Genomic DNA, 54,965 nt, shown 5'->3' on the forward strand with positions numbered 1-54,965 from the left:
GAAAGTAGAATAGCGGCCTAGCCAGACAAAATGGAGGAACCCATGACTGTACCATTCGCCATATTATTTGATATGGATGGCACGTTACTTCAAACAGAAAAGCTGTCCACTCCAGCATTTATTCGAACGTTTGACCAGCTTCGTCAAAAAGGGCTATGGCAAGGGGAAACCCCAGACGAACGTGAATTGATCAATGTACTAGGAATGACGATCGAGCAGATCTGGGACAAATTACTGCCGGGTGCGAGTGAGGAAGCTATTCGCTCAGCCGACGCCTTCTTGCTAGACAATGAAATCCAGTTACTCAAAGAAAGAGTGACCGAGCTATATCCGAATGTAAAATCAACCTTGGAAACGCTGCGAGAAAAAGGATTTGCTTTGTTTATAGCAAGTAATGGGCAGGAAGAGTACATCGATGCCATTTGCCAGGAATACGAATTAAAGCCGCTAATGACCGATCTGTACTCAGCTGGCCGTTTCCGCACACATTCCAAAAATGATCTGGTTGCAAAATTGTTGTCTGATTACAAAATCGGGCAGGCCATCATGGTAGGGGATCGTCACTCCGACGTGGAAGCAGGCAAGACAAACGGTTTATTTACCATTGGATGTGACTTTGGTTTTGCCAAACCAGGTGAGCTTGACGGGGCAGATGTCATCATCACCAGCTTCACACAGCTACTGAATCATTTGCCAGCAATCGACACCAATACACAAGAACAAACATAAACCATTCCTCAGGGAGTGGTTTTTTTGTTGATCATGTCCAAGTTTCAAGCGACCCTCTTTTGCCCACACTAGAATGTGTAAGGGACACTTGCGGGCACGCACTAAACCCATTATAATTAACGTCAAAGATAGTCAAAGTCAATAGGTAACCTCAGAAGAACATACACAGAGGAATAGGAGGCGATGACTTGCGTAACATCTCGGACATCATTGAACATCACTTGAAAAGCATCATTACAAACAGTCCCAATGGATCGATCGAGATTCAGCGTAGTGAGCTTGCCGACCATTTTCAATGTGTGCCGTCTCAGATCAATTACGTCATCAATACGCGCTTTACCGTTCAAAAAGGGTACATTGTAGAGAGTAAGCGCGGGGGCGGCGGGTATATTCGCATACGCAAGGTGCAGATTGTCAGCAAAGCACGCTTGCAAGAATTGCTAACAGAGGAGCTAATTGGTGAGAGCATCAGTCAGAGCGTGGGAAATGCGATCGTAGAAAGACTATTTGAGGAAGGATTAGTCAACATCAGAGAAGCAACCTTGATGAAAATCGCTACCTCGCGAAACGTATTAACGCTAGAAGCTGAATTGCGGGATCGTTTGCGGGCAAATATTTTAAAGCAGATGATCGCAGCAATCTTGTTGAAGTAAAAGGAGGTATGATGTTATGAACTGTGAGGAATGCGGAAAACGACCGGCGACACTTCATTTGACGAAAATCGTCAATGGCGAAAAAACCGAATACCATATTTGCGAGCAGTGTGCTCATGAAAAAGGGGACGTCTTTACCGGGTTTCACAACTTCAGCATCAACAATCTCCTGTCAGGACTTTTAAAATTTGATCCCATGCAAAAGAATGGACGCGAAACGGCAACGAATAAGCCGCTTCAATGCGAAACATGTGGACTCACATATTCTCAATTTAGTAAAAGTGGCCGATTTGGCTGTAGTGATTGCTACACTTTTTTGGGTGATCGACTGGACCCCCTTTTCCGCCGGATTCATGGAAACACACAGCATAGTGGAAAAGTACCAGAGCGGATGGGTGGCAAACTGAAGATCCGTAAAGAGCTGGAGCAACTAAAGCAAGCGCTGCAAAGTCATGTCGCCAGTGAAGAGTTCGAGAAGGCAGCAGAAATGCGCGATCGAATTCGAGCATTGGAACAAAAAATGGCCCAATCGTAGCAAGGGAGGTTAGCTGGTTATGTCCCAAAAGCAGTTTATGCAAAACCCGTGGAGCAATTGGATGAAAGGAGAAGGTCCTGATTCCGACATTGTCATTAGTACACGGCTGCGTATCGCCCGTAACCTGCGCCAGCACCCCTTTCCGTTATTGGCAACGGACTCACAGGGCGAGGAAGTCGTCAGAAAGGTAACGGAAGTAAGCGATTCGGAGGCAATGCGCAAAAGGCATCAGCTTCAGGTCATCCACATGGACCAAATTAATCCGTTAGAAAAAAGGGTGCTTGTAGAAAAGCATCTGATTAGCCCTCACCTGGCAGAGGAATCTCGGAAAGGTGCCGTATTACTTCGTGAAGATGAGTCTGTCAGCATTATGGTTAATGAAGAAGACCACATTCGAATACAGGTACTATTACCCGGGTTTCGTTTGAACGAGGCATGGGAAATAGGTACGAAAATAGACGACATTTTTGAGAAAAACTTGAACTACGCTTTCGACGAAACACGAGGATATCTTACAAGCTGCCCAACCAATGTGGGTACGGGAATTCGTGCATCTGTGATGCTGCACTTGCCGGCGCTGGTGATGACGCAGCAGATCAGCAGAATTTTACAGGCAATTAATCAAGTTGGTCTAGTCGTTAGAGGAATTTACGGAGAGGGCAGCGAAGCTCTAGGGAATCTTTTTCAGTTATCCAATCAGGTCACACTAGGGATGTCTGAGTCGGATATCCTTTCCAATCTCTACGGTGTAGCTAGACAGATTATTGAGCAAGAGCGTGTGGCACGAACTTATTTGCTGGAGCATACTCGGGTTTCGCTGGAGGATCGGATTTTTCGATCGTATGGTATCCTGATGTACGCCCGCACAGTAGAGTCCAAGGAGGCGGCTCAGCGTCTGTCCGATGTACGTCTGGGGATTGATCTAGGCATCATTCCGGATGTATCTCCGCTGGTCCTAAACGAACTGTTAGTCACGACACAGCCAGGGTTTTTACAACACCACGCTGGACAAAAGCTCACTCCGGACCAACGCGATGAAAGAAGGGCAAGGCTGATCCGCGAACGTCTGCGCGTAGTAGAATCACAAGAGTAATCGTAATGGTATCAAGCAATTGTTAACCATATAGAGAAAAAACACGGTTATACGGAGGTGTACGATATGATGTTTGGACGTTTTACAGAACGAGCACAAAAAGTACTGGCGCTTGCCCTGGAAGAGGCGGTTCGTCTCGGACACAAAGATATTGGGACAGAGCATGTGCTGCTGGGACTCATTCGAGAAGGCGAAGGGATTGCGGCGAAGGCATTGCAATCCCTTGGGCTTGGCCTCGATAAAATCCAGAGCGAAGTGGAGTCGTTAATCGGGCGAGGAACCGAGCAGTCCGGTAGTAATTACACACCAAACTATACACCTCGCGCCAAAAAGGTTATTGAACTGTCAATGGACGAAGCCCGCAAGCTGGGTCATACCTATGTGGGGACTGAACATATTCTGCTTGGCTTGATCCGTGAAGGAGAAGGCATTGCTGCGAGAATCATGAACAATTTGGGCGTTAGCCTGAACAAGGCACGTCAACAGGTGCTCCAGCTTCTTGGCAGCTCGGAAATGATGGCATCTCATCAACCGTCTGGAGGGAACCCAGCGGCAAATACGCCGACACTGGACGGCTTGGCAAGGGATCTGACTGCAATCGCTCGTGATGGCGGGCTGGACCCTGTCATCGGTCGCCAAAAAGAAATCGAGCGTGTGATCCAAGTACTTAGCAGACGCACCAAAAACAACCCTGTTTTGATTGGGGAGCCTGGCGTCGGGAAAACAGCGATTGCAGAAGGTCTTGCCCAAAAAATCGTGAACAACGAAATTCCGGAGACCCTCCGTGATAAACGCGTCATGACCCTCGATATGGGAACCGTTGTTGCGGGAACCAAATATCGCGGTGAGTTCGAAGATCGTCTGAAAAAAATCATGGACGAAATTCGCCAAGCAGGAAACATCATCCTGTTTATTGATGAGCTACACACCCTGATTGGTGCAGGTGGAGCAGAAGGCGCTATTGATGCCTCCAACATTTTGAAGCCTGCTCTGGCACGTGGCGAGCTACAGTGCGTAGGTGCTACTACGCTGGATGAATATCGCAAGTACATCGAAAAAGACGCGGCACTGGAGCGTCGTTTCCAACCGATTCAGGTTGATGAACCGACAGCGGAGGATGCTATTCGTATCCTGCATGGCCTTCGTGATCGTTACGAAGCCCACCATCGTGTCAAAATTACCGATGAAGCAATCGAGCAGGCAGTAAAACTGTCTGACCGCTATATTACGGAACGCTTCCTGCCTGACAAGGCCATCGACTTGGTCGACGAGGCGGCATCCAAGGTTCGCTTGCAATCCTTTACGGTTCCACCAAACCTCAAAGAGCTGGAGGGACGTCTGGAAGAGGTACGCAAGGAAAAAGACGCTGCCGTACAATCACAAGAGTTCGAGGAAGCAGCAGCTCTTCGCGATCAGGAGCAAAAACTGCGTGAAGAACTGGATAAAACGAAAAAAGACTGGAAAGAGCGCCAAGGTCAGCTAAACATGGAGGTTACGCCAGAAGACATCGCACAAGTAGTGGCGAGCTGGACGGGTATTCCCGTGTTGAAGCTGAAGGAAGAAGAAACTGAGCGCTTGCTGAAGATGGAAGAGATTTTGCATGATCGCGTCATTGGCCAAGATGAAGCAGTCAAATCCATCTCGCGTGCGATCCGCCGTGCCCGTGCTGGTCTGAAAGACCCAAAACGCCCGATCGGCTCGTTTATCTTCCTTGGACCAACCGGTGTGGGTAAAACCGAATTGGCTCGTGCCGTGGCAGAGACGCTTTTCGGTGACGAGGATGCCATGATTCGTGTAGATATGTCCGAGTACATGGAGAAGCATTCCACCGCTCGGCTGGTAGGTGCCCCTCCTGGCTACGTAGGCTTTGACGAAGGCGGTCAACTGACCGAAAAAGTGCGTCGCAAGCCGTATTCCGTTATTTTGCTGGACGAAATCGAGAAGGCTCACCCAGACGTATTCAACATCCTCTTGCAAGTTTTGGATGATGGTCGTCTGACAGACTCGAAGGGACGTACCGTCGATTTCCGCAATACGGTTGTCATTATGACTTCCAACGTCGGAGCCAGCATGATCAAGAAAAATACGACGCTCGGCTTCACGACCAACGATTCGGAAAGAAAGTACCAGGATATGAAGGACAAAGTCATGGATGAGCTGAAGAAGAGCTTCCGTCCTGAGTTCTTGAACCGTATCGACGAAGTCATCGTGTTCCACTCCTTGGAGCAAGAGCACATCGAGCAAATCGTATCTCTCATGACAGAAGAGCTGCGTAAACGTTTGAAAGAGCAAGACATTGATTTCCAACTGACCGAAGAAGCCAAGAAAGTATTGGCAAAAGAAGGCTTTGATCCGGCCTATGGTGCGCGTCCTCTGCGTCGAGCTATCCAGCGTCACATCGAGGATAATTTGTCCGAGGAACTGCTCAAGGGTACGATCAGTAAAGGTGATACCGTCAATATCGAAGCCGAAGAAGGCAAGCTGGTAGTCAAGCGCCTTGAAAAAACGAAATCGTAAGCTGTGTTGAAACGTAATAGAATGCCTCCTGATTCGGGAGGTATTCTTTTTTTGGGTGCGTAATTATGATAAAAGTAGAGAAAGAAATCCAAGTGAGGGTGCGATTATGTCAAAGTATAAAACGAAATACGCGTGTCAAGAATGTGGCTATGAATCGCCAAAATGGATGGGAAAATGCCCGGGATGCAGCAGTTGGAACACTTTGGTGGAGGAAGTGACGGTTAAAACGGCACATCGCCACGAAGGGCTCAGCGGCGGCCAGCGCCAATCTGCGATTCCATTGACCCAGGTAGCCAGTGAAGAAGAGCCACGCATGGATACGACGATCGGAGAATTGAATCGTGTTCTTGGTGGAGGACTTGTTCCGGGTTCACTCATTTTGGTGGGGGGAGATCCGGGAATCGGGAAATCGACATTGCTTTTGCAGACATCATTTGCCTTGGCTCATCAAGGGGCGAAGGTTCTCTATGTATCTGGAGAGGAGTCGGCAAAGCAAATTAAAATTCGCGCAGATCGACTCCATTTGCAAACGCCGCCGATGTTTGTATTGGCAGAAAATGATTTGGATTTGATCGAACAGCATATTAATCAAGTAGACCCGGATGTGCTGATTATTGACTCGATCCAGACCGTGTTTCACCCGACCATCCAATCGGCTGCGGGGAGTGTCGCACAAGTGCGGGAGGCTACTGCCCAATTGATGCGGATTGCAAAAGGGAAAGGAATTGGTACCTTCATCGTCGGTCACGTTACCAAGGAAGGCTCCATCGCCGGTCCGCGTATGCTTGAGCACATGGTGGATGCTGTTCTTTATTTTGAAGGGGAGCGCCACAATACATTTCGAATTTTGCGCGCCGTCAAAAACCGCTTTGGTTCGACAAACGAAATCGGGATTTTCGAGATGAAGGATCGCGGTTTGGAGGAAGTGGCGAATCCATCTGAGATATTTTTGGCAGAGCGTCCATTTGGTGTTGCGGGCTCCACGGTCGTAGCCAGTATGGAGGGCACGCGTCCCGTTTTGGTTGAGCTGCAAGCTCTCGTTGCCCCGACCAGCTTTGTAACGCCACGGAGAACGGCAACAGGGGTCGATCATCAGCGTGTGGCGATGATCATGGCAGTGTTGGAAAAGCGCATGGGCATGATGCTGCAAAATCAGGATGCTTATGTAAACGTAGCAGGCGGGGTCAGATTGGATGAGCCAGCCGTTGATTTGGCGATTGCCGTAAGCATTGCAAGCAGTTTCCGTGACCACGCTACCAATCCGCATGATGTCGTTATCGGCGAAATTGGCCTGACTGGTGAGGTGCGCGGTGTCTCCCGTATTGAGCAGCGAGTACGAGAAGCACATAAATTAGGCTTTAAGCGTGTCATCATCCCTGAGAAAAACATCCGCGGTCTGGATGCGCCAGCAGATATTCAAGTGATTGGTGTGAGCAATATTGCCGATGCGTTGAACGAGGTGATAAGGAGGTAGGAGTGGGCATGCAGGGGAACATCAAAAGAGCTCCGCAATTCGGTGATGTGCTTCGTCTCGTGGCACCCGGCACACAGCTTCGTGAAGGGTTGGAAAATGTTTTACGGGCCAAAACCGGGGGCTTGATCGTCATTGGGTGCGGTCCGGAGATGAAGTCAATTGTCGATGGCGGTTTTTCCATCAATTGTGATTTTTCTCCTGCCCATTTATATGAATTAGCAAAGATGGATGGGGCGATTATAGTAAGTGAAGACGCAAAACGCATTCTGTACGCGAATACGCAAATCTTCCCACCTTCTTCAATCCCTACGAGCGAGACGGGGACACGTCATCGTACAGCGCAACGGACAGCCATTCAAACGAACCATCTGGTCATTGCTATCTCTCAACGGCGCAATGTGATCACGCTGTACCAGGGAAATTTCCGGTATGTCTTAAGCGAAATCAGCGTCATTTTGGCCAAGGCGAACCAAGCTGTATCTACCCTTGAGAAATACAAGGCTGTGCTTGATCAAACGCTGACGAATCTCGGTGCGTTAGAATTCGAGGAGCTCGTCACGTTACATGAAGTTGCCTCGGTTTTGCAACGGATTGAGATGGTATTACGTATTAAGACAGAGGTCTCCAAATACATATGTGAGCTAGGGGTAGAAGGAAGGCTCGTCAGTATGCAGTTGGAGGAACTGGTTTCAAACATTGAGGAAGAAGCCCATATGCTTATACGGGATTATTCCCGAGATCCATCCTATTCACCTGATCTTGTGCTTCGGGACATGAAAAAATTAAACTCGGAGGAAATGCTCGAGCTCACTTCTTTTTTGCGAACGCTGGGGTATTCCTCCAATGCCAGTATGCTGGATGAATCCGTTTCCCCTAGAGGTTATCGGATCCTTTACAAGATCCGGCGTTTGCCCGTTACGATCATCTCGAATCTGGTAGAACATTTTCATCATCTGCCGCGAATCATGATGGCAACGATTCAGGAATTAGACGAAGTGGAAGGCATTGGCGAGGTTCGAGCAAGAGCGATTAAAGAGGGACTGAAACGGATTCAAGAACAAGTGTTCATTGACAGACACATTTAAAGTAGAATAGGATAAAGGCATTATTTGTATTCAGCATTTGCCTAAGGGACTTGGATAAAAACAAGGTCAACAGGATAACCTGCTCCTTACGCAAAAGAAATCAGGAGGTAGTCTATGTTCGTGAAATCGTTACCGAACATACTAACCGTAAGCAATTTGTTTCTGGGAGTTTTAGCAATTATTCTTGCGTTTCGAGGCGATCAATACGTCGAATATGCAGCGATTACAGTGATCATTGGTATGCTGGCAGACGGGCTGGATGGACGTGTAGCTCGTATGCTGAATGCCCAAAGCGAGTTCGGAAAGGAATTGGATTCACTTTCTGACGTCATTACATTTGGGATTGCGCCAGCGTTCATCATGTATGTTGTCGTCTTGCAACACTTTGATTTGCTTGGGATTCTCATTACAGCCATTTTTCCGATCTGTGGTGCGCTGCGTTTGGCGCGTTTTAACGTACAGGCCGGGGTTCCGGGGTATTTCATCGGTTTGCCGATTACGGCAGCGGGAGGCGTACTGGCTACGCTCGCACTTTATCACCAAGTCTTCACTCCGGTATTGCTTGCCGTAAGTATGTTGCTCCTTGCCTTTTTGATGGTATCAAAGGTCAAGTATCCTAACTTTAAAAAAGTGGGGATTCCAAAGTCTGCTTACTGGATCACACCCATTATCATCGCGATCGTGGTTGTTGTAGCGATTAAGTATCCGCAGCAATTTCCAAAAATCGTCTTCCTGCCACTTGCTTTTTATGCATTGTACGGAATAAAAAAAAACGTTGACTTTCTCGTCAAAAAATTACGCAAGCGTAAAAACAAAGAGGAAGAATCTGTACCGTTTGAATAGTTACGGCATAAAAAAACCCACACTTCAATGTGCGGGTTTTTCTTTTTTGTATGCAACTTTTTTTAGGGTTCATTCGTAATACGAGTAACGGACTTTTAAGACAGATTGAAGACACCCAAAGTATTCAATCGGTTGGATTCTTTCTGAAGCACGTCTTCTAGCTTAATGTCAGTAATATTGCACAAGGCAGTGAGGTAAAAGAGGTTTTTGCCAAGCTCAGCAGTAACTACATCGCGACAATGCTCGCACAGCGGTCCGTTAAAGTGAGTGTCCAAATGGGACTTGTTGTCCTCCAGATTCTTGTTCGAATCGTACGTCTGTTTTTTGGCAACCACTTCGACACAGCCGCATTCGGTGATGGCTTTTGTCAGTGAACGGTTAATGCGGGATGCCGTTTCCTGAACTTTGGACATGACGTCCAGTACGCTACGATGTCTGATCAAAAGCTCGGATACTTGCGTTTGAAAGTCGTCTATGTTTCGATTGTCCATCTGGTTCACCTCTGCTTTAGGCTGTTGGTATCGTCATAATTTTCTCTCATTACGATACTGACATTATAAGAAGGGAGTCAGCTTTCTGTCAATTTATCATCGAAGGAAACGAGTGTTCCCGGGTTGACGAGAAAATGACAACTATGTTAAAATTTTTGGCTATTTGACATGGCAAAATCTTTTTTGCTATAGTGAGGGAAAGTAAAATGAAGCATTATAATCATTTGGAAAAAAATAGGGTTTTACTCTTAGGCTTCTGTCTATATTAGTAAAAGGAGGTGAAGGCATGTTACGCCGAGTAGGAAAATTCATTTTTGTTTTGATAGGTGGCGGATTGGGGTATCGATTTGGTGACGAATTGTTCTCGTTGCTCGACCCACTGTTAAACTTTGGTGTAGTAGCCGGATCGCAATATATTGGGGCTGTACTAGGTGCCATCTTGTTTTTCTTTTTAGCGAATTGGGTTGTGGATTATGTTCTGCGCATCGTTCGATGGGGTGAAGAGACACTCGTCAAAATGCCGGTTGTCGATGTGATGTTCGGAGCGATGGGATTGATTAGTGGTCTTATTGTTGCATTCTTATTATTCCTGCCCATCAGTAAAATTCCGATTCCATTTGTAGGAGATCTTTTGCCGTTAATTGTTTCCGGGTTGCTCGGTTATTTGGGCTTCCAGGTAGGATTTCGCAAGCGGGACGAGATTATGTCGGTATTTTCGATTGGACGTAAGGATAGGAAAAAGGATAGCGCAACAACTACCGTTAACCTGGAAAATAAAATCCTCGATACCAGTGTCATCATTGACGGACGCATCGCAGATATTTGCCGTACCGGCTTTCTGGAAGGGGTACTGGTCATTCCGGGATTTGTGTTAGAGGAGCTACAGCATATCGCCGATTCCTCCGATGTACTGAAGAGAAACCGCGGTCGTCGTGGTCTGGATATCTTGAACAAGATTCAAAAAGAAATGAAGGTAAAGGTTCAGATCTGGGAAGGCGATTTTGAAGAAGTATCCGAGGTGGACAGCAAGCTGATCAAGCTCGCTAAGCTCATTAACGGAAAGGTCGTAACAAACGACTTCAACCTGAACAAGGTATGTGAGCTGCAAGGTGTTGCGGTTTTGAACATCAATGATTTGGCGAATGCAGTCAAACCTGTAGTTTTACCTGGAGAAGAGATGAACGTTCAAGTCATCAAGGATGGGAAAGAGCACGGTCAGGGTGTCGCTTATCTGGACGATGGCACGATGATTGTTGTAGAGGGCGGACGAGAATACATTGGAAACGACGTCGATGTTCTCGTAACGAGTGTGCTGCAAACATCCGCAGGACGTATGATCTTCGCCAAACCAAAGTTGCTGGAACGAGCGTTATAGAAAAGACAGGAGAGGGATGAATCAGTGAGTACGGGTGTCGTGATCGTTGCAGCCGGTTCGGGTAAACGAATGGGTGGACAACGAAACAAGTTGTGGTTACCGCTTGCGGGCGAGCCGATCTTGGCTCATACGGTACGTCTTTTTGCTACTCATCCCGACATTGATGAAGTTGTGCTAGTGGTGAGTGAAGCAGACCACGCAGAAGTAATGACCTGGCTCTCGGCTGAAAAGCTGGCGGTTGTGGTTACACTGGGTGGAGCAGAGCGACAAGACAGTGTGAGAAATGGCTTGGCTTCACTATCCGCAAATTGCGATTACGTGCTGGTTCACGATGCTGCTCGTCCTTTCGTCACTCGCAAACAGATCAGTGACATGATCAAACAGGTGCAACAAGATCAGGCAACGATCATGGCGGTACCTGTCAAAGATACGATTAAAGTGGTGGGGGCAAATGGACTTGTAGAGTCAACCCCGGCACGGGAAAGCTTGTGGGCGGTTCAAACCCCACAAGCTTTTCGTATGTCTTTATTGCGAGAGGCACATCAGGCAGTAGAGGCAGCGGGGAAGCTGGGTACGGATGATGCAATGCTGGTTGAGTGGCTGGGTCATCCGGTATCGATTATGCACGGAAGCTATGAGAACATTAAGATTACGACGCCAGACGATCTGTGGTTTGGTGAAGAGATATTGCGGAAACGAAAGGGAGAGTAGCTCATGCGTATTGGACAAGGTTTTGACGTGCATCAATTAGTAGAGGGGCGTCCATGCATTATCGGAGGCGTCACCATCCCGTATGAAAAAGGCTTGCTAGGACATTCTGACGCAGATGTTCTCCTTCATGCGATTAGTGACGCGATTCTTGGAGCGATTGGTGAAGGGGATATTGGCCGTCATTTCCCTGATACAGACCCGGCTTTTAAGGATGCGGATAGCGTAAAGCTGCTGGAGCATGTTTGGAAGTTGGTTCGGGAGCGCGGCTATCGTTTAGGAAACGTGGATGCAACGATCATTGCCCAAGCGCCGAAGATGGCGCCGTACATCCCGCAAATGTGTGAAGTCATTGCACGCGTGCTGGAGGCAGACGATCTCTCGCAAGTGAATGTGAAGGCGACGACATCCGAGAAACTTGGTTTTACAGGCAGAGGGGAAGGAATCGCTGCACAGGCAGTATGCTTGCTTGTCAAGTAGAGGGGCAAGGTGTAACATAAAGCCTTAGATACGTTTTTACTTAGGTCAAGGCTATAGCCTTTTACATTCATAAGGATGGTGCTACCAATGGCGAAAGAAATTCGCACTCGTTATGCGCCGAGTCCTACGGGGCATTTACACATCGGCGGTGCGCGAACAGCGCTCTTCAATTATCTTTTTGCGAAACATCACGGTGGTTCGTTCATCGTTCGGATTGAAGATACGGACCAAACCCGCAATAAGGAAAATGCGGACGAAGAGCAAATGAAAAACCTGAAATGGCTCGGCGTAACATGGGAAGAAGGTACAGACGTTGGTGGACCATATGGACCGTACCGTCAAACAGAACGCTTGGACATTTATCGGAAATATATCGATCAACTGCTGGCAGAAGGCAAAGCGTACTACTGCTACGCGACAAAAGAAGAGCTGGATGCAGAGCGTGAAGAACAGCTCGCTCGTGGAGAAACACCACGTATTTTGGAAAAGCACCGCCATGTAACGGACGAGCAACGTGCTCAGTACGAAGCAGAAGGTCGAGTGCCATCCATTCACTTTCTCGTTCAGGATGATCGCGAGTATGTCGTGAACGACCTGATTCGTGGCCAGGTAACATTTAACTCCAATGAGATGGGCGATTTCGTTATTTGCCGTCCGGATGGCATTCCTACATACAACTTCGCCGTTGTAGTGGACGACTATTTGATGAAAATTAGCCACGTCATTCGTGGAGAAGAGCATCTGTCCAACACGCCTCGTCAATTGATGATTTATGAAGCGTTTGGCTGGGAAGCGCCTGACTTTGCTCACTTGGCACTGATCCTCAACCAAGATGGCAAAAAGATGTCCAAGCGTGACGAGAGCATTCTTCAGTTCATTGAGCAGTACCGTGATCTCGGCTTCTTGCCAGAAGCAATCGTGAACTTCCTTGTTCTTTTGGGATGGTCTCCGGGTGGCGAAGAAGAGATTTTCTTGATGGAGGATCTGATCAAGCTGTTCTCAATGGACCGCGTGAACAAATCGCCAGCTGTGTTTGATGCAACGAAGATGAACTGGATGAACAACTTCTATTTGAAGCGTCAACCGCTCGATATGATTACAGACATGTGTATCCCGCATCTGCAAAAAGCTGGCTTCATCGAAGAGAGTTTGTCTGCTGAGAAGCGCGAATGGGTTCGCAGTATCGTAGGCCTGTATCAAGAGCAAATGTCCTACTGTGCGCAAATCGTTCCGTTGGCAGCTCTTTTCTTCCTCGACGAAGTGGTGTACGATGAAGAAGCAACTCTGGTGCTGAAAGAACCGCAATTGCCGGAAGTACTGGCTTCCTTTGTGAAACACCTTTCTGCCCAGGATGCATATAATGTGGATGTTATTAAAGCGGTACTCAAAGACGTGCAAAAGGAAACGGGTCACAAAGGCAAGGCATTGTTCATGCCGGTCCGCGTAGGAGCAACTGGTCAGGCGCATGGTCGTGATCTGGCAGAGACGTTGTATCTGCTTGGACGTGACAAGGTGATTGCACGTGCACAGCAAGTAATTGCAAACGGTCAGTAAGTATTGGCTGGCTTTCTTTTATAAATCATGAATGCGACGATCAGGAGAAGTACAACAGTCTGCACATCTACAGAGAGGATGGATAGGTGAGAGCCATCTGGTGTGCCCTGTATGGAAATGCCCCTGTGAGCAATGAGCTGAACCTATCTTTTTGAAAAGATATCAGTAGGCGCCATCGGCTTCCCGCCGTTATCGGGGTATGAGCGAGATCGTTCAAGGTTGTTTGTTAAGTCTTTGCAGCCAAGACGATCTAAGCAGAGTGGAACCACGGTAAACCCGTCTCTGTCCCTTCGTAATGGAGGGGATAGGGACGTTTTTTATTTTAGAGGAAGTTGAACACTCGGCAGGTAAATCAGGCAGGAGGTGCCACCCCAAAATGTTAGCACAGATGAGAGATGACATTCATGCTGTTTTTGAACGAGACCCGGCTGCGCGAAGTACGCTGGAAGTCGTTATGACCTATTCCGGTTTGCACGCGATATGGGGGCACCGGATTGCCCACAGGCTCTGGAAGGCTGAGCTGTGTACACTCGCCCGAATTGTCTCTCAACTGTCCCGTTTTTTCACGGGAATTGAGATTCACCCGGGCGCAACAATTGGCCGCGGCCTGTTCATTGACCATGGCATGGGTGTTGTGATCGGAGAGACGTGCGAAATCGGAGACAATGTAACGATTTATCAAGGGGTTACACTCGGGGGAACGGGGAAAGAAAAAGGAAAGCGTCACCCTACGATCGGCAACGACGTCATTATTGCGACGGGAGCAAAGGTGTTGGGCTCCTTCAAAATTGGCGATAATTCAAAGATAGGGGCTGGTGCCGTTGTCTTGCAGGAGGTACCGCCTAACTCGACCGTAGTAGGAATCAAGGGACGCATCGTCATCCAGGATGGCAAGCGGGTCAAAAATGATCTGGACCATGTAAATATGCCAGACCCGGTAGCGGATACGATTCGTTTGATGCAAAAGGAAATTGATCAATTACGCAAAGAATTGGAGCTTTTGAGGGAGGATAAACAGAACGATGGGCATTCAGCTGACTAACACGATGACGCGGCGAAAGGAACCGTTTCACACATTGGAGCCAGGAAAGGTAAAAATGTACGTGTGCGGCCCGACCGTGTACAACTACATCCACATTGGAAATGCGCGCCCTGCCATTGTATTTGATACACTGCGCCGTTACTTGAAATATCGTGGCTACGAAGTGACATTCGTGCAAAATATTACGGATGTAGATGACAAACTGATTCGTGTAGCGAATCAGGAAGGGGTCACTGTCAAAGAAGTGGCGGATCGATACACAGATGCGTACAATGCTGATCTGAAATCACTGAACGTATCTCCACCTGATATTCAACCACGTGTGATGCAAACAATTCCGGAAATCATTGAATTCGTGCAAGGGCTGATTGAAAAAGGCTTTGCCTACGAGAGTGAAGGTGACGTCTATTTCCGCACAGGACGTTTTCAGGAATACGGAAAGCTATCGCATCAGCCGTTGGATGATTTGCAGGCAGGTGCTCGTGTAGAAATCAACGAGAAAAAGGAACATCCCCTGGACTTCGTACTTTGGAAAGCGGCAAAGACCGGAGAAGTTACCTGGGACAGTCCGTGGGGTGAAGGAAGACCGGGATGGCATATTGAGTGCTCGGCAATGGCCCTGAAGTTTTTGGGTGAGGAAATCGATATCCATGCGGGCGGAACAGACCTTGTGTTCCCGCACCACGAGAACGAAATTGCCCAATCGGAGTGCTTTACGGGTAAAGTTTTTGCTCGTTATTGGCTACACAACGGCATGCTCAATATCGATAACGAAAAAATGTCCAAATCCCTTGGGAACTTCTTGCTTGCACGCGATCTTTCAGAGAAATTCGGCGGTCAATTAATTCGCTTCTTTATGCTTCAGGGGCACTATCGCAACCCGATCAATTTTAGCGAAGAGTTGATCGAACAGGCGGCCAATGGTTTGGATAGAATCAAGACTGCGTATACGAATCTGTCCCATCGTCTGGATACCGTGCGCGCAGAAGAGCCGAATGATCAGGCACAGGAGCAGGCGCGAATCATTGGGGAGCTTCGCGAGCGTTTCGTTGCTGAGATGGATGATGATATCAATACAGCGAATGCCATAACCGTTATTTTTGACGTCGTGAAGGAAGCCAACCTGTACTTGCGTTATCAAAATGTAGGCGAAGCCGAAGTTCGTGCATACATGGATTTGTTGGTGGAGTTGACGGAGGTTCTTGGTCTTGAAATTGCTGAAGAGCAGGAGCTGTTGGATAGTGAGATTGATGCGTTGATCGAAGAGCGCACAGAAGCTCGCAAAGCAAGAAACTTTGCCCGTTCTGACGAAATCCGCGATCTGCTCGCAGCAAAAGGAATCGTGCTGGAGGACACGCCACAAGGTGTTCGCTGGCGTCGAAAATAAGGGGCCGAAGAAAATAGATGCAAAAAGAAGAACTAACCCGAGATCCTAATCTGACAAATCCACTCGTGCTTGCCTTCCTCGGAGATGCTACCTATTCGCATTGTGTGAGGTATCATTTGATCGCCAAGGGGCTGGTTAAACCAAACCAGCTCCACAAGGCGGCCAACCGCTATGTTTCAGCGAAAGCACAGGCCAATGTGTTGTTAACGTTAATGCCCACATTGCCGGAGGAAGAATTGAATGTAGTGAAGCGGGGGCGGAATGCCAAATCCGGCTCCAGTGCCAAAAACGCCGATATTATCGACTACCGTCATGCAACGGCTTTTGAAGCATTGATCGGGTACTTGTATTTGAGTGGAAAAGAAGAGCGGATCGCTGAAATTGTGCAGCAGGCTTTTGCCATAGTGGAAGGAGAATCATGAAATGAGTGAAGAGTGGATTCTGGGGAAAAACCCCGTCATCGAGGCTTTGCGATCAGGCCGTACGATCAATAAGATTTGGATTGCAGAGGGAACGAATAAAAATCTGATGGGACCTGTCTTTGCCTTGGCGAAAGAACAGGGTGTCATTGTCACGACAGCCAACCGCAAAAAGCTGGATCAGCTCGTGTCGTCGGACAACCATCAGGGTGTTGTGGCTTCTGTTGCTGCTTATGATTACGTAGAAGTAGACGGTATTTTGAAGCGGGCAGAGGAAAAAAACGAGGCGCCGTTCATTTTGCTGTTGGACGAGCTGGAAGATCCGCATAACCTCGGTTCCATCATGCGGACAGCCGATGCAGTCGGTGCTCATGGTGTCATCATCCCAAAACGACGTTCTGTCAGTCTTACGGCAACAGTGGCAAAAGCTTCGGCAGGGGCGATCAACTACGTGCCAGTAGCGCGAGTGACGAATTTGGTTCGTACCATGGAAGAGCTCAAAGAACGCGGTGTTTGGATTGCAGGAACAGATGCGAGTGCCAAGCAAGATTTCCGCCAGGGTGATTATACGATGCCGCTCGCAATTGTCATTGGCAGCGAAGGAAAAGGCATGAGTCGCCTCGTGCGGGAAAACTGTGATTTTCTGTATAGCCTTCCGATGGCGGGCAATGTTACCTCACTCAACGCTTCTGTAGCAGCTGCCTTGTTGATGTATGAAGTATATCGCTCCAGGAGTCCAATTCCGACGCGGGTGAAATGACATGGCGAAACGAAAAGCCAAGCAGCTGTTGATCGTTGATGGATACAATATCATCGGCGCCTGGCCCGATCTGCGCCTGCTGAAGGATCAAGAGCGGATGGACGAGGCGCGTGATCAATTAATCGCAAAAATGGCAGAATACCAGAGCTACACTGGTGTGAAGGTCATCATTGTCTTTGATGCGTACAACGTTCCTGGCATTGGCCGTCAAATGGAGGACTTCCAGGTCGACGTTTATTTCACGAAGAAGAAGGAGACAGCAGACGAGAAAATTGAGCAGCTAGTCTCCCAATTTCACAATAAAAATCGACAAATTTATGTGGCAACTTCTGACTATACCTCTCAACGTGTCATATTTGGGCAGGGAGCTTTGCGCAAATCAGCGCGGGAGTTGTTGCTCGATATGGAAAATGCGGGCAAGGAAATCAAGAAACAAGTCGAAAAAACGCAAGAAGACCGTTTCTCCACGCGGATTACGCTGAATGATGAAATAGCGAAAATATTCGAAAAATGGAGAAGGGAATAACTTGGATTCGGTTGACGCTTTTTTACGGCATCATGTATAATAGCGCTATCTATTGGAGAAACCGGTTGGCGGAGGGATCATTTGTGAGTGTTGACCTCAAGGAGTTAAAACATGCCCAATATGAACTAATGACCGACGAAGAAGTAGTCGACCTGGTTCGCGATAATGACGCCGAAGCTTTGGAGTATTTGATCAACAAATACAAGAACTTCGTTCGTGCCAAAGCGAGATCCTATTTTCTTATTGGGGCTGACCGCGAAGACATCGTGCAGGAAGGGATGATCGGACTGTACAAGTCTATTCGCGACTTCCGAGGAGACAAGCTCACGTCGTTCAAGGCATTTGCCGAGCTGTGTATTACCCGTCAGATCATTACCGCGATCAAGACAGCGACACGCCAAAAGCACATCCCGCTCAATTCTTACGTCTCATTGGACAAGCCTATATACGATGAAGATTCTGACCGTACACTACTCGATGTGATCTCGGGAACCAAGGTGACCGATCCGGAGGAATTGTTTATCAATCGGGAAGAATTCGATGACATTGAGGGCAAGATGAGCGAAATCTTGAGTGACTTGGAACGCCAGGTTCTCATGCTTTACTTGGACGGACGATCCTATCAGCAGATTGCTGTTGAATTGAAGCGTCATGTCAAGTCTATTGATAATGCATTGCAGCGAGTAAAGCGCAAGCTAGAGCGCTATTTGGAAGGAAGAGAGATTCATCTGTAGAGAATCTCTCTTTTTATTTTGGAAGCAAAAGGACTACCTCTTGTCAAGTCATTTTGTTTGACATGGGAATTTCGGTATGATAAATTTATTTAGGTAGCCATAGACTCTTATCTCTCTGTTCTATGGTTACTTAGGTGAATGAAATGGTCTGGAAAAAGTAGCGGTTTTCCCGTACTATTTATCATCGGGGTACTTTTAACTAATAGCAGGTTTGAAATGAGATGGAGGTGGCAATAAATGCGAGTAAACATCACGTTGGCGTGCACCGAGTGTGGCGAGCGTAACTATATCTCCACGAAGAACAAGCGCACCACTACTGAACGTGTTGAACTGAAAAAGTATTGCTCCCGTGACAAGAAGCAAACCCTTCATCGCGAGACGAAGTAATGGTTGATGCGACGAAGTCAGGGGGTGGCAAAGTGGGTTTTTTATCACGAATCGGAGCCAGTTTTCGCCGTACCGGTGGTTTTTTTAGTGACGTAATGTCCGAGCTAAAGAAAGTCCGTTGGCCCAACCGTAAAGAATTGACGACCTATACGCTCGTTGTTCTTGTTACGGTTGTGCTCCTGGCAATATTCTTCTTCGTCGTTGATTTGGGTATCTCGCGCTTGATCGATTTGATTCTAGGAACGTAATTATGCAAGTCTTAGGAGGGACGGACGGTTAACGTCCTGTTGGATATGGAAAAAGCATGGTATGTACTTCATACGTACTCAGGTTACGAAAACAAGGTGAAAACCAATCTGGAGAAGCGACTCGAGTCGATGGGCATGGAAGACAAGATCTTTCGCGTTCTTGTTCCCACTGAAGAAGAGGTGGAAACCAAGGATGGTAAGAAGCGCACCGTCACGAAAAAAGTGTTTCCTGGATACGTCCTTGTTGAAATGGTGATGACGGACGACTCTTGGTATGTCGTGCGCAACACCCCTGGGGTTACCGGCTTTGTCGGATCCACGGGTGCTGGCTCTAAACCGACAGCGCTGCGTCCTGAAGAGGCCGATACGATTCTCAAGCAAATGGGAATCGAAATTCCCAAGATCAGAGTCGATTTTGCTCTCCGCGATATGGTGCGCGTCACAGATGGTCCGTTTTCCAATCGCACCGGGGAGATTATCGAGATTTACCCGGACAGGCAGAAGGTTCGCGTGTTGGTGGACATCTTCGGTCGCGAAACACCGGTAGAGCTAGACTTTACACAAGTTCAAAAATTGGATTAGGATTCAACTTGAAAAGTATCGCGCTATGTGGTACATTTCATTTTGTTTTAACAATCCCACAACATTAATTGGGGTTTCTTGCACTCTCACTATAGATCGAAAGTCTTTTACATAGAGACTTTCAAAAAACGGTGGGAGGGGGCATTCCCCCGTAATAACCACATGTGAAGTAAGGAGGTGTGTTACGTGGCTAAGAAGGTTATCCGCGTAATTAAATTACAAATCCCAGCAGGTAAAGCGAATCCTGCACCTCCAGTAGGTCCGGCTCTCGGTCAAGCTGGTGTAAACATCATGGGATTCTGTAAAGAATTCAATGCTCGCACTGAAAGCGAAGTAGGTATGATCATTCCGGTGGAAATCACCGTGTTTGAAGACCGTTCTTTCACTTTTATCACAAAAACTCCTCCAGCTGCAGTTCTGTTGAAGAAAGCTGCTGGTATCGAGTCCGGTTCTGGCGTACCAAACAAAACAAAGGTTGCTACGCTGAAGCGTGATAAAGTTCGTGAAATCGCAGAACTGAAGCGTCCTGACCTGAATGCTGCATCCGTAGAAGCGGCTATGCGCATGGTAGAAGGTACAGCTCGTTCTATGGGTATCGTAATCGAAGACTAATTGTCTTGAGTGCAAGGGGGCACAGAGGTTGTGCCCCCCTGTCTGTGGGAGGATCAACCGCTACGACCACATTGAAGGGAGATTTAATCATGGCGAAAAAAGGTAAGAAATATCAAGAGGCTGTAAAGCTCGTTGATAAAAACAAAGTATACGAAGTAGCTGAAGGCGTTGAGCTGGTTAAAAAAGCAGCTACAGCTAAATTCGACGAAACTGTTGAAGCAGCGTTCCGTTTGGGCGTAGATCCTAAGCGTGCTGACCAACAAATCCGTGGCGCAGTTGTATTGCCACATGGTACTGGTAAAGTACAACGTGTTCTCGTATTCGCAAAAGGCGATAAAGCGAAAGATGCAGAAGCAGCTGGCGCAGACTTCGTAGGCGATGCAGACATGATCGCAAAAATTCAAGGTGGCTGGTTCGACTTTGACGTTGTAGTAGCTACTCCTGATATGATGGGTGAAGTAGGTAAATTGGGTCGTGTACTCGGTCCAAAAGGCCTGATGCCAAACCCTAAGACCGGTACAGTTACTTTCGATGTAACTAAAGCGGTTAACGAAATCAAAGCAGGTAAAATTGAGTATCGTGTAGACAAAGCGGGTAACATCCACGCTCCTATCGGAAAAGCATCCTTCGATGCTGACAAACTGGTAGAAAACCTGGCTGCTCTGACTGAAGCACTGAACCGTGCGAAACCAGCTGCTGCTAAAGGTGTTTACATGAGAAACGTAACCCTGAGCTCCACTATGGGCCCTGGTGTACGCGTAGCTGTAAAATAATGACACTTGACTTCCTTTACGGGAGTTGTTAAGATAGTCCCTGTTGATGAAAAGAATATGCCGTAGACAGAAGGTGCGGTGCTTGTGAGAGTAACGCTTAATACCCCTCCGAGGCGTGTAATGTACGAATGAGGAAACGCTGTTTTCCTTTGACGATATAGCATTATGCCCTCGTGAGTCTGCGAGGGCATTCTTCATTTTCTAGGATTAGAGCACGGGAGGTGTAATCAATGGCAGAAATTCGTCCAACCGTTATTCGTGAAGAAAAGGTACAAGCGATCAACGAAATCGCAACTAAGCTTCGCGAAAGCCAAACTACAGTGGTAGCTGACTACCGCGGTCTGACAGTAGCACAAGTAACTGAGCTCCGTAAGCAATTGCGTGAAGCTGGTGTTGAGTTCCAGGTGTTGAAAAACTCCCTGACTCGTTTGGCTACTGAGAAGGAAAGCCTGACTGAACTGGATCAATATCTGACTGGACCAAACGCTCTGGCGTTCTCCAAAGACGATATCATCGCTCCAGCGAAAGTTATCGCTGAATTCGCTAAGAAAAACGACAAGCTGGAAATCAAGGGTGGCGTTATCGAGGGTAAAGTAGTTGATGCTGAGCAAATTAAAGCTCTGGCTTCCCTGCCGAACCGCGAAGGTCTCTTGTCCATGCTTCTTTCCGTCCTGCAAGCTCCAATGCGCAACGTTGCACTGGCAGTCAAAGCAGTGGCAGAACAAAAAGAAGGTCAAGGCGCGTAATCGTCTGATCGGTTAATGTTTTACAAATACTATTCCTTGAATGGAGGATTTACAAATGTCTAAAGAGCAAATCTTGGAAGCCATTAAAGGCATGTCCGTTCTCGAACTGAACGATCTGGTTAAAGCAATCGAAGAAGAATTCGGCGTAACTGCTGCTGCTCCTGTAGCTGTAGTTGCTGGTGGCGGAGCAGAAGCTGCTGCTGAGCAAACTGAATTCACTGTAAACCTGGTAAGCGGCGGCGCTTCCAAAATCAACGTAATCAAAGTTGTTCGCGAGCTGACTGGCTTGGGTCTGAAAGAAGCAAAAGACCTGGTAGACAACGCTCCAAAAACACTCAAAGAGGGCGTTTCCAAAGACGAAGCAGAATCCCTCAAAGCAAAACTCGAAGAAGCTGGCGCTCAAGTAGAAGTAAAGTAAGTTAGCTTCCTTTAGGATATCCCCTTGCCTGCGGCAGGGGGATTTTCTATAAACTTTTGATGATAGAGTTTTTCTTAAACGATGAGGAAGGGTGAATCACACGTGGCAGACCATTACTATACCAATCAACCGGGCGCTGCACATGATGAACAGCAATTTACGTTCAAGCTCCGTGGTAATGAATTTCGCTTCATAACGGATGCTGGCGTTTTTTCCCGAGACCGGATTGACTTTGGAAGTGTATTGCTCATCGAGAACATGGAAATCGACAGTCATGCGCGTGTACTCGATGTGGGATGCGGGTATGGTCCGATGGGATTGACGGCTGCCAAGCTTGCTGATCATGGTCGGGTGACGATGATCGACGTGAACGAGCGTGCGGTTAACCTGGCTCGTCGTAATGCAGAAGCAAATGGAATAAAAAATGTTGAGGTTCGAGTGAGCGATGTCTACAGCGGCGTACAAGGTGAGCAGTTTGATGTCATTCTAACCAATCCGCCGATTCGTGCGGGTAAGGAAATCGTTCATCGCATTTTTGTAGAAGGATACGACCTGTTGGTAGAAGGCGGAGAAATGTGGGTTGTCATTCAGAAGAAGCAAGGTGCCCCATCCGCATTGAAGAAGCTGCAGGAAACGTACCGCGAAGTAATAGAGGTAGATCGGGAAAAAGGCTATCACATATTCAGGGCAATCAAATAAGCAAGAAGAAATCATTAGAAAAGTTTTCTTGACGTGAATAATTGAATGTGGTAGCATTATAAAATGTCAATATGGGATAAATGTCTATTTTTCAGCAATTCCCTGTCTGTCAAGCGTTTCTACTTTTTTCCTGAGATAGGAATGTTTGCGTGAAAACATGGGAATTCTTTTAAAATAGAGTTTCTCTGGGTTAAAAATGGTTGAAGCTGCTTTAACCCATTTTTATTTTTAGGCATTCGAATGCGACTGAAAGAAGTTGCCGAATGCCGAGTTTCTATGTGTGAAAACACAACCTGAGGGGTGAATAAGTTGGCAGGTAAAGTGATTCAAAGTGGCCGACACCGCCAGCGTCGTACGTATTCACGTATTAACGAAGTGCTGGGCCTTCCAAATCTCATCGAGATTCAACAAAAGTCCTACCAATGGTTCCTTGATGAGGGGCTCCGTGAGATGTTCCAAGACATTTCGCCAATCCAGGACTTCACAGGTAATCTCGTGCTGGAGTTTATCGACTACAGCTTGGGAGAGCCGAAGTACGATGTTGACGAGTCGAAAGAACGTGACGTCACCTATGCGGCGCCTCTGCGTGTGAAGGTACGTTTGTTGAACAAAGAGACGGGAGAAGTGAAGGAACAAGAAGTATTCATGGGGGATTTCCCGCTCATGACCGAAACGGGAACCTTCATTATTAATGGTGCTGAGCGCGTTATTGTCAGCCAGCTTGTTCGTTCCCCCAGTGTATATTACAACACCAAAGTGGACAAAAACGGCAAGCAGACGTTTACAGCTACAGTAATCCCGAACCGGGGTGCTTGGCTGGAGCTGGAGACCGATGCGAAGGACGTTATTTATGTCCGCATCGACCGTACGCGAAAAATCCCGGTAACGGTTCTTTTGCGTGCGTTGGGCTTTGGTTCCGACATCGAGATTCTCAACTTGCTGGGTGAAGATGAATACATCAAGAACACGCTGGAAAAAGACAATACCGATTCTACGGAAAAAGCGCTTATTGAAATCTACGAGCGTCTTCGTCCGGGTGAGCCACCAACAGTCGAAAATGCGAAGAGCCTCTTGATCTCTCGTTTCTTCGACCCTAAGCGCTATGATTTGGCTTCTGTTGGTCGTTATAAAATGAACAAAAAGCTTCATTTGAAAAACCGTCTGTACAACCAACGTTTGGCTGAAACGCTGATCGATACGACAACAGGTGAAATTTTTGCCGAAGCAGGTCAAATGATTGACCGTCGTGTCCTGGATCGCATCGTGCCAGCGCTGGAAGGCAATGTGGGCTTTATCGACGTTCGCACACATGGCGGTGTACTGGAAGATGAAGCGATTCATTTGCAATCTATCAATATTTTCTCTCCGATTGAAGATGGCAAGATCATCAAAGTAATCGGAAACGGAAATGTAGATAAGTCCTTCAAACATATTACGCCGGCGGACATCGTATCGGCGATCAACTATTTCATGAACCTCCTGCACAGTGTAGGTTCCACAGACGATATTGACCACTTGGGTAACCGTCGTCTGCGTTCCGTTGGTGAACTGTTGCAGAACCAGTTCCGTATTGGTTTGTCCCGTATGGAGCGTGTGGTTCGTGAGCGCATGTCCATTCAGGATCAAAACCAAATTACACCGCAAGCTCTCATTAACATCCGTCCAGTGATTGCCTCACTGAAGGAGTTCTTTGGTAGCTCGCAGTTGTCCCAGTTCATGGATCAAACAAATCCATTGGCTGAGCTGACGCACAAACGCCGTCTGTCCGCACTCGGACCTGGTGGTTTGACGCGTGAGCGCGCGGGCTTCGAAGTGCGCGACGTTCACCATTCCCACTACGGTCGTATGTGTCCAATTGAGACGCCAGAGGGACCAAACATTGGTTTGATCAACTCCCTGTCGTCCTTTGCACGCATCAACGACTACGGATTTATCGAAACGCCTCGTCGTAAAGTTGATCCAGAAACAGGCTTCGTGTTGACTGATATCAGCTACTTGACTGCTGATGAGGAAGACGTGTTCAACGTGGCACAGGCAAATCAGCCACTTGATGAAGATGGCCGTTTCGTAAACGACATGGTAATCTGCCGTCGTAAAGGTGAGATCTTGAGCGTACCGCGCGACAAGGTAGACTTCATGGACGTATCGCCGAAGCAGGTTGTATCCGTTGCGACAGCGCTGATTCCGTTCCTCGAGAACGATGACGCCAACCGCGCACTGATGGGTTCAAACATGCAGCGGCAGGCCGTTCCGCTTTTGATTCCACAAGCACCGTTTGTCGGTACGGGTATGGAGCATAAAGCAGCGCAAGACTCCGGCGTGGCGATCGTTGCCAAGCATCCGGGTCAAGTTGAGCGCGTAACGGCTCGCGAAATCTGGATTCGTCGTTACCAAGAAATCGACGGCAGAAAAGTTGCTGGCGATCTCGATAAATACAAAATGCACAAGTTTATCCGTTCCAACCAAGGTACCTGCATCAACCAGCGTCCAATCGTAAGCACTGGAGACTGGATTGAAAAAGGCGATATCATTGGGGACGGCCCATCCACTGAAAAAGGTGAATTGGCTCTCGGTCGTAACGTAATCGTTGCGTTTATGACGTGGGAAGGATACAACTACGAAGACGCGATTCTTCTGAGTGAAAAACTTGTAAAAGATGACGTGTATACGTCTATCCATATTGAAGAATACGAGTCCGAAGCTCGCGACACCAAGCTGGGTCCAGAGGAAATCACTCGCGATATTCCAAACGTTGGGGAAGATGCTCTGAAAAACCTGGACGAACGCGGTATCATCCGTGTTGGTGCGGAGATTCAGGACGGTGACATTCTCGTTGGTAAGGTTACACCTAAAGGGGTTACTGAGCTGACAGCAGAAGAACGCCTCCTGCATGCCATCTTCGGTGAAAAAGCTCGTGAAGTTCGTGATACATCCCTGCGCGTACCACATGGTGGTTCCGGTATCATCGTAGACGTTAAAGTATTTACGCGTGAGAATGGCGACGAATTGCCACCAGGCGTAAACCAACTCGTTCGCGTTTACATCGCCCAAAAACGGAAAATCTCCGTGGGTGACAAAATGGCCGGTCGACATGGTAACAAAGGGGTTATCGCCCGCATCATGGCGGAAGAAGATATGCCGTTCCTGCCAGATGGCTCTCCAGTAGAGATCGTACTCAACCCGTTGGGCGTACCTTCGCGTATGAACATCGGTCAGGTATTGGAGACTCACTTGGGTATGGCAGCGAAACTTCTGGGTATCCACGTAGCAACGCCGGTATTCGACGGTGCACGTCAGGCAGAAGTATTCGAAACGTTGGAAGAAGCAGGTCTGGATCGTGACGGAAAAACGATCTTGTTTGATGGTCGTACAGGTGAACCGTTTGACCGCCGTGTAACGGTAGGTTGCGTGTACATGCTGAAACTGGCTCACTTGGTTGACGACAAAATCCATGCTCGTTCTACTGGTCCTTACTCTCTTGTTACGCAGCAGCCATTGGGTGGTAAAGCTCAATTCGGTGGACAGCGTTTCGGGGAGATGGAGGTTTGGGCATTGGAGGCATATGGTGCTGCCTACACCTTGCAAGAAATTCTTACTGTCAAGTCGGATGACGTCGTGGGCCGCGTGAAAACGTATGAAGCGATCGTTAAGGGCGAAAACGTTCCAGAACCAGGTGTTCCAGAGTCCTTCAAGGTATTGATTAAGGAACTCCAGAGCTTGGGTATGGACGTGAAGATTCTGTCCGGAGACGAGCAGGAGATTGAAATGCGTGAAATGGAAGACGAGGATGAAGGCAACGGTGAAAAACTGAACCTCGTTCTCGAAGGCGGAAGCTTGAACGAAGAGTAAGATTCCGGTACCAAGGGAGGTAACGCCCTGTGATTGACGTGAACAACTTCGAATATATGAAGATCGGCTTGGCTTCCCCCGATAAGATCCGTTCGTGGTCTTTCGGGGAAGTGAAGAAGCCAGAGACGATCAACTACCGCACACTGAAACCGGAAAAAGACGGCTTGTTCTGCGAACGCATCTTTGGACCAACCAAGGACTGGGAATGCCATTGCGGTAAATACAAGCGTGTTCGTTATAAAGGTGTAGTGTGCGACCGTTGTGGCGTGGAAGTGACCCGCGCCAAAGTACGGCGTGAGCGTATGGGGCACATTGAACTGGCTGCCCCAGTTTCTCACATCTGGTACTTCAAAGGGATTCCAAGCCGTATGGGCTTGGTGCTCGACATGTCCCCTCGTTCCCTGGAGGAAGTAATCTACTTTGCTTCTTACGTAGTAACAGATCCAGGTGACACTCCTCTCGATAAAAAGCAATTGCTCTCCGAAAAAGAGTATCGCAATTATCGTGAGAAATACGGCCACTCCTTCCAAGCGATGATGGGAGCAGAAGCGATCAAACGCCTGCTTGCAGAAATCGATCTGGATAAAGACGTGGAAACGTTGAAAGAAGATTTGAAAACGGCACAAGGCCAGCGTCGCAACCGTGCGATCAAGCGTCTGGAAGTGCTCGAGGCATTCCGCAACTCCGGTAACCACCCGGATTGGATGGTTCTCGACGTACTGCCGGTTATCCCGCCAGAGCTTCGTCCAATGGTTCAGTTGGATGGTGGACGTTTTGCCACTTCCGACCTGAATGACCTGTACCGCCGTGTAATCAACCGTAATAACCGTCTGAAGCGCCTGCTCGAACTGGGTGCTCCTGACATTATCGTACAAAACGAGAAACGCATGCTGCAGGAAGCAGTAGACGCGCTCATCGACAACGGTCGTCGTGGACGTCCGGTAACAGGACCAGGTAACCGTCCTTTGAAATCTCTCAGCCACATGCTGAAAGGTAAACAAGGTCGTTTCCGTCAAAACCTGCTCGGTAAGCGTGTTGACTACTCCGGTCGTTCCGTTATCGTTGTAGGACCTAACCTGAAGATGTATCAGTGCGGTTTGCCTAAAGAAATGGCACTGGAGCTCTTCAAGCCGTTCGTGATGAAAGAGCTGGTTTCCAAAGGCCTCGCTCACAACATCAAGAGCGCAAAGCGCAAGGTTGAGCGCGTTCAGCCAGAGGTATGGGACGTTCTCGAGGACGTTATTCGTGAGCACCCGGTACTGTTGAACCGTGCCCCTACCTTGCACCGTCTGGGTATCCAGGCATTCGAACCAGTTCTGGTTGAAGGCCGTGCGATCCGTCTGCATCCGCTCGTTTGTACAGCGTACAACGCGGACTTTGACGGTGACCAAATGGCGGTTCACGTTCCGTTGTCTGCTGAAGCACAGGCGGAAGCCCGTATCCTCATGCTGGCAGCGCAGAACATCTTGAACCCGAAAGACGGTAAACCGGTAGTAACTCCATCCCAGGACATGGTGCTTGGTTCTTACTACCTGACACTGGAGCGCGAAGGCGACAAAGGCGAGGGTACGATTTATCGCGATCCTCACGATGCGATTGCCGCTTATCAGCAAGGCTTTATCAGCCTGCATACGCGCATCGCACTGCCAGCAAAACGCTTGAGCAAAACCAGCTTTACTGAGCGTCAAGAGAACGCGCTTCTCGTAACGACAGTAGGTAAAGTAATTTTCAATGAAATTTTCCCTGCAGATCTGCCGTTCATCAACGTACCAACGAAAGGCAACCTGCAAAACATGGTTCCTGACGAATACTTTATTTTCGATAAAGGTACCAACGTTACAGAGTTCATCAAGAACCTGCCTGATCCAGGCGCGGTGAAAAAAGGCTTCTTGGGAACCATCATTTCCGAGTGCTTCCGTCGCTTCGGTACGATGAAAACGTCCATGATCCTCGATAGAATCAAGGAACTGGGCTTCACGTACTCGACAAAAGCAGGTATCACGATTGCCGTAGCGGACATTGCGGTACCAGGAAAGAAAAAAGACATTCTCGACGCAGCGGATGAAAAGGTTGCAACTGTCATGACGCAGTTCCGTCGCGGTTTGATCACCGAGGACGAGCGCTATGACCGCGTAATCTCTATCTGGTCCAAAGCGAAGGATGAAGTAACAGACGTTTTGATGAAGTCCATGGATAAGTTCAATGCGATCTTCATGATGGCGAACTCCGGTGCCCGTGGTAACGTATCCCAGATCACTCAGTTGGCTGGTATGCGCGGTCTGATGGCGAACCCATCCGGTCGAATCATTGAGTTGCCGATTAAATCCAACTTCCGTGAAGGTCTGACGGTATTGGAGTACTTTATCTCCACGCACGGTGCGCGTAAAGGTCTCGCCGATACAGCCTTGCGTACAGCGGACTCGGGTTACCTGACTCGTCGTCTGGTAGACGTTGCCCAAGACGTGATTGTACGCGAAACTGATTGCGGAACAGATAAAGGTATCCGTGTAACAGCAATCAAGGATGGTAAGGAAGAAATCGAGAAGTTGTCTGATCGTCTGGTTGGACGTACTTGCTTCGAGACTTTGCGCCACCCTGAGACAAAAGAAATCATCGTGCACCGCAATGAGGAGATCTCTGAAGAGGTTGCCGAGTATATCGAAAAAGTAGGAATCACTAACGTTTATATCCGTAACGTACTCGCTTGCCGCACCAGCCATGGTGTCTGCAAATTGTGTTACGGACGCAACCTGGCGACAGGAGCCGAGGTGGAAGTGGGAGAAGCAGTCGGTATTATCGCTGCACAATCCATTGGTGAGCCGGGTACCCAGCTGACCATGCGTACCTTCCATACTGGTGGGGTTGCGGGAGACGATATTACCCAAGGTTTGCCGCGTATTCAGGAGTTGTTCGAAGCGCGTAATCCGAAAGGGCAAGCAGTCATCTCCGAAATCGATGGTGAAGTTGTTGATATTCGCGAAGGGAAAGATCGTCGCGAGATCGAAGTACGTGGGGAAGCGGAGAACAAAGTGTATGCAGCACCGTATGGCTCGCGCATCAAGGTTTCTGTTGGTCTCAAGCTGAATGCCGGTGACGAGCTCACGGAAGGTTCCGTAGACCCGAAAGAAATGCTCAAAGTTCGCGGTATGCGCGGCGTTTCCAACTACATCTTGCAAGAGGTACAAAAAGTTTACCGTATGCAAGGGGTAGAAATTAACGACAAGCACGTAGAGGTTATGATTCGTCAGATGCTGCGCAAACTGCGCGTTATCGACAGCGGAGATACAGACCTCTTGCCAGGTTCCTATGTTGAGGTTCCTGAATTTGAGCAAGCGAACGCAAAAGTTCTCATGGAAGGCAGAAATCCAGCAGTGGGCCGTCCGGTTCTTCTGGGGATCACCAAAGCATCCCTCGAAACCGACTCCTTCCTGTCGGCAGCATCCTTCCAGGAAACGACTCGCGTTCTTACCGATGCAGCGATCAAAGGAAAAGTGGACCGCTTGCTAGGTTTGAAAGAGAACGTTATTATCGGGAAGCTGGTTCCAGCAGGTACCGGTATGTCACGTTACCGCAATGTAAAAGTTGCTAGTCAAGTAGATTACGAAGCAGAGCTGGAAGCAGCGAAAGCTGAGCAAGAAGCAGTTTCTGTAGAGTAATGGCGGGAAAAGCGCCCATCACCGATTGGTGGGCGCTTTCCTAAATAAAAAATATGAGATGGGCGTTGACAACAACTAGCCCACCTGATATTATATTCAAGTGTGCCTGACATCTGTACTTTGGAGGATATGAGAATCATGTCTTATGAAAAAGTAGAGCGGGCCAAGGACTTGACAATCGGCATTAAGCAGACGATCAAAGCTGTTGAAAGCCAACAGGTAGAAGCAGTGTATATCGCTGTTGATGCAGATAAGCGTTTGACCCAAAAAGTCGAGCTCCTTTGCAAAGAGAAGGGTGTTCCAGTCATTCATGTAGATTCCATGCGTCGTTTAGGCAAAGCGTGTGGAATTGAAGTGGGAGCGGCTACCGCTGCGATTAAAAAAAGTGGTTAACGATGTTTTTGTCTGTGGTTACACGTTGCGTAATGCTGGACAAGGACTTTCTATTTGACCTAAAAATGACTCACCTGGATCTGTGGTCTTGAAGATTGGGTATTAAGAAGGGAGGTAACATCATGCCTACAATTAACCAATTGGTGCGTAAAGGTCGCGAGGATAAGGTTGTGAAGTCGAAGTCCCCAGCTCTTCAAAAGGGGTACAACAGCTTCAAGAAAAGCCAAACCAACCAAAGCTCTCCTCAAAAACGTGGTGTTTGCACTCGTGTAGGTACCATGACTCCGAAAAAACCGAACTCCGCGTTGCGTAAATACGCTCGTGTGCGTTTGACAAACGGAATCGAGGTAACAGCTTACATCGGTGGTATTGGCCACAACCTGCAAGAGCATAGCGTCGTGCTGGTGCGCGGCGGTCGTGTAAAAGACTTGCCAGGGGTACGCTACCATATCGTTCGTGGTGCTCTTGACACTGCTGGTGTGAACAACCGTAAACAAGGTCGTTCCAAATACGGTACTAAGCGTCCGAAGCCAGGTCAAGCAGCAGCGAAGAAGTAATAAAAAAAGCGCCTGTGAAGTGGCGTGAATTTATATCGAAAAGAAGGAGGGAATACGATGCCTCGTAAAGGTCCTGTAACCCGTCGTGACGTGCTGCCTGATCCTATTCACAACAGCAAGTTGGTTACTCGCTTGATTAACCGCCTGATGTTGGATGGTAAGCGCGGTGTAGCTCAGAACATTCTCTACAACGCATTTGACATCATCCAGGAGCGCACAGGTCGCAACCCGATGGAAGTGTTTGAAGAAGCACTGAAAAACGTAATGCCAGTACTGGAAGTTAAAGCTCGCCGTGTAGGTGGTGCTAACTACCAAGTACCAATCGAAGTAAAACCGGAGCGCCGTACCACTCTTGGTCTGCGTTGGATGGTTAACTACTCCCGTAACCGTGGAGAGAAAACCATGGAACAACGCTTGGCTAACGAGATCATGGACGCTGCTAACAACACCGGTGCAGCAGTTAAAAAGCGTGAAGACACGCACAAGATGGCTGAAGCGAACAAAGCGTTTGCTCACTATCGCTGGTAGAAATTGAATCGGGTGTCCGTTTTGGATACCCGTTTATTCTCAAACTCGAGTATGGAAGGAGCATACCTAATGGCTCGCGAGTTCTCTTTGCCGAATACGCGTAATATCGGTATCATGGCTCACATCGATGCTGGTAAGACGACGACTACTGAGCGTATTCTGTTCTACACTGGTCGTGTTCACAAAATTGGTGAGGTGCACGAAGGTGCAGCTACCATGGACTGGATGGAACAAGAGCAAGAGCGCGGTATTACCATTACTTCGGCTGCTACTACTGCTCAATGGGCTGGTCATCGTATCAACATCATTGATACACCAGGTCACGTAGACTTCACTGTAGAAGTTGAGCGCTCCCTGCGCGTTCTTGACGGTGCTGTAACCGTTTTTGACGCAAAAGGTGGCGTTGAGCCGCAAACCGAAACAGTATGGCGCCAAGCTGACCGCTATGGCGTACCGCGCATGTGCTACATCAACAAAATGGATATCATGGGTGCTAACTTTGATATGTGCTTGGGTCAGATCAAATCTCGCCTGGGTGCAAATCCAGTAGCTATCCAATATCCAATCGGTGCAGAAGATCAATTCAAAGGTATGGTTGACCTGATTGAAATGAAGGCAATCGTATATACTGATGACTTGGGTAAAACTTCTGACTCCGCTGAAATTCCTGCTGACATTCTGGCACGTTGCGAAGAACTTCGCATGGCTATGGTTGAAGCAGCAGCTGAACAAGACGAAGAGCTCATGATGAAGTACTTGGAAGGCGAAGAGCTGACCAACGACGAAATTCGTGCTGCTCTGCGTAAGGGTACTATCGAGTGCAAACTGACGCCGGTAATGTGCGGTTCTTCTTACAAGAACAAAGGTGTTCAGCCTATGCTGGACAACGTAGTTGCTTACCTGCCGTCTCCGGTAGATATCCCTGCAATTAAAGGTACATTGCCAGATACTGAAGAAGAAGTTGATCGTCCAGCTGACGACAACGGTCCGTTCTCTGCTCTTGCGTTCAAGATCATGACTGACCCGTATGTTGGTCGTTTGACTTTCTTCCGCGTATACTCCGGTGTACTGAACTCCGGTTCTTACGTTCTCAACTCTACCAAGGGTAAACGTGAGCGCGTTGGTCGTATCCTGCAAATGCACGCAAACCACCGTGAAGAGATCACAACGGTTTACTCCGGTGACATTGCTGCAGCTGTAGGTTTGAAAGATACAACAACTGGTGATACTCTGTGTGATGAAAAGGCTCCTGTAATTCTTGAGTCTATGGACTTCCCAGAGCCAGTTATTTCTGTTGCGATTGAACCAAAATCCAAAGCAGACCAAGACAAGATGGGTATCGGCCTGTCCAAGCTGGCTGAAGAGGATCCAACGTTCAGAACTCGCACAGATGAAGAGACTGGTCAAACAATCATCTCCGGTATGGGTGAGCTTCACCTGGAGATTATCGTAGACCGTCTGAAACGCGAATTTAAAGTCGAGTCGAACGTTGGTGCTCCACAGGTTGCTTACCGTGAAACATTCCGTAACACAGCCAAAGTGGAAGGTAAATTCGTTCGTCAGTCCGGTGGTCGTGGTCAATACGGTCACGTTTGGGTGGAATTCGCTCCTCTCGAGCCGGGTCAAGGCTTCCAATTCGAAAACAAAATCGTTGGTGGTGTAGTACCACGCGAATACATCCCTGCTGTTCAAGCGGGTATCGAAGAGTCTATGAAAAATGGTGTTATCGCTGGCTTCCCGCTGGTTGATATCAAAGCTACTATCGTAGACGGTAGCTACCATGATGTTGACTCCAACGAGATGGCATTTAAAGTAGCAGGTTCTCTCGCTCTGAAAGAAGCTGCGAAAAAATGTGGCGCTGTACTGCTCGAGCCAATCATGAAAGTAGAAGTTACAATGCCAGAAGAGTACATGGGCGACGTTATGGGCGACCTGAACTCCCGCCGCGGTCGTATCGAAGGTATGGAAGCTCGTGCAAATGCACAAGTAATCCGTGCAATGGTACCACTGTCCGAGATGTTTGGTTACTCCACAATTCTTCGTTCCCGTACCCAGGGCCGTGGCGTTTACTCCATGGTGATCGACCACTACGAAGAAGTACCTAAATTTATCGCTGAAGAGATCATCAAGAAATCTAAAGGCGAATAATTACAGGTTACAGCTTTATCTTGCAATCAGAAAGGTTTACAATATTGAAGGGACAACCATTCGTAAGGTAAACCTTTCTTCAAACCATAAAACCCTTATATATAAGGAGGCTTTCCTCTCATGGCAAAAGCGAAATTTGAGCGTAATAAACCGCACGTTAACATTGGTACCATCGGTCACGTTGACCACGGTAAAACTACCCTGACTGCTGCTATTACAACTGTATTGGCACAACAAGGTAAAGCACAAGCTATGAACTATGCTGCAATTGACGCTGCTCCAGAAGAAAAAGAGCGCGGTATCACAATCAACACTGCTCACGTTGAGTACGAAACAGACAACCGTCACTATGCTCACGTTGACTGCCCTGGTCACGCTGACTACGTGAAAAACATGATTACTGGTGCTGCTCAAATGGACGGCGCAATCCTGGTTGTATCCGCAGCTGATGGCCCTATGCCACAAACTCGCGAGCACATCCTGCTCTCCAAACAAGTAGGCGTACCTTACATCGTAGTATTCATGAACAAATGCGACATGGTAGACGATGAAGAGTTGTTGGAACTGGTTGAAATGGAAATCCGTGACCTGTTGTCTCAATATGAGTTCCCAGGTGACGACACTCCAGTAATCAAAGGTTCTGCTAAAGAAGCTTTGGACAACCCAACTGGTGAGTGGGCTAAGAAAATCGCTGAACTGATGGAAGCGGTTGACACTTACATCCCAACTCCTGAGCGTGCAACTGACAAGCCGTTCCTGATGCCTGTAGAGGACGTGTTCACGATCACTGGTCGTGGTACTGTTGCTACTGGTCGTGTAGAGCGCGGTATCGTTAAAGTTGGTGACCAAGTAGAAATCATTGGTCTGGCTGAAGAAACAAAAGCAACAACTGTAACTGGTGTTGAGATGTTCCGCAAATTGCTGGATCAAGCTCAAGCTGGTGACAACATCGGTGCTCTGCTGCGCGGTGTAGACCGTAACGACATCGAGCGTGGACAATGCTTGGCGAAACCAGGTTCCGTTAAGCCTTACACTAAGTTCAAAGCAGAAGTTTACGTTCTGTCCAAAGAAGAGGGCGGACGTCACACTCCTTTCTTTGCTAACTACCGTCCACAATTCTACTTCCGTACAACTGACGTAACAGGTATCATCCAACTGCCTGAAGGCGTTGAAATGATCATGCCTGGCGACAACACTGAGTTCACTGTAGAACTGATCGCTCCAGTAGCGATGGAACAAGGTACTCGCTTCGCGATCCGCGAAGGTGGCCGTACAGTAGGCGCTGGCGTTGTAGCTTCTATCGACGCGTAAGATATACGGATACACAAAACCCGACAACTTTGGTTGTCGGGTTTTTTTATGTGCAATTATCGAACTTTTAAATAACTCCCATCAAAATCATTCAATTTGCCTCTTGTAGCAATATGCTACAATACCATCAGGATTGGATGGGGGATATTAGAGATGAAAAATAATGAGCGATTATTGTTTCTTATGCTTGCGGGTGTTGTCACGCTGTGGGGCTTGAACGTCGTCATGGTCAAGTATTTAACAACGTTTCCTCCATTATATGTCGCGGCTATACGCATGACTGTTGGTGGAATCTGTTTATCGCCACTCATCTTCATATACCGAAAGAGTTTGCGTTTTAGCAAAATAGATTGGTTCTTGTTGGCCGGAGTCGGTGCTAGTTCTATCGCGCTTCATCAAATAACGCTTGCAGCCGGTGTTCAATACACGACGGCAGGAAATGCCTCGCTTATTCTTGGATTAAATCCGTTGGCAACGGCGCTCTTGGCAATGCTTTTCTTAGGGGAAGGCATGTCGTTGAAAAAAGCGCTTGGCATTGGAATGGGTTTTGCAGGAGTGTTGATTGTTGTCATCTCTCAACACGGCGGTCTTCATATGAATGGCTGGGGAGATGCTATTATGTTTTTCTCCATGCTCATGTATGTAACGGGTGGCTTACTCATTCGGAAGTTGGTCGTAAGAGGTGTACCTGTACTCTTAATTACGGCTTTATCGCAAATGTTTGGGGTCATCTTCTTGTGGGGAGTCGCATTGACTGTTCAACCAGCTTCCTATTATCTATCTTTGGACGTTTCTTCCTTCCAGTGGCTTGTGATTTTTGCTTCAGGTGCGCTGTCAACTGCACTCGGGTCGATAGGCTGGAATTATGGGATACGTCAGCTCGGAGCAAGTCGAACAGCTGTTTTCTTAAATGGAATGCCGATGGCCAGTTTGGTATTTGCGGCGATATTCCTGGGAGAAAGCCTTCAACTCGTACACTTATTAGCACTGTGCATGATCGTAGGTGGTGTATATTTGGGATCTCGTAGCTTGGTGAGACCGAAAGCTACACGTGCGGCAGCAAGCTCTGATATAACAACAAAAGCGTAGGACAGTAATTGTCCTACGCTTTTTCTTATTGATCCCACTTATTGACCATATGGTGAGCAGTTAATCGCAACCGATCAAAGATTTGCTTGCGAATTTCGCCTTCCAGTCCAGTCAGGTCCATGGCTTTATCCATACAAGATAGCCAAGCCTCTGCCTGTATAGGTCCAATAGGGAACGGCATGTGTCGTGCTCTCAGCATCGGATGACCATGGGCGTCCGAATACAGGCTTGGGCCACCGAGAAACTGTGTCAAAAACTGATATTGACGTTCCTTCACGTGGGTTAAATCTTCAGGGAAGAGCTCGGTAATGTCGGGATGCTGCTTTACCAGATCGTAAAAGGTATCGACAAGACGGGCCAAAGTATCTGCACCGCCAATGATTTCATAAGGGGTTTGATTTACATCAGACATTGAGGAAACCCTCCATTTCATAACGATTACAACTATAAGTATAACGACTTCCTTCTATTATAGAAAGATGACTTGGTGAGTTGGCAGGTAATCCCGCTTGCCTTTCTTCCCTGAAATCTGTAATATGTTCAAGGTGAGCCATTCAGTAGGCACACTATGTACAAAAAAATATACGGAAACCCAAGAAAAAACTTGCGTTGCCCAAATCTTTTTAGTACAATATTGAATGTTGGTCATGGACTTGCGATGATGTGGGAGGTTGCTGACACACCCGGCCCCTTTGCCATGACCGGGGTGCAGGATATTTCCACGGAGAAATGTCTGTTTAAAAAATGGGCGAAAAAGGAGGGACTTCAATGGCAAAGCAAAAGATTCGTATTCGTTTGAAGGCGTATGATCACAAAATCCTGGATCAGTCCGCAGAAAAAATTGTGGACACTGCGAAGCGTTCCGGTGCTAACGTATCCGGTCCAATTCCACTCCCTACGGAGAAAGCAGTATACACGATCCTGCGTGCGGTTCATAAGTACAAAGATTCTCGTGAGCAATTCGAGATGCGTACACACAAACGTTTGATCGACATCTTGAACCCAACACCACAAACAGTAGATGCTTTGATGCGTCTGGATCTGCCATCTGGTGTGGATATTGAGATTAAACTGTAAGGTCCCAAAAAGCGATACACGCGCAGACGTTGTCTTGATAAGCGTGTTACACCAAGCAACAAACCCTTAAAATGGCACCCCTGCGCATCGGTGGGGACTTGATACAACATAAAAACGTTTTACTGAAATAAGCACAGGAGGTGGCACAAATGACCAAAGGAATCTTAGGGAAAAAACTTGGCATGACTCAAGTTTTTGGTCCAAACGGAACAGCGACTGCTGTAACGGTCATCGAGGTTGGTTCCAACGTTGTTCTTCAGAAGAAAGACGTTGAGACTGACGGTTATGAAGCGATTCAAATCGGCTTCGAAGACAAAAAAGAACAGCGCGCTAACAAGCCGGAAAAAGGACATGCAGCAAAAGCTAATACTGCTCCTAAGCGCTTCGTTCGCGAAATTCGCGGAGTTAACCTCGCTGATTACGAGGTTGGTCAAGAGTTGAAGGCTGACATTTTTGCCGAGGGAGAAATGGTTGACGTAGCTGGCGTATCCAAGGGTAAAGGTTTCCAAGGTGCGATCAAACGTCACAATCAATCCCGCGGTCCTATGGCTCACGGTTCGCGTTACCATCGCGGTCCAGGTTCCATGGGTGCTGTAGCTCCGAACCGCGTATTTAAAGGTCAAACACTGCCAGGTCAAATGGGTGGCGACAACGTTACTATTCAAAACCTGGAAGTAATTAAAGTAGATGCAGAACGCAATCTGGTTCTCGTAAAAGGCTCCGTGCCTGGTCCGAAAAACAGCTGCGTACTGGTATCCACGGCAGTCAAGAAGAACTAGTAAGGAAAGGAGGAACTGACATGCCGAAAGTAGCTCTTTATAACCAAACCGGTTCTCAAGTTGGCGAAATCGATCTGGCAGACAGCGTATTTGGTATCGAGCCTAACAGCGCAGTTCTGTACGATGCGATCGTGATGCAACAAGCATCCCAACGCCAAGGTACACATGATGTAAAGAACCGTTCTGAAGTACGTGGTGGTGGCCGCAAGCCATGGCGCCAAAAAGGTACAGGTCGTGCACGCCAAGGTTCCATTCGCTCTCCGCAATGGAAAGGTGGCGGTGTTGTATTCGGTCCAACTCCGCGCAAATACGGTTACAAACTGAACCGTAAAGTTCGCCGTTTGGCTCTGAAATCTGCACTTTCCACGAAAGTACAAAACAACGAACTCCTGGTATTGGAAGCTCTGAACTTCGCAGCTCCTAAAACTAAGGAAATGACTGCTGTACTCAGCAGCCTGAAAGTAGATCGCAAAGTTCTGATCGTTACTTCCGAGTACGACCAAAACGTAGCGCTCGCTTCCCGCAATATCCCAGGTGCAAAAATCGTAGATGCTGCAGGCATTAACGTTCTTGATCTGGTAGCGCATGACAAAGTAATCGTGACGAAAGAAGCGGTTGCGAAAGTAGAGGAGGTGCTCGCATAATGAAGAGCCTTCATGATGTCCTTAAACGCCCTGTCATTACCGAGCGCACCACTGATATGATGGCTGAGAAGAAGTACGTTTTCGAAGTACCTCTCAAAGCCAACAAAACAGAAATCAAACAAGCTGTTGAAAAAGTATTTGGCGTAAAAGTAGAAGCAGTTAACACAGTTCGTGTACCTGCGAAACCAAAACGCTACGGAAAATACTCCGGTTACACGTCCGAGTGGAAGAAAGCAATCGTTAAGCTGACTGATGACAGCAAAGAATTGGCCTTCTACGAGGGAGTATAACCTCGACGACTACCGAAAAGGAGGGTATTAACATGGGTATCAAAAAGTTTAAACCGACTTCTCCTGGTCGTCGCCAAATGACGGTTTCTACTTTCGAGGAGATCACCACGTCGACTCCCGAAAAATCCTTGTTGGCGCCTCTCAGCAAAAAAGCTGGTCGCAACAACCAAGGTAGAATTACCGTTCGTCATCAAGGTGGCGGTCATAAACGTAAATACCGTATTATTGACTTCAAACGTAACAAAGATGGTATCATTGGTCGCGTAGCAACCATTGAATACGATCCAAACCGTTCCGCTAACATCGCTCTGATCAACTATGCAGACGGTGAAAAGCGTTACATTATCGCTCCACACAACCTGAAAGTGGGCGACCAGATTGTATCCGGAGCAGATGCCGACATCAAAATCGGTAACGCACTGCCAATGGAGAAAATCCCGGTAGGTACTACTATCCACAACATCGAGCTGAAACCTGGTAAAGGCGGCCAATTGGTGCGCGCTGCTGGTACATCTGCTCAATTGCTTGGTCGTGATGGTGAGTTCGTAATCGTTCGCCTGTCTTCCGGTGAAACACGCCGCATCCACAACGTATGCCGTGCTACTATCGGTCAAGTAGGTAACCTGGATCACGAACTGTTGAACATTGGTAAAGCAGGACGTTCCCGCTGGTTGGGTATCCGTCCAACTGTTCGCGGTAGCGTAATGAACCCGAATGATCACCCACACGGTGGTGGTGAAGGTCGCGCTCCAATCGGTCGTAAAGCACCTGTTACTCCTTGGGGTAAACCAACCCTGGGTCTCAAGACTCGTAAGAAGAAGAACAAGTCCGACCAATACATCATCCGCCGCCGCAAGAAGTAAGGTAGGCTGATACTATAACCGAACGCCTTTGGCGAAGGGAGGTTCACTAATGGGACGTAGCTTAAAAAAGGGTCCTTTCGTGGATGACCACTTGATGAAAAAAGTTGACGAGCAAAATGAAAAGAACGAGAAACGCGTGATCAAAACTTGGTCTCGCCGTTCCACCATCTTTCCTGACTTCGTAGGACACACGTTTGCAGTTTACGATGGCCGCAAACATGTACCAGTTTACGTATCGGAAGACATGGTTGGTCATAAATTGGGTGAATTCGCACCAACTCGTACCTTCAAGGGTCACGTCGACAACGACAAGAAGTCCAAGAAGCGCTAATTTTCTCTTGACAGAGAGGAGGTACAAAGATGGAAGCAAAAGCAGTTGCACGCAATATTCGCATCGCGTCTCGTAAAGTCCGCCTGGTGGTAGACTTGATCAGAGGCAAGCAAGTAGGTGAAGCTTTGGCGATCTTGAAACACACGCCAAAGGCAGCTTCTCCAGTTGTTGAAAAACTACTGAAGTCGGCTATTGCAAACGCTGAGCACAACTATGAGATGGATCCAAACAGTCTCGTAGTGGGTAAAATCTTCGTAGACCAAGGTCCTACGTTGAAGCGTTTCCGTCCGCGCGCTATGGGTCGCGCTAGCCGCATCCATAAACGCACGAGCCACATCACAGTGGTACTAAACGAGAAATAAGGAGGGATTACGTGTGGGTCAAAAGGTAAGCCCGGTAGGTCTTCGGATCGGTGTCATTCGTGACTGGGAGTCCAAATGGTACGCTGACAAGGACTTCGCAACTCTGTTGCACGAAGACTTGAAAATCCGTAAGTATGTAAAAGGGCGTCTGAAAGATGCTGCTGTATCCACGATCGAAATCGAACGCGCAGCTAATCGCGTGAACGTTACGATTCACACCGCTAAGCCTGGTATGGTAATTGGTAAAGGTGGAGCTGAGGTTGAAACTCTGCGTAAATCTTTGACTGAGCTGACTGGCAAACGCGTTCATATCAATATCAACGAAATCAAACGTCCGGATCTGGATGCTACTCTGGTAGCTGAAAATATTGCACGCCAATTGGAAAACCGCATTTCTTTCCGCCGTGCGCAAAAGCAATCGATCACTCGTACGCTGCGCTCTGGTGCTAAAGGTATCAAAACCTTGGTAAGCGGTCGTCTTGGCGGCGCGGACATCGCACGTTCTGAAGGTTACAGCGAAGGTACTGTTCCACTTCACACATTGCGCGCTGACATCGACTACGGTACTGCTGAAGCACATACCACTTATGGTCGCATCGGTGTTAAAGTGTGGATCTATCGTGGAGAAGTCCTTCCAGCGAGAAAGAACGTCGCTACTGAGGAAGGAGGCAAGTAATCATGTTGACGCCAAAACGCGTGAAACACCGTAAACAACACCGCGGGAAAATGGCTGGTAACGCAAAAGGCGGTACTACTGTTGCGTTCGGTGAATACGGATTGCAAGCAATGGAGCCATCTTGGGTAACTAACCGTCAGATCGAGGCAGCTCGTATCGCGATGACTCGTTACATCAAACGTGGTGGTAAAGTTTGGATTAAAATTTTCCCAGATAAACCAGTAACACAAAAACCGCTCGAAGTCCGCATGGGTTCCGGTAAAGGTTCTCCTGAGAAATGGGTAGCGGTAGTGAAGCCAGGCAAGATCATGTTCGAACTTGCTGGTGTTCCTGAAGAAGTCGCTCGCGAAGCTATGCGTCTGGCTATGCACAAACTGCCAATCAAGTGCAAGTTCGTGAAGCGTGAAGAAGTGGGTGGTGACGCACATGAAGGCTAATGAGTACCGTAATTTGACCACTGCCGAGATCGAACAAAACGTTACTTCTTTGAAAGAAGAGTTGTTCAACCTTCGTTTCCAGCTGGCTACGGGTCAACTCGAAACCACATCTCGTATTAAACAAGTGCGTAAGGATATTGCTCGTGCGAAAACCGTCCTGCGCCAGAGAGAATTGGGAATCGGCTAATTATAGGAAGGAGGTTTGAACGATGACCGCAGATCGCAATATGCGTCGAACAGTTGTAGGTCGCGTTGTTTCCGACAAGATGGATAAAACCATTGTTGTTCTTGTTGAAACTTACAAGACACATCCTTTGTACGGCAAACGCATGAAATTCTCGAAAAAGTTCAAGGCTCACGACGAGAACAACACGGCAAAAGTGGGCGACATCGTAGAAATCATGGAAACTCGTCCATTGTCGAAAGACAAGCGTTTCCGTTTGGTACGTATCGTCGAAGAGGCAGTAATCGTATAAGTCAGATTTTCGGATATTAATTCCGAAAGGAGGAACAGTAAATGATCCAAACTCAGACGAGATTGGCTGTTGCTGACAACTCCGGTGCAAAGGAACTCATGTGCATCAAGGTTCTGGGTGGTTCCGGTCGTAAAACGGCGAACATCGGTGATGTTATCGTGTGCTCCGTAAAATCCGCTACACCCGGCGGCGTTGTCAAGAAAGGTCAAGTAGTTAAAGCGGTAGTAGTACGCACAGTAAGCGGCGTTCGTCGTAACGATGGTTCTTACATCCGTTTCGATGAAAATGCAGCTGTAGTTATCAAAGACGATCAATCCCCACGTGGTACTCGTATCTTTGGACCTGTGGCTCGTGAGCTCCGCGATAAGGATTTCATGAAGATCATCTCTCTGGCTCCAGAGGTTATCTAATTGAACGGCAAAACTCAGGCAGTTTGTTCGATAGGAGGTGCACCAAGCGATGCACGTTAAAAAAGGCGACACTGTTATCGTAAATGCGGGCAAAGATAAAGGCAAAAAAGGTCGCGTTCTCGCTGCTTATCCAAAGAAAGAACGCGTTCTGGTTGAAGGTATCAACCTCGTGAAGAAACATAGCCGTCCGTCCCAAGCTAACCCGCAAGGTGGCATTGTGACTCAAGAAGCAGCTATTCACGTATCCAACGTATCTTTGATCGATCCGAAGTCCGGAAAAGCTACTCGCATCGGTTACAAAGTTTTGGATAACGGCAAGAAAGTTCGGTACGCGAAAAAGTCTGGCGAAGTACTCGACAAGTAGTCAGGTTGGAAAGGAGGATATCCTAGATGGCAACAAGATTGAAAGAAAAGTATACGAGCGAAATCGTGCCTGGTTTGATGAGCAAGTTCAACTACACTTCCATCATGCAAGTGCCGAAAGTAGAAAAGATCATCATCAATATGGGTGTTGGCGAAGCGGTAGCTAACGCTAAGTCCTTGGATACTGCAATTGAAGACCTGCAAATCATCGCTGGTCAAAAGCCTGTAGTAACAAAGGCTAAGAAATCCATCGCGGGTTTCAAATTGCGTGAAGGTATGCCGATCGGTGCGAAGGTAACTCTGCGCGGCGAGCGTATGTACCACTTCCTCGATAAATTGATGAACGTATCTCTCCCGCGTGTTCGTGACTTCCGTGGAATTTCTTCCAAGGCTTTTGACGGTCGCGGTAACTATACACTTGGTCTGAAGGAACAACTGATCTTCCCTGAGATCGAGTACGATAAAATTGATAAAGTTCGTGGTATGGACATCGTTATTGTTACTTCCGCGAAAACGGATGAGGAAGCTCGTGAGTTGCTGACTCAAATGGGTATGCCATTCCGTAAATAAACCCACTCGTAAGGAGGGAAGAATGTGGCAAAGAAATCAATGATCATCAAGCAACAGCGGGAGCCGAAGTTTGCAGTACGCGCGTACACTCGTTGCGAGCGTTGCGGACGTCCTCACTCCGTATTGCGCAAATTCAAACTCTGCCGTATTTGCTTCCGTGAACTTGCTTATAAAGGTCAAATTCCAGGCGTGAAAAAAGCAAGCTGGTAATTTGAAACGGGAAGGAGGTTTTCTCTCATGGTTATGACTGATCCAATCGCAGATATGTTGACTCGCATCCGTAACGCCAACATGGTTCGCCACGAGAAGGTGGAAATCCCGGCGTCTACCATCAAGAAGGAAATCGCGCGCATTCTGAAAGAAGAAGGCTTCATCCGCGATGCGGAGTTTGTTGAAGACAACAAACAAGGAATCATCCGCGTATTCCTGAAGTACGGTACTAACAACGAGCGCGTCATCACAGGTCTGAAGCGTATCTCCAAACCAGGTCTTCGTGTATATGCGAAAAACAACGAAGTGCCAAAGGTTTTGGGTGGCCTCGGTTGCGCGATCATCTCTACATCCACTGGTGTAATGACTGACAAGCAAGCTCGTCAAGCTCATGTAGGTGGAGAAGTTCTCGCATACATTTGGTAATTAACAGATTGTAAATAGCACAGGAGGTGCACCACATGTCTCGTGTCGGTAGAAAACCGATCGTGGTCCCTGCAGGCGTTACCCTCACTCTGAACGGTACTGAGCTGACGGTAAAGGGCCCTAAGGGTCAACTCGTTCGTAGCTTCCATGAAGATATCAAAATCAACATCGCTGAAAACGAAGTAATCGTTGAGCGTCCAAGCGATAACAAACTTCACCGTTCCCTGCATGGTACAACTCGTGCGCTGGTATCCAACATGGTAACTGGCGTATCTGAAGGTTTCACTCGTACCCTGGAACTGGTCGGTGTAGGTTACCGTGCTGCCAAGTCTGGCAACGGTGTTACTCTCTCTCTTGGTTTCTCCCACCCAGTGGAAGTTACTCCAGAAGAGGGTATCGAAATCGATGTACCAAACCAAACCACTTTGGTGGTAAAAGGTATCAACAAAGAGCGCGTAGGCCAAATTGCTGCTGAAATCCGTTCTCTGCGTAAACCTGAGCCATACAAAGGTAAAGGTATCAAGTACAGCGATGAAGTTGTTCGTCGTAAAGAAGGTAAAAAAGGTAAATAAGCTTCTAGCTTCATGAGAAAGGAGGCCGCTTAATGTTTACGAAAGCTGATAAAAACAAAGCTCGGAAAAAACGCCACCTGCGAATCCGCAAACGCGTGATTGGTTCTACCATTCGCCCGCGTCTAAACGTTTTCCGTTCTTCTAAGCATATCTACGCTCAATTGATCGATGATGCAACTGGCGTAACACTGGTATCTGCATCTTCTTTGGATAAAGAGCTGGGCCTGAAAAATGGCGCTAACGTGGAAGCTGCTACAGCTGTTGGCACACTGATCGCTAAGCGTGCACAAGAAAAAGGTGCGACAGAAGTGATTTTTGACCGCGGTGGTTACATTTATCATGGACGTATTAAAGCACTGGCAGAAGCAGCTCGTGAAGCTGGTCTGCAATTCTAACAACAAGGAGGGTAAGGAATGCGTATCGACCCTAGCAAATTAGAGCTCGAAGAAAAAGTAGTCGCAGTTAACCGTGTAGCAAAAACGGTTAAAGGTGGACGTCGTATGAGCTTCAGCGCCTTGGTTGTTGTGGGAGACCGTAACGGCCACGTAGGTGCTGGTATGGGTAAAGCTCAAGAAGTTCCAGACGCCATTCGCAAAGCGATTGACGATGCTAAGAAAAAATTGATCCGTGTACCGATGAGAGGAACAACTGTTCCGCACCAAGTACTGTGCCAATTTGGCGCTGGTAAGGTTCTCATCAAGCCTGCTGCCCCTGGTACAGGTGTTATCGCTGGTGGACCTGTTCGTGCCGTACTCGAACTGGCTGGTGTAGGCGATATTTTGAGTAAGTCTCTTGGTTCCAACAATCCTATCAACATGGTCAACGCTACGCTGGAAGGTCTCGGCCGTCTGAAAACAGCGGAAGATGTCGCGAAATTGCGCGGTAAGACTGTTGACGAGTTGTTGGGTTAATAAGGAGGGAATGAACATGGCAAAATTGCAAATCACCCTCAAACGCAGCCTGATCGGACGTACAGTAGATCAGCAAGACACTGTAAAAGCTCTGGGTCTTCGCAAAATCAACTCCACTGTAGTGAAGGAAGACAATCCTGCAATTCGTGGAATGGTTTTCAAAGTGAAGCACTTGGTAGAAGTGAAAGAAGTAGAAGCTTAATTGAACATCTCAATTAGTTAGGAGGTGCAACGTATGAAATTGCATGAACTGCAACCTGCAGAAGGATCCCGTCACACTCGTAAGCGCATCGGTCGCGGTATTGGTAGCGGTACTGGCAAAACTGCTGGTAAAGGTCACAAAGGTCAAAACGCTCGTTCCGGCGGAGGTGTTCGTCCTGGATTCGAGGGTGGTCAAAACCCATTGTACCGTCGTCTGCCTAAGCGTGGTTTCACTAACATCAGCCGCAAAGAATTTGCGATTGTTAGCTTGGACGCGCTGAACCGTTTCGAAGAGGGCACTGTAGTAACACCTGAGCTGTTGAAAGAAACTGGTGTTATCAGCGCGCTGCGCGACGGTGTTAAGGTTCTTGCTAACGGTGAACTGACTGTGAAGCTGACTGTTAAAGCTCACAAGTTCTCCGGAGCTGCTGCTGAGAAGATCGCACAAGTCGGTGGAACAACCGAGGTGATCTAATGTTAGCGTCCTTAACTAACATTTTTAAAATTAGCGACCTACGTCGCAAGATCCTTTTTACGCTCATGATGCTGGTCGTTTTCCGGATCGGAAGCTTTGTGCCAGTTCCTAACGTAAATGTCGAGTTGTTTCAGCAGAATACAAACCAACTACTGGGCTTGTTGAACACCTTCTCAGGTGGAGCACTGCAAAACTTCTCGATTTTTGCCATGGGTATCATGCCGTACATTACGGCATCGATTATCATGCAGCTGATGTCCATGGATGTTGTGCCTAAGCTTACGCAATGGGCTCGTGAAGGGGAAGTTGGTCGTCGCAAGATTGCCACCGTTACCCGTTACGCTACCATCATCCTTGGTTTGATTCAGTCTGTAGGGATGACGATTGGATTCAACAATATGGCGCCTGGTTTGCTAAACGACACGTCGGTTAGCAGCTATGCACTCATTGCGTTGACTTTGACAGCTGGGACCGCATTCATGATGTGGATGGGGGAACAGATTACGGAAAAGGGTATCGGTAACGGGATTTCGATCCTGATCGTTGCCGGGATCGTTGCTGGATTGCCTAATGCAGCTGCGACGATTTACACCACGATGTTTGGTGATCCATCTGTAAACATCTTTTTCAGCATCGTCAAAGTTCTGCTTATCCTATTGGTGGTCCTCGCCATTATTGTCGGGGTTATCTTTATGCAGCAAGGTCTTCGTAAGATTCCAGTGCAATATGCGAAACGAGTGGTTGGACGCAAAATGTACGGTGGTCAATCTACCCACATTCCGCTGAAAATTAACTCTGCTGGTGTTATTCCTGTTATCTTTGCGGTATCGCTGGTAATGTTCCCGTCAACGATTGCTCAGTTCTGGGTGGATGCATCTGGACAAGGATTTGCTAACTGGATTTATCAGAACTTCCAAGTCAACAAACCATTAGGAATGACGCTTTACGCTATCTTGATTCTCGGATTCACCTACTTCTACACATTCGTACAGATCAATCCTGTACAAATGGCAGAAAACATGAGAAAAAATGGCGGTTACATTCCTGGTATCCGACCTGGTAAAAACACTGAGGTATTCATTACTCGTACATTAAACCGTTTAACATTGGCGGGCGCTTTGTTCCTGATGACAATTGCCATTTTGCCATTCTTCTTCGGTAGTATTGCAAACTTGCCGCAATCCATTTTCATCGGCGGTACATCGCTGTTGATCGTGGTCGGGGTATGCTTGGATACAATGAAGCAGATTGAAAGTCAGATGATCAAACGCCACTACCAAGGGTTTATTAAGTAATGACTTGGATGTTTACAGAAAAGCATCTGTAGCTTTTTTGATGGGACGGAGGGAATGGACGTGAATATAATTCTGATGGGACTGCCTGGAGCCGGTAAAGGGACACAGGCAGAACGTATCGTAAAAGAGTTTGACATCCCGCACATTTCGACTGGCGACATGTTCCGAGCTGCGGTCAAAAACGAAACGCCGCTCGGACTAGAGGCTAAATCCTACATGGATAAAGGTCATCTCGTCCCAGACGAGGTCGTCATTGGTATTGTGCGGGAGCGCCTTTCGATGGATGACTGCGCAAAGGGATTCCTCTTAGATGGTTTTCCGCGCACAGTTCCTCAGGCGGAAGCGTTGACAGCTACAGTAAAAGAGCTGGGACGCGAAATTGACCATGTAATTAACATCAACGTTCAACGCGAGCAATTGATTGAACGTCTGACCGGTCGCTGGATCTGCCCTGTTTGCGGTGCTAGCTATCACACGATGTTCAATCCTCCAAAAGAGGCTGGCGTATGTGATAAAGATGGTGGTAAGCTGTATCAGCGTGATGACGACAAGATCGAAGTGGTAACACAACGCCTTGACGTAAATATCGCTCAAACACAGCCACTTATCGACTACTACTCCGCACAGGAACTTCTGCGAGATATCGATGGAGAACAAGATATCCAGGTAGTGTTTGCGGAAATTAAGTCTTTGTTGCGAGGGTAATTGCGAATGATTATCCTAAAGTCGAAAGCAGAACTTGAGGTTATGCGCGAAGCTGGTCGTATCGTCGCACTCACCCATCAAGAACTGGCCAAGGCGATCAAGCCTGGTGTCACGACGAAGCAGCTAGACGAAATTGCCGAGACCTTTATTCGAAGCATGGGAGCAATTCCATCGTTTAAAGGCTATGGTGGCTTTTCAGGAAGTATCTGTGCTTCAGTCAATGAAGAACTCGTACACGGGATCCCAGGTAAACGGGCGTTGCAAGAAGGAGACATTATCAGTATCGACATTGGTGCCCAGTTTCAGGGTTACCATGGCGACTCCGCTTGGACGTATCCGGTCGGTCAGATTTCAACAGAAAACCAGAAGCTGCTCAGAGTAACGGAAGAGTCATTGTACAAGGGGCTTGAAAAAGCTGTTCCGGGTGGACGCTTATCCGATATCTCTCATGCGATTCAGGTTCATGCAGAAGCTGCCGGCTTCACACTCGTTCGCGAGTATGTGGGGCATGGGATCGGGCAAAACTTGCACGAAGATCCGCAGGTTCCTAACTACGGACCTCCTGATCGAGGACCGCGGTTAAAACCAGGCATGGTGTTGGCAATTGAGCCAATGGTAAATGCCGGCGAACGTTATGTCCGCACATTGGAGGACAATTGGACGGTAGTAACAGTGGATCGGAAAACTTGTGCTCATTTTGAACACACCATCGCGATTACGGAAGATGGCTATGAGATTTTTACACGGACATAAAAACGGTAGTTCCGAACGGTTCGGGATTGTCGTCCAACGTGTCGACGATAAGTTCGTTGTGTGATCATTTCGCAAAACTCATGGTCCGACTGAAGAGCAGAAGAAAGGAGAGTTTACCATGGCAAAAGATGATGTAATTGAGGTGGAAGGTACGGTAATCGAACCTTTGCCAAATGCTATGTTTCGAGTAGAATTAGAGAATGGACATAAAGTCCTTGCTCACGTCTCAGGAAAAATCCGCATGCACTTTATCCGTATCCTGCCGGGGGATAAAGTAACTGTTGAACTGTCGCCGTACGACTTAACCCGCGGACGTATTACGTACCGCTATAAATAGTAAGCAAAACCCCTAGAAAAGGGAGGCAAGAACCATGAAAGTGAGACCTTCGGTTAAACCGATCTGCGAGAAATGCAAGGTTATCCGTCGCAAAGGTAACGTAATGGTTATTTGTGAAAATCCGAAGCATAAGCAAAAACAAGGGTAAACAAGGAGGTGCTTTTGACACATGGCACGTATTGCAGGCGTAGACTTGCCGCGCGAAAAACGCGTTGAAGTTGCTCTTACCTACATTTTTGGTATTGGCCGCCCCACGTCTCAAAAAATTCTGTCCGCTACTGGCGTAGACATGAACACTCGTGTTCGCGATCTGACAGAAGATGAAGTGAACAAACTTCGTGAGTACATCGACAAAACTGTGAAGGTGGAAGGTGACCTCCGTCGTGAGATCTCCCTCAACATCAAGCGTCTGATGGAAATCGGTTGCTTCCGTGGCATCCGTCATCGTCGTGGACTTCCAGTTCGCGGTCAACGTTCTAAAACAAATGCTCGTACGCGTAAAGGTCCACGCCGTACAGTAGCAAACAAGAAGAAGTAAAGGAGGGTAATCTGACATGGCGAAAAGAAAACAAGCTACAGCAACTCGTACCCGTCGTCGTGACCGTAAGAATGTTGAAGTCGGCGTAGCACACATCCGCTCAACTTTCAACAATACGATTGTCACTATCACGGATCCACACGGTAACGCGATCTCTTGGTCCAGTGCTGGTTCCCTCGGCTTCAAAGGCTCCCGTAAAAGCACTCCATTTGCTGCGCAAATGGCTGCTGAAGCGGCTGCACGCGTTGCTATGGAACACGGTATGCGTTCCCTTGAAGTATCGGTAAAAGGCCCAGGTGCTGGTCGTGAAGCTGCGATCCGTTCCCTGCAAGCAACTGGTCTTGAAGTGAACATGATTAAAGACGTGACGCCAATTCCGCACAACGGTTGCCGTCCACCAAAACGTCGCCGCGTGTAACTGGTTTATATCGTTCAGAACATGTCCATACTAGAATGGTAAATTCTGATTTATAGCTTGTCATGCACGCAAACGGTAAACCGCCGGGGAAATTCCTGAGTGGGCACGTATGCGGCCCACCCAAGGATTTCGACGTTTTGAAGGAGGGTTTGTTTAATGATAGAAATAGAAAAACCAAAAATCGAGGTTGTGGAAGTTAGCGACGACAACTCGTATGGAAAGTTTGTTGTAGAACCTCTAGAGCGCGGATACGGAACTACCCTTGGCAACTCGCTGAGACGAATTCTTCTTTCGTCCTTGCCAGGCGCGGCAGTTCGTACTGTTCAAATCGATGGGGTTCTTCACGAATTCTCTACGGTTGAAGGCGTCGTTGAAGATGTAACCGAGATCATCCTGAACATCAAAGGCTTGGCGCTGAAGATCCATTCCGATGAAGAAAAAGTAATCGAGATCGATGCAGAAGGCGAAGGCGTTGTCAAAGCGGGAGATATCCGTGCTGACAGTGATGTGGAGGTCTTAAACCCTGATCTTCATATTGCAACGTTGGCCAATGGCGGTCGTCTGCATATCCGCATGACAGCTGGACGTGGTCGTGGTTATGTTCAATCTGACGGAAACAAATCTGAGGATCTGCCTATTGGTGTGATTCCGATTGATTCGATCTACACGCCGATCAAGCGCGTTAACTATCAAGTGGAAAATACCCGTGTAGGGCAAATGACCAACTATGACAAGTTAACACTTGAGGTTTGGACTAACGGTAGCATCAGTCCGGAAGAAGCCGTGAGTCTCGGCGCAAAAATCATGACGGAGCACCTGAACTTGTTCGTTGGTCTGACTGACGAGGCGAAGGATGCAGAAATCATGGTAGAGAAGGAAGAGGACAAGAAAGAGAAAGTCTTGGAGATGACTATCGAAGAGCTCGATCTTTCCGTTCGTTCCTACAACTGCTTGAAGCGTGCCGGTATTAATACCGTGCAAGAGCTGACGCAGAAGACCGAAGAGGACATGATGAAAGTACGCAATCTGGGGCGCAAATCTCTTGAAGAAGTTCAAGAAAAGTTAGCTGAACTGGGCTTGTCCCTGCGCAGTGACGATTAGAATAGCAAACCAAGAGGCAAACTTTTGTTCTCTCGATTAAGAGGGAGGTAAACCACATGGCACAACGTAAATTGGGTCGTCGTAGCTCAGCTCGTAAAGCGCTGTTCCGCGACTTGGTAACAGACCTGATCATCAACGAGCGCATCGAAACTACAGAGATGAAGGCGAAAGAACTGCGCCCAATCGCTGAGAAAATGATCACGCTCGCGAAACGTGGCGATCTGCATGCTCGCCGTCAAGTTGCTGCTTTCGTTCGCAAAGAAGTTGCGAATGCTGAAGGCCGCGATGCTGTTCAAAAACTGTTCGATGAAATCGCTCCTCGCTTCAAAGAGCGCAACGGTGGATACACTCGTATCCTGAAAGCCGGCCCTCGCCGTGGCGACGCTGCTCCAATGGCGTACATCGAATTCGTTTAATACATGTAAATTGGTCGTTTACTGAGGTTTTAAGCCTGGTAGATTACCGCGAAAAGGGTGGGGGCAGATCTGGTCATAGGCTGGACTCTGATTCAACCCTTTTTTCCTTTCTCATCGAAATCCTGCTAGTCAGTTCCCTGTGAAGGCTGGGGAGGTTGTGAATGCCTCATGAATGAAGATAACCTGCTGGCATTGCGAGATGTTTCTTATACCTACGATGGTGAGGATGGCCAACGGGTTCCGGTATTACAAGGTGTTGACCTTACCATTCAAAAAGGTTCCTTTGTATCCGTACTAGGTCACAACGGTTCCGGCAAATCAACGATGGCAAAGCTGATGAATGCTCTGTTGCTTCCAGAAGGCGGCACAGTACTTATCAGTGGAATGGATACGAAAGATGGGGAGCAGCTTTGGGAAATCCGACGACATGTTGGCATGGTCTTTCAGAACCCGGACAATCAGATTGTTGGGGCTACAGTGGAAGATGATGTCGCCTTTGGCCTAGAAAACATGGGTGTGGACCCCAAAGAGATGCGAGAACGCATTGATGAGGCGCTCGTTTCTGTAGGGATGGAGTCTTATTTACAGGCACAACCACATCGTCTGTCTGGGGGTCAAAAGCAACGAGTGGCGATCGCAGGGATTATGGCGATGCGTCCTTCTGTCATCATCTTGGATGAAGCGACAGCGATGCTTGATCCACAAGGGAGAATGGAAGTGCTGAATCTGGCTCGTCAACTGAACCGTGACGAGGGACTCACGATCATCAACATTACCCACTTTCCGGAAGAAGCCATCTATTCGGATAAGGTCATCGTTATGAATGCGGGTGAGGTCCTGATGGAAGGTAAGCCAACTGAAGTGTTTAATGAGGTAGATCGATTGAAACAGGTGGGACTTGATGTGCCATTTGCCGTTCGACTTCGACACGCACTTCAATCCAAAGGGATTGATTTACCGTTTGTCCTGCATCAAGAGGAGCTGGTGGAGCACGTATGCAAATTACTTTTGACCAAGTAAGCCATATCTACGCAAAGGGAACACCGTTCGAACGAGTTGCCTTACACAATATTTCGCTGACGATTCCATCCGGTTCGTTTGTCGGAATTATTGGCCACACGGGCTCAGGTAAGTCAACGCTGATTCAGCACTTGAACGGTTTGCTGATGCCTAGTTCAGGGCAGATTACCCTGGGTGATGCGGTCATTACTCCAAAGCGGCGATTACCCCATGCTCAAAGGCGCGATATTGGGCTCGTCTTTCAATATCCTGAACATCAGTTGTTTGAAGAAACGGTTGCGAAGGATGTTGCTTTTGGACCACTCAATTTTGACTTGCCAACGGAAATGGTGGAAGCCCGCGTAAAGGAGTCCCTTGAAATTGTTGGCCTAGATTATGCCACGATCAAGGATCGCTCGCCGTTTCATTTGAGTGGCGGGCAAATGCGACGTGTTGCTTTGGCTGGTGTTCTTGCCATGCAGCCGAAGGTTCTGGTATTGGATGAACCAACTGCGGGCCTTGATCCTGCGGGACGAGTAACGATTCTGGAAGGGATCTACCGGATTCATCGGGAACAAAACCTCACGACACTATTGGTCACGCACAGCATGGAAGAGGCAGCCCGCTATGCAGACTATTTGCTTGTGATGGCACAAGGCCAAGTAGCTTTGCAGGGTAAGCCGGAAGATGTATTCATGCATGTGGACCGTCTCCGAGAGCTGTCTTTGGATGTACCGGAAACGGTGGCTCTTGTATCGCAAATGAATCAAATGCTGCCGGACAAGGCTAGTCTGCCGAGCTCCCTTTATCGGGAGGAAGAGCTGATTGCCCATCTGCTGGAACGACTGTCCGTACCAAAGGAGGGCTAGGCATGCTGCAGAATATCGCAATTGGTCAATACGTACCAGGGCAATCTTTTTTACATCGTGCAGATCCGCGAAGCAAGCTTCTCTTCATCATCCTTTTTGCTACCTTGATTTTTCTGGCTAACAATACGGTAACCTACGCCATACTCATTGGTTTTACCTTGTATGCTGCACTTCTTTCTAGGCTTTCATTGTCCTATATATTAAAAAGCTTAAAGCCAGTCTGGATCCTGATTTTATTTACCGTCGTCTTGCATATTTTTATTACGAAAGGCGGAACGGTCTACTTTCAGTGGGGATGGTTTACAGTAGAAGAACAGGGAGTTCGCCAGGCGATCTTCATTTCTTTGCGCTTGGGACTTTTGATTCTCATTAGTTCCTTGCTAACACTGACCACCTCTCCAATCGATTTGACGGAGGGTTTGGAGCGTTTACTAGGACCACTAGGGAAGATCGGCATACCGGTTCATGATATAGCCCTGATGATGTCAATTGCACTCCGGTTCATTCCGACCCTGATGGAAGAAACGGATAAGATCATCAAGGCGCAGACCGCCAGAGGAGCCAATTTCACCAGTGGTAGTCTCGTACGCAGAGCCAAGAACCTGATTCCGATCGCTATCCCATTGTTCGTTAGTGCGTTTCGGCGTGCTGAAGAGCTGGCTTTGGCGATGGAAGCTCGTGGCTATCGCGGGGGAGTGGGTAGAACGCGGCTGAATAAGCTGACGTTTACTTGGCGTGATGGAATCGTAGCTGTTGTGAGTGTGATCTTGGTAATCGTGATTGGATGGTGGCGTACATGAAGCGACTGCGATGTGTATTAGCATATGACGGAACTGACTTCAGTGGTTTTCAGGTACAGCCAGATCAAGTAACGGTCCAGGGTGAAATTGAAGCCGCATTGAATCGGGTTACCGGAGAAGATATTCAAGTCTTCGGGTCGGGCCGGACAGATGCGGGCGTTCATGCACGAGGTCAAGTGATTCACTTTGACACGTCGAGTAACATTCCGATGGATAAATGGCGGTTTGTGTTGAACAATCAATTGCCTGATTCTATTGTC

71 protein-coding genes and 2 other annotated features (2 of these 73 running past the window's edge) are annotated in these 54,965 nt (G+C 47.9%); of the genes, 69 read left to right on the top strand and 2 right to left on the bottom strand.

Features of this window, described 5'->3' with window-relative positions; translation table 11 throughout:
• From AB432_RS01225 to pssA, 9 genes are all read left to right on the top strand, one after another.
• Positions 1-13, top strand: the end of a protein-coding gene (locus tag AB432_RS01225; RefSeq protein ID WP_048035634.1) for a UDP-N-acetylglucosamine--LPS N-acetylglucosamine transferase. Its footprint begins 1,109 nt before the window's first position; the window shows 13 of its 1,122 coding nt (coding positions 1,110-1,122); its start codon lies beyond the left edge, outside the window; it ends in the stop codon at positions 11-13.
• A 29-nt stretch (positions 14-42) separates the two neighbouring features.
• Positions 43-729, top strand: a complete 687-nt coding sequence (locus AB432_RS01230; protein WP_048035635.1) for an HAD hydrolase-like protein — start codon at positions 43-45, stop codon at positions 727-729.
• A gap of 188 nt (positions 730-917) precedes the next feature.
• Positions 918-1,382, top strand: a complete 465-nt coding sequence (locus tag AB432_RS01235; protein ID WP_048035636.1) for a CtsR family transcriptional regulator — start codon at positions 918-920, stop codon at positions 1,380-1,382.
• 16 nt (positions 1,383-1,398) lie between these two features.
• Entirely contained in the window at positions 1,399-1,917 is a 519-nt protein-coding gene (locus AB432_RS01240) for a protein-arginine kinase activator protein McsA (RefSeq protein ID WP_048035637.1), read from the top strand.
• 19 nt (positions 1,918-1,936) lie between these two features.
• Positions 1,937-3,010 (top strand): protein-arginine kinase McsB, encoded by a 1,074-nt coding sequence (locus tag AB432_RS01245; protein ID WP_048035638.1) that lies wholly within the window; start codon positions 1,937-1,939, stop codon positions 3,008-3,010.
• A 66-nt stretch (positions 3,011-3,076) separates the two neighbouring features.
• Entirely contained in the window at positions 3,077-5,527 is a 2,451-nt protein-coding gene (locus tag AB432_RS01250) for an ATP-dependent Clp protease ATP-binding subunit (RefSeq protein WP_016742864.1), read from the top strand.
• 106 nt (positions 5,528-5,633) lie between these two features.
• Positions 5,634-7,001: a DNA repair protein RadA gene (gene radA, locus AB432_RS01255; protein ID WP_048035639.1), complete on the top strand. Its 1,368-nt coding sequence runs from the start codon at positions 5,634-5,636 to the stop codon at positions 6,999-7,001.
• A gap of 8 nt (positions 7,002-7,009) precedes the next feature.
• Positions 7,010-8,086 carry a DNA integrity scanning diadenylate cyclase DisA gene (gene disA, locus AB432_RS01260; RefSeq protein WP_048036021.1) on the top strand — a complete coding sequence of 359 codons (1,077 nt, stop codon included), beginning with the start codon at positions 7,010-7,012 and terminating at the stop codon, positions 8,084-8,086.
• 114 nt (positions 8,087-8,200) lie between these two features.
• A complete protein-coding gene (gene pssA, locus AB432_RS01265) occupies positions 8,201-8,929 on the top strand; it encodes a CDP-diacylglycerol--serine O-phosphatidyltransferase (protein WP_017247027.1) in 729 nt (242 codons plus the stop codon).
• Positions 8,930-9,024: 95 nt separating this feature from the next.
• Here pssA and AB432_RS01270 read toward each other — a convergent pair whose 3' ends face one another.
• Entirely contained in the window at positions 9,025-9,420 is a 396-nt protein-coding gene (locus AB432_RS01270; RefSeq protein WP_007716195.1) for a nucleoside triphosphate pyrophosphohydrolase family protein, read from the bottom strand.
• A 286-nt stretch (positions 9,421-9,706) separates the two neighbouring features.
• On the opposite strand from AB432_RS01270, the gene AB432_RS01275 reads away from it, so the two are divergent.
• The 26 genes from AB432_RS01275 to AB432_RS01400 all read left to right on the top strand — a co-directional run bounded on the left by AB432_RS01275 (position 9,707) and on the right by AB432_RS01400 (position 36,401).
• A complete protein-coding gene (locus AB432_RS01275) occupies positions 9,707-10,795 on the top strand; it encodes a PIN/TRAM domain-containing protein (protein WP_048035640.1) in 1,089 nt (362 codons plus the stop codon).
• Positions 10,796-10,819: 24 nt separating this feature from the next.
• On the top strand, positions 10,820-11,506 hold the full coding sequence (gene ispD / locus AB432_RS01280; protein WP_048035641.1) for a 2-C-methyl-D-erythritol 4-phosphate cytidylyltransferase: 687 nt from the start codon (positions 10,820-10,822) through the stop codon (positions 11,504-11,506).
• 3 nt (positions 11,507-11,509) lie between these two features.
• Positions 11,510-11,983: a 2-C-methyl-D-erythritol 2,4-cyclodiphosphate synthase gene (ispF, locus tag AB432_RS01285; RefSeq protein ID WP_048035642.1), complete on the top strand. Its 474-nt coding sequence runs from the start codon at positions 11,510-11,512 to the stop codon at positions 11,981-11,983.
• A gap of 87 nt (positions 11,984-12,070) precedes the next feature.
• Positions 12,071-13,537, top strand: coding sequence for a glutamate--tRNA ligase (gltX, locus tag AB432_RS01290; RefSeq protein WP_048035643.1), 1,467 nt, complete (start codon positions 12,071-12,073; stop codon positions 13,535-13,537).
• Positions 13,538-13,564: 27 nt separating this feature from the next.
• Positions 13,565-13,824, top strand: a binding site (T-box leader).
• Positions 13,825-13,913: 89 nt separating this feature from the next.
• Positions 13,914-14,579: a serine O-acetyltransferase gene (cysE, locus tag AB432_RS01295; RefSeq protein ID WP_048035644.1), complete on the top strand. Its 666-nt coding sequence runs from the start codon at positions 13,914-13,916 to the stop codon at positions 14,577-14,579.
• Positions 14,560-15,966 (top strand): cysteine--tRNA ligase, encoded by a 1,407-nt coding sequence (gene cysS / locus AB432_RS01300; RefSeq protein ID WP_048035645.1) that lies wholly within the window; start codon positions 14,560-14,562, stop codon positions 15,964-15,966. The genes cysE and cysS overlap by 20 nt, the downstream gene beginning before the upstream one ends.
• Positions 15,967-15,983: 17 nt before the next feature.
• Positions 15,984-16,388 carry a Mini-ribonuclease 3 gene (locus AB432_RS01305; protein ID WP_007716204.1) on the top strand — a complete coding sequence of 135 codons (405 nt, stop codon included), beginning with the start codon at positions 15,984-15,986 and terminating at the stop codon, positions 16,386-16,388.
• A 1-nt stretch (position 16,389) separates the two neighbouring features.
• A complete protein-coding gene (gene rlmB / locus AB432_RS01310; protein ID WP_048035646.1) occupies positions 16,390-17,145 on the top strand; it encodes a 23S rRNA (guanosine(2251)-2'-O)-methyltransferase RlmB in 756 nt (251 codons plus the stop codon).
• A 1-nt stretch (position 17,146) separates the two neighbouring features.
• Complete coding sequence (locus AB432_RS01315) at positions 17,147-17,671, top strand: NYN domain-containing protein (RefSeq protein ID WP_048035647.1); 525 nt, start codon at positions 17,147-17,149, stop codon at positions 17,669-17,671.
• An 83-nt stretch (positions 17,672-17,754) separates the two neighbouring features.
• Entirely contained in the window at positions 17,755-18,405 is a 651-nt protein-coding gene (sigH, locus tag AB432_RS01320; RefSeq protein WP_005828894.1) for an RNA polymerase sporulation sigma factor SigH, read from the top strand.
• Between the two features lie 237 nt (positions 18,406-18,642).
• A complete protein-coding gene (rpmG, locus tag AB432_RS01325; RefSeq protein WP_003392018.1) occupies positions 18,643-18,792 on the top strand; it encodes a 50S ribosomal protein L33 in 150 nt (49 codons plus the stop codon).
• Entirely contained in the window at positions 18,792-19,040 is a 249-nt protein-coding gene (secE, locus tag AB432_RS01330) for a preprotein translocase subunit SecE (RefSeq protein WP_012683970.1), read from the top strand. The genes rpmG and secE overlap by 1 nt, the downstream gene beginning before the upstream one ends.
• 45 nt (positions 19,041-19,085) lie before the next feature.
• Positions 19,086-19,622, top strand: coding sequence for a transcription termination/antitermination protein NusG (gene nusG, locus AB432_RS01335; RefSeq protein ID WP_048035648.1), 537 nt, complete (start codon positions 19,086-19,088; stop codon positions 19,620-19,622).
• Between the two features lie 186 nt (positions 19,623-19,808).
• Complete coding sequence (gene rplK / locus AB432_RS01340; RefSeq protein WP_005828886.1) at positions 19,809-20,234, top strand: 50S ribosomal protein L11; 426 nt, start codon at positions 19,809-19,811, stop codon at positions 20,232-20,234.
• Positions 20,235-20,323: 89 nt separating this feature from the next.
• On the top strand, positions 20,324-21,007 hold the full coding sequence (gene rplA, locus AB432_RS01345; RefSeq protein ID WP_048035649.1) for a 50S ribosomal protein L1: 684 nt from the start codon (positions 20,324-20,326) through the stop codon (positions 21,005-21,007).
• Between the two features lie 42 nt (positions 21,008-21,049).
• Positions 21,050-21,212, top strand: a sequence feature (ribosomal protein L10 leader region).
• A 25-nt stretch (positions 21,213-21,237) separates the two neighbouring features.
• On the top strand, positions 21,238-21,753 hold the full coding sequence (gene rplJ, locus AB432_RS01350) for a 50S ribosomal protein L10 (protein WP_016742852.1): 516 nt from the start codon (positions 21,238-21,240) through the stop codon (positions 21,751-21,753).
• Between the two features lie 55 nt (positions 21,754-21,808).
• Positions 21,809-22,171 (top strand): 50S ribosomal protein L7/L12, encoded by a 363-nt coding sequence (rplL, locus tag AB432_RS01355; protein ID WP_047074728.1) that lies wholly within the window; start codon positions 21,809-21,811, stop codon positions 22,169-22,171.
• Between the two features lie 102 nt (positions 22,172-22,273).
• On the top strand, positions 22,274-22,870 hold the full coding sequence (locus tag AB432_RS01360; protein ID WP_048035650.1) for a class I SAM-dependent methyltransferase: 597 nt from the start codon (positions 22,274-22,276) through the stop codon (positions 22,868-22,870).
• A gap of 309 nt (positions 22,871-23,179) precedes the next feature.
• The gene (gene rpoB / locus AB432_RS01365; RefSeq protein WP_048035651.1) at positions 23,180-26,719 is read left to right on the top strand and encodes a DNA-directed RNA polymerase subunit beta; all 3,540 of its coding nucleotides are present in this window, start codon (positions 23,180-23,182) and stop codon (positions 26,717-26,719) included.
• A 29-nt stretch (positions 26,720-26,748) separates the two neighbouring features.
• Positions 26,749-30,375, top strand: coding sequence for a DNA-directed RNA polymerase subunit beta' (gene rpoC, locus AB432_RS01370; RefSeq protein ID WP_048035652.1), 3,627 nt, complete (start codon positions 26,749-26,751; stop codon positions 30,373-30,375).
• Positions 30,376-30,513: 138 nt separating this feature from the next.
• Complete coding sequence (locus AB432_RS01375) at positions 30,514-30,768, top strand: 50S ribosomal protein L7ae-like protein (RefSeq protein WP_017247041.1); 255 nt, start codon at positions 30,514-30,516, stop codon at positions 30,766-30,768.
• A gap of 122 nt (positions 30,769-30,890) precedes the next feature.
• Positions 30,891-31,325, top strand: a complete 435-nt coding sequence (rpsL, locus tag AB432_RS01380) for a 30S ribosomal protein S12 (protein WP_012683978.1) — start codon at positions 30,891-30,893, stop codon at positions 31,323-31,325.
• Between the two features lie 57 nt (positions 31,326-31,382).
• On the top strand, positions 31,383-31,853 hold the full coding sequence (gene rpsG, locus AB432_RS01385) for a 30S ribosomal protein S7 (protein WP_007716226.1): 471 nt from the start codon (positions 31,383-31,385) through the stop codon (positions 31,851-31,853).
• 69 nt (positions 31,854-31,922) lie between these two features.
• Positions 31,923-34,001 (top strand): elongation factor G, encoded by a 2,079-nt coding sequence (gene fusA, locus AB432_RS01390; RefSeq protein ID WP_048035653.1) that lies wholly within the window; start codon positions 31,923-31,925, stop codon positions 33,999-34,001.
• Positions 34,002-34,121: 120 nt separating this feature from the next.
• A complete protein-coding gene (gene tuf / locus AB432_RS01395; RefSeq protein WP_048035654.1) occupies positions 34,122-35,312 on the top strand; it encodes an elongation factor Tu in 1,191 nt (396 codons plus the stop codon).
• A 153-nt stretch (positions 35,313-35,465) separates the two neighbouring features.
• Entirely contained in the window at positions 35,466-36,401 is a 936-nt protein-coding gene (locus AB432_RS01400; RefSeq protein WP_048035655.1) for a DMT family transporter, read from the top strand.
• Positions 36,402-36,426: 25 nt separating this feature from the next.
• Here the strand turns inward: AB432_RS01400 and AB432_RS01405 are convergent, their stop codons facing one another.
• Positions 36,427-36,813: a globin domain-containing protein gene (locus AB432_RS01405; protein WP_048035656.1), complete on the bottom strand. Its 387-nt coding sequence runs from the start codon at positions 36,811-36,813 to the stop codon at positions 36,427-36,429.
• A gap of 356 nt (positions 36,814-37,169) precedes the next feature.
• On the opposite strand from AB432_RS01405, the gene rpsJ reads away from it, so the two are divergent.
• The 34 genes from rpsJ to truA form a co-directional block, all read left to right on the top strand.
• Positions 37,170-37,478 (top strand): 30S ribosomal protein S10, encoded by a 309-nt coding sequence (gene rpsJ, locus AB432_RS01415; protein ID WP_005828858.1) that lies wholly within the window; start codon positions 37,170-37,172, stop codon positions 37,476-37,478.
• A gap of 149 nt (positions 37,479-37,627) precedes the next feature.
• Entirely contained in the window at positions 37,628-38,257 is a 630-nt protein-coding gene (gene rplC, locus AB432_RS01420) for a 50S ribosomal protein L3 (protein ID WP_048035657.1), read from the top strand.
• A 20-nt stretch (positions 38,258-38,277) separates the two neighbouring features.
• Positions 38,278-38,901, top strand: a complete 624-nt coding sequence (gene rplD / locus AB432_RS01425; RefSeq protein ID WP_016742844.1) for a 50S ribosomal protein L4 — start codon at positions 38,278-38,280, stop codon at positions 38,899-38,901.
• The gene (gene rplW, locus AB432_RS01430) at positions 38,901-39,191 is read left to right on the top strand and encodes a 50S ribosomal protein L23 (protein WP_007716243.1); all 291 of its coding nucleotides are present in this window, start codon (positions 38,901-38,903) and stop codon (positions 39,189-39,191) included. The genes rplD and rplW overlap by 1 nt, the downstream gene beginning before the upstream one ends.
• Before the next feature lie 32 nt (positions 39,192-39,223).
• Positions 39,224-40,054, top strand: a complete 831-nt coding sequence (gene rplB / locus AB432_RS01435) for a 50S ribosomal protein L2 (protein ID WP_012683985.1) — start codon at positions 39,224-39,226, stop codon at positions 40,052-40,054.
• A gap of 49 nt (positions 40,055-40,103) precedes the next feature.
• On the top strand, positions 40,104-40,385 hold the full coding sequence (gene rpsS, locus AB432_RS01440; RefSeq protein WP_007716246.1) for a 30S ribosomal protein S19: 282 nt from the start codon (positions 40,104-40,106) through the stop codon (positions 40,383-40,385).
• Positions 40,386-40,414: 29 nt separating this feature from the next.
• Entirely contained in the window at positions 40,415-40,747 is a 333-nt protein-coding gene (rplV, locus tag AB432_RS01445; protein WP_047074707.1) for a 50S ribosomal protein L22, read from the top strand.
• A gap of 13 nt (positions 40,748-40,760) precedes the next feature.
• Positions 40,761-41,423, top strand: coding sequence for a 30S ribosomal protein S3 (rpsC, locus tag AB432_RS01450; RefSeq protein WP_048035658.1), 663 nt, complete (start codon positions 40,761-40,763; stop codon positions 41,421-41,423).
• A gap of 2 nt (positions 41,424-41,425) precedes the next feature.
• Entirely contained in the window at positions 41,426-41,860 is a 435-nt protein-coding gene (rplP, locus tag AB432_RS01455; protein WP_007716249.1) for a 50S ribosomal protein L16, read from the top strand.
• Entirely contained in the window at positions 41,850-42,047 is a 198-nt protein-coding gene (gene rpmC, locus AB432_RS01460) for a 50S ribosomal protein L29 (RefSeq protein ID WP_012683988.1), read from the top strand. The genes rplP and rpmC overlap by 11 nt, the downstream gene beginning before the upstream one ends.
• Positions 42,048-42,069: 22 nt before the next feature.
• Entirely contained in the window at positions 42,070-42,336 is a 267-nt protein-coding gene (gene rpsQ / locus AB432_RS01465; RefSeq protein WP_012683989.1) for a 30S ribosomal protein S17, read from the top strand.
• A 41-nt stretch (positions 42,337-42,377) separates the two neighbouring features.
• On the top strand, positions 42,378-42,746 hold the full coding sequence (gene rplN, locus AB432_RS01470; RefSeq protein ID WP_012683990.1) for a 50S ribosomal protein L14: 369 nt from the start codon (positions 42,378-42,380) through the stop codon (positions 42,744-42,746).
• A gap of 49 nt (positions 42,747-42,795) precedes the next feature.
• On the top strand, positions 42,796-43,110 hold the full coding sequence (gene rplX, locus AB432_RS01475) for a 50S ribosomal protein L24 (RefSeq protein ID WP_007716253.1): 315 nt from the start codon (positions 42,796-42,798) through the stop codon (positions 43,108-43,110).
• 26 nt (positions 43,111-43,136) lie between these two features.
• Positions 43,137-43,679, top strand: coding sequence for a 50S ribosomal protein L5 (gene rplE / locus AB432_RS01480; protein ID WP_007716254.1), 543 nt, complete (start codon positions 43,137-43,139; stop codon positions 43,677-43,679).
• A 24-nt stretch (positions 43,680-43,703) separates the two neighbouring features.
• Positions 43,704-43,889: a type Z 30S ribosomal protein S14 gene (locus tag AB432_RS01485; protein ID WP_007716256.1), complete on the top strand. Its 186-nt coding sequence runs from the start codon at positions 43,704-43,706 to the stop codon at positions 43,887-43,889.
• A 27-nt stretch (positions 43,890-43,916) separates the two neighbouring features.
• Positions 43,917-44,315 carry a 30S ribosomal protein S8 gene (gene rpsH / locus AB432_RS01490; RefSeq protein WP_048035659.1) on the top strand — a complete coding sequence of 133 codons (399 nt, stop codon included), beginning with the start codon at positions 43,917-43,919 and terminating at the stop codon, positions 44,313-44,315.
• Positions 44,316-44,350: 35 nt separating this feature from the next.
• A complete protein-coding gene (gene rplF, locus AB432_RS01495; RefSeq protein ID WP_048035660.1) occupies positions 44,351-44,887 on the top strand; it encodes a 50S ribosomal protein L6 in 537 nt (178 codons plus the stop codon).
• A 32-nt stretch (positions 44,888-44,919) separates the two neighbouring features.
• Positions 44,920-45,282: a 50S ribosomal protein L18 gene (gene rplR, locus AB432_RS01500; protein WP_047074697.1), complete on the top strand. Its 363-nt coding sequence runs from the start codon at positions 44,920-44,922 to the stop codon at positions 45,280-45,282.
• A gap of 18 nt (positions 45,283-45,300) precedes the next feature.
• Complete coding sequence (rpsE, locus tag AB432_RS01505) at positions 45,301-45,798, top strand: 30S ribosomal protein S5 (RefSeq protein ID WP_007716268.1); 498 nt, start codon at positions 45,301-45,303, stop codon at positions 45,796-45,798.
• Positions 45,799-45,814: 16 nt separating this feature from the next.
• Complete coding sequence (gene rpmD / locus AB432_RS01510; protein WP_012683995.1) at positions 45,815-46,000, top strand: 50S ribosomal protein L30; 186 nt, start codon at positions 45,815-45,817, stop codon at positions 45,998-46,000.
• 33 nt (positions 46,001-46,033) lie between these two features.
• Positions 46,034-46,474, top strand: a complete 441-nt coding sequence (rplO, locus tag AB432_RS01515) for a 50S ribosomal protein L15 (RefSeq protein WP_007716272.1) — start codon at positions 46,034-46,036, stop codon at positions 46,472-46,474.
• Positions 46,474-47,769 carry a preprotein translocase subunit SecY gene (gene secY, locus AB432_RS01520; protein ID WP_048035661.1) on the top strand — a complete coding sequence of 432 codons (1,296 nt, stop codon included), beginning with the start codon at positions 46,474-46,476 and terminating at the stop codon, positions 47,767-47,769. The genes rplO and secY overlap by 1 nt, the downstream gene beginning before the upstream one ends.
• A 60-nt stretch (positions 47,770-47,829) precedes the next feature.
• Positions 47,830-48,474, top strand: coding sequence for an adenylate kinase (locus AB432_RS01525; protein ID WP_048035662.1), 645 nt, complete (start codon positions 47,830-47,832; stop codon positions 48,472-48,474).
• Positions 48,475-48,480: 6 nt separating this feature from the next.
• On the top strand, positions 48,481-49,227 hold the full coding sequence (gene map, locus AB432_RS01530) for a type I methionyl aminopeptidase (RefSeq protein WP_048035663.1): 747 nt from the start codon (positions 48,481-48,483) through the stop codon (positions 49,225-49,227).
• A gap of 118 nt (positions 49,228-49,345) precedes the next feature.
• Positions 49,346-49,564, top strand: coding sequence for a translation initiation factor IF-1 (gene infA / locus AB432_RS01535; protein WP_003333772.1), 219 nt, complete (start codon positions 49,346-49,348; stop codon positions 49,562-49,564).
• A 34-nt stretch (positions 49,565-49,598) separates the two neighbouring features.
• The gene (rpmJ, locus tag AB432_RS01540) at positions 49,599-49,712 is read left to right on the top strand and encodes a 50S ribosomal protein L36 (protein ID WP_003333770.1); all 114 of its coding nucleotides are present in this window, start codon (positions 49,599-49,601) and stop codon (positions 49,710-49,712) included.
• 21 nt (positions 49,713-49,733) lie between these two features.
• Positions 49,734-50,102 (top strand): 30S ribosomal protein S13, encoded by a 369-nt coding sequence (gene rpsM / locus AB432_RS01545; protein WP_012683999.1) that lies wholly within the window; start codon positions 49,734-49,736, stop codon positions 50,100-50,102.
• Positions 50,103-50,118: 16 nt separating this feature from the next.
• Complete coding sequence (gene rpsK / locus AB432_RS01550) at positions 50,119-50,520, top strand: 30S ribosomal protein S11 (protein WP_005828803.1); 402 nt, start codon at positions 50,119-50,121, stop codon at positions 50,518-50,520.
• A gap of 156 nt (positions 50,521-50,676) precedes the next feature.
• Entirely contained in the window at positions 50,677-51,621 is a 945-nt protein-coding gene (locus AB432_RS01555) for a DNA-directed RNA polymerase subunit alpha (protein WP_005828801.1), read from the top strand.
• Between the two features lie 56 nt (positions 51,622-51,677).
• Complete coding sequence (gene rplQ / locus AB432_RS01560; protein WP_012684000.1) at positions 51,678-52,037, top strand: 50S ribosomal protein L17; 360 nt, start codon at positions 51,678-51,680, stop codon at positions 52,035-52,037.
• A gap of 168 nt (positions 52,038-52,205) precedes the next feature.
• Positions 52,206-53,057: an energy-coupling factor transporter ATPase gene (locus AB432_RS01565; RefSeq protein ID WP_048035664.1), complete on the top strand. Its 852-nt coding sequence runs from the start codon at positions 52,206-52,208 to the stop codon at positions 53,055-53,057.
• The gene (locus AB432_RS01570) at positions 53,033-53,905 is read left to right on the top strand and encodes an energy-coupling factor transporter ATPase (RefSeq protein ID WP_048036022.1); all 873 of its coding nucleotides are present in this window, start codon (positions 53,033-53,035) and stop codon (positions 53,903-53,905) included. Before AB432_RS01565 ends, AB432_RS01570 begins: the two co-directional genes overlap by 25 nt.
• A gap of 2 nt (positions 53,906-53,907) precedes the next feature.
• Positions 53,908-54,705: an energy-coupling factor transporter transmembrane component T family protein gene (locus AB432_RS01575; RefSeq protein WP_012684003.1), complete on the top strand. Its 798-nt coding sequence runs from the start codon at positions 53,908-53,910 to the stop codon at positions 54,703-54,705.
• Positions 54,702-54,965 carry the start of a tRNA pseudouridine(38-40) synthase TruA gene (gene truA / locus AB432_RS01580; RefSeq protein ID WP_048035665.1) on the top strand. 471 nt of this gene lie beyond the right edge of the window, so 264 of the gene's 735 nt are visible here — the first part of the coding sequence; its start codon is at positions 54,702-54,704; the stop codon falls past the right edge of the window. Before AB432_RS01575 ends, truA begins: the two co-directional genes overlap by 4 nt.

It is taken from the genome of Brevibacillus brevis (genome assembly GCF_001039275.2).
Taxonomy (GTDB): domain Bacteria; phylum Bacillota; class Bacilli; order Brevibacillales; family Brevibacillaceae; genus Brevibacillus; species Brevibacillus brevis_C.

What these genes read in the sequence shown, in the direction of transcription:
- AB432_RS01230 (WP_048035635.1), top strand. Translation starts at nt 43, where the DNA reads ATGACTGTACCATTCGCCATATTATTTGATATGGATGGCACGTTACTT.
- AB432_RS01240 (WP_048035637.1), top strand. Translation starts at nt 1,399, where the DNA reads ATGAACTGTGAGGAATGCGGAAAACGACCGGCGACACTTCATTTGACG.
- AB432_RS01245 (WP_048035638.1), top strand. Translation starts at nt 1,937, where the DNA reads ATGTCCCAAAAGCAGTTTATGCAAAACCCGTGGAGCAATTGGATGAAA.
- AB432_RS01250 (WP_016742864.1), top strand. Translation starts at nt 3,077, where the DNA reads ATGATGTTTGGACGTTTTACAGAACGAGCACAAAAAGTACTGGCGCTT.
- radA (WP_048035639.1), top strand. Translation starts at nt 5,634, where the DNA reads ATGTCAAAGTATAAAACGAAATACGCGTGTCAAGAATGTGGCTATGAA.
- disA (WP_048036021.1), top strand. Translation starts at nt 7,010, where the DNA reads ATGCAGGGGAACATCAAAAGAGCTCCGCAATTCGGTGATGTGCTTCGT.
- pssA (WP_017247027.1), top strand. Translation starts at nt 8,201, where the DNA reads ATGTTCGTGAAATCGTTACCGAACATACTAACCGTAAGCAATTTGTTT.
- AB432_RS01270 (WP_007716195.1), bottom strand. Translation starts at nt 9,420, where the DNA reads ATGGACAATCGAAACATAGACGACTTTCAAACGCAAGTATCCGAGCTT.
- AB432_RS01275 (WP_048035640.1), top strand. Translation starts at nt 9,707, where the DNA reads ATGTTACGCCGAGTAGGAAAATTCATTTTTGTTTTGATAGGTGGCGGA.
- ispF (WP_048035642.1), top strand. Translation starts at nt 11,510, where the DNA reads ATGCGTATTGGACAAGGTTTTGACGTGCATCAATTAGTAGAGGGGCGT.
- gltX (WP_048035643.1), top strand. Translation starts at nt 12,071, where the DNA reads ATGGCGAAAGAAATTCGCACTCGTTATGCGCCGAGTCCTACGGGGCAT.
- cysE (WP_048035644.1), top strand. Translation starts at nt 13,914, where the DNA reads ATGTTAGCACAGATGAGAGATGACATTCATGCTGTTTTTGAACGAGAC.
- cysS (WP_048035645.1), top strand. Translation starts at nt 14,560, where the DNA reads ATGGGCATTCAGCTGACTAACACGATGACGCGGCGAAAGGAACCGTTT.
- AB432_RS01305 (WP_007716204.1), top strand. Translation starts at nt 15,984, where the DNA reads ATGCAAAAAGAAGAACTAACCCGAGATCCTAATCTGACAAATCCACTC.
- rlmB (WP_048035646.1), top strand. Translation starts at nt 16,390, where the DNA reads ATGAGTGAAGAGTGGATTCTGGGGAAAAACCCCGTCATCGAGGCTTTG.
- AB432_RS01315 (WP_048035647.1), top strand. Translation starts at nt 17,147, where the DNA reads ATGGCGAAACGAAAAGCCAAGCAGCTGTTGATCGTTGATGGATACAAT.
- rpmG (WP_003392018.1), top strand. Translation starts at nt 18,643, where the DNA reads ATGCGAGTAAACATCACGTTGGCGTGCACCGAGTGTGGCGAGCGTAAC.
- secE (WP_012683970.1), top strand. Translation starts at nt 18,792, where the DNA reads ATGGTTGATGCGACGAAGTCAGGGGGTGGCAAAGTGGGTTTTTTATCA.
- nusG (WP_048035648.1), top strand. Translation starts at nt 19,086, where the DNA reads ATGGAAAAAGCATGGTATGTACTTCATACGTACTCAGGTTACGAAAAC.
- rplA (WP_048035649.1), top strand. Translation starts at nt 20,324, where the DNA reads ATGGCGAAAAAAGGTAAGAAATATCAAGAGGCTGTAAAGCTCGTTGAT.
- rplJ (WP_016742852.1), top strand. Translation starts at nt 21,238, where the DNA reads ATGGCAGAAATTCGTCCAACCGTTATTCGTGAAGAAAAGGTACAAGCG.
- rplL (WP_047074728.1), top strand. Translation starts at nt 21,809, where the DNA reads ATGTCTAAAGAGCAAATCTTGGAAGCCATTAAAGGCATGTCCGTTCTC.
- AB432_RS01375 (WP_017247041.1), top strand. Translation starts at nt 30,514, where the DNA reads ATGTCTTATGAAAAAGTAGAGCGGGCCAAGGACTTGACAATCGGCATT.
- rpsL (WP_012683978.1), top strand. Translation starts at nt 30,891, where the DNA reads ATGCCTACAATTAACCAATTGGTGCGTAAAGGTCGCGAGGATAAGGTT.
- rpsG (WP_007716226.1), top strand. Translation starts at nt 31,383, where the DNA reads ATGCCTCGTAAAGGTCCTGTAACCCGTCGTGACGTGCTGCCTGATCCT.
- fusA (WP_048035653.1), top strand. Translation starts at nt 31,923, where the DNA reads ATGGCTCGCGAGTTCTCTTTGCCGAATACGCGTAATATCGGTATCATG.
- tuf (WP_048035654.1), top strand. Translation starts at nt 34,122, where the DNA reads ATGGCAAAAGCGAAATTTGAGCGTAATAAACCGCACGTTAACATTGGT.
- AB432_RS01400 (WP_048035655.1), top strand. Translation starts at nt 35,466, where the DNA reads ATGAAAAATAATGAGCGATTATTGTTTCTTATGCTTGCGGGTGTTGTC.
- AB432_RS01405 (WP_048035656.1), bottom strand. Translation starts at nt 36,813, where the DNA reads ATGTCTGATGTAAATCAAACCCCTTATGAAATCATTGGCGGTGCAGAT.
- rpsJ (WP_005828858.1), top strand. Translation starts at nt 37,170, where the DNA reads ATGGCAAAGCAAAAGATTCGTATTCGTTTGAAGGCGTATGATCACAAA.
- rplC (WP_048035657.1), top strand. Translation starts at nt 37,628, where the DNA reads ATGACCAAAGGAATCTTAGGGAAAAAACTTGGCATGACTCAAGTTTTT.
- rplD (WP_016742844.1), top strand. Translation starts at nt 38,278, where the DNA reads ATGCCGAAAGTAGCTCTTTATAACCAAACCGGTTCTCAAGTTGGCGAA.
- rplW (WP_007716243.1), top strand. Translation starts at nt 38,901, where the DNA reads ATGAAGAGCCTTCATGATGTCCTTAAACGCCCTGTCATTACCGAGCGC.
- rplB (WP_012683985.1), top strand. Translation starts at nt 39,224, where the DNA reads ATGGGTATCAAAAAGTTTAAACCGACTTCTCCTGGTCGTCGCCAAATG.
- rpsS (WP_007716246.1), top strand. Translation starts at nt 40,104, where the DNA reads ATGGGACGTAGCTTAAAAAAGGGTCCTTTCGTGGATGACCACTTGATG.
- rplV (WP_047074707.1), top strand. Translation starts at nt 40,415, where the DNA reads ATGGAAGCAAAAGCAGTTGCACGCAATATTCGCATCGCGTCTCGTAAA.
- rplP (WP_007716249.1), top strand. Translation starts at nt 41,426, where the DNA reads ATGTTGACGCCAAAACGCGTGAAACACCGTAAACAACACCGCGGGAAA.
- rpmC (WP_012683988.1), top strand. Translation starts at nt 41,850, where the DNA reads ATGAAGGCTAATGAGTACCGTAATTTGACCACTGCCGAGATCGAACAA.
- rpsQ (WP_012683989.1), top strand. Translation starts at nt 42,070, where the DNA reads ATGACCGCAGATCGCAATATGCGTCGAACAGTTGTAGGTCGCGTTGTT.
- rplN (WP_012683990.1), top strand. Translation starts at nt 42,378, where the DNA reads ATGATCCAAACTCAGACGAGATTGGCTGTTGCTGACAACTCCGGTGCA.
- rplX (WP_007716253.1), top strand. Translation starts at nt 42,796, where the DNA reads ATGCACGTTAAAAAAGGCGACACTGTTATCGTAAATGCGGGCAAAGAT.
- rplE (WP_007716254.1), top strand. Translation starts at nt 43,137, where the DNA reads ATGGCAACAAGATTGAAAGAAAAGTATACGAGCGAAATCGTGCCTGGT.
- rpsH (WP_048035659.1), top strand. Translation starts at nt 43,917, where the DNA reads ATGGTTATGACTGATCCAATCGCAGATATGTTGACTCGCATCCGTAAC.
- rplF (WP_048035660.1), top strand. Translation starts at nt 44,351, where the DNA reads ATGTCTCGTGTCGGTAGAAAACCGATCGTGGTCCCTGCAGGCGTTACC.
- rplR (WP_047074697.1), top strand. Translation starts at nt 44,920, where the DNA reads ATGTTTACGAAAGCTGATAAAAACAAAGCTCGGAAAAAACGCCACCTG.
- rpsE (WP_007716268.1), top strand. Translation starts at nt 45,301, where the DNA reads ATGCGTATCGACCCTAGCAAATTAGAGCTCGAAGAAAAAGTAGTCGCA.
- rpmD (WP_012683995.1), top strand. Translation starts at nt 45,815, where the DNA reads ATGGCAAAATTGCAAATCACCCTCAAACGCAGCCTGATCGGACGTACA.
- rplO (WP_007716272.1), top strand. Translation starts at nt 46,034, where the DNA reads ATGAAATTGCATGAACTGCAACCTGCAGAAGGATCCCGTCACACTCGT.
- secY (WP_048035661.1), top strand. Translation starts at nt 46,474, where the DNA reads ATGTTAGCGTCCTTAACTAACATTTTTAAAATTAGCGACCTACGTCGC.
- map (WP_048035663.1), top strand. Translation starts at nt 48,481, where the DNA reads ATGATTATCCTAAAGTCGAAAGCAGAACTTGAGGTTATGCGCGAAGCT.
- infA (WP_003333772.1), top strand. Translation starts at nt 49,346, where the DNA reads ATGGCAAAAGATGATGTAATTGAGGTGGAAGGTACGGTAATCGAACCT.
- rpmJ (WP_003333770.1), top strand. Translation starts at nt 49,599, where the DNA reads ATGAAAGTGAGACCTTCGGTTAAACCGATCTGCGAGAAATGCAAGGTT.
- rpsM (WP_012683999.1), top strand. Translation starts at nt 49,734, where the DNA reads ATGGCACGTATTGCAGGCGTAGACTTGCCGCGCGAAAAACGCGTTGAA.
- rpsK (WP_005828803.1), top strand. Translation starts at nt 50,119, where the DNA reads ATGGCGAAAAGAAAACAAGCTACAGCAACTCGTACCCGTCGTCGTGAC.
- AB432_RS01555 (WP_005828801.1), top strand. Translation starts at nt 50,677, where the DNA reads ATGATAGAAATAGAAAAACCAAAAATCGAGGTTGTGGAAGTTAGCGAC.
- rplQ (WP_012684000.1), top strand. Translation starts at nt 51,678, where the DNA reads ATGGCACAACGTAAATTGGGTCGTCGTAGCTCAGCTCGTAAAGCGCTG.
- AB432_RS01565 (WP_048035664.1), top strand. Translation starts at nt 52,206, where the DNA reads ATGAATGAAGATAACCTGCTGGCATTGCGAGATGTTTCTTATACCTAC.
- AB432_RS01570 (WP_048036022.1), top strand. Translation starts at nt 53,033, where the DNA reads ATGCAAATTACTTTTGACCAAGTAAGCCATATCTACGCAAAGGGAACA.
- AB432_RS01575 (WP_012684003.1), top strand. Translation starts at nt 53,908, where the DNA reads ATGCTGCAGAATATCGCAATTGGTCAATACGTACCAGGGCAATCTTTT.